The following is a 45,453-nucleotide window of genomic DNA, read 5'->3' on the forward strand; positions in this document are numbered from 1 at the left end:
CCGATGCCGTGATCCACATGGACCACGATGTCGCCCTCGTTGAGGCCCGTGACTTCGGAGATATAGTCCGCGCCGCGCTTCTTGCGTCGTGCACGGCGCACCAGACGGTCGCCCAGAATATCCTGCTCGCCGACCACGACGAAGCGATCGGTCTCGAAACCCGCCTCGACGCCCAGAACGGCCGTCGCGACCATATTCCGGCCGATCTCCAGCGCCTGCTTCAGCGTTTCGACCGCCTTGATATTGCCAAGGCCGTGCTCCTCGACGACCTGCGTCAGCCGTTCGCGCGAGCCCTCTGACCATGCGGCCAAGATCACCTGCTTACCGCCTGCGCGCAGCCGCGAGATATGGTCCACCGCAGCGGAGAAGACGTTCACGTCCCCCGCCTGCCGCTCGGCTGCGAAGTCGCGCCCGCGATGCACGTCGAGATTGACGACATCCGTCTGAAAGCCGGCATCCGTGATCGCGTAGGAGGACAGGCGGACCGGATCGGCGCTGGCGAGACCACCGGCCAACTCGTCCTCCGTCAGGTAGAGTTCCTGTGGCCCCAGCGGATTGTAGGGCACGGATTCCGCGCTCTTTTCCGCAACGCCCTGACGACGCGCCTCATAGTAATCCTGCACGAGCTTGCGCCGCTCGGCGATCGCCTCCGTGACGAGGTGGTCCAGCACCAGCGGAAAGCCCGAGATGTAGTCGAACAGCGTCTCGACGCTCTCATAGAAGAGCGGCAGCCAGTGTTCCATGCCGGAGAACCGACGCCCTTCGCTGATCGACGTATAAAGCGCGTCGTTGCGCGAGGGGGCTCCGAAGCGCTTGACGTAGTTCGAGCGAAACCTCGAGATCGTCTCGTCCTTCAACGAGATTTCCGAGACCGGGGCGAGTTCGAACGTCTTGCGCTGGCCGGTCGTGCGCTGCGTCGCGGGGTCGAAGGAGCGAATGGATTCCAGCGTGTCGCCGAAGAAATCGAGCCGAACCGGCTCTTCGTCGCCCGGCGCAAACAGATCGAGAATGCCGCCGCGAACGGCGAACTCGCCGCGCTCGCGCACGGTCGCCACGCGCTCGAACCCGCCGCGCCTCAGCACCTGAACGATATGATCCATGGAGATGCGACCGCTGGCGCGGGCCGAGATCGTCTCGTCCTCCAGCACCTGGCGCGGCGGCATCTTCTGCAGCATCGCGTTGGCGCTGGTCAGGATCAGCGCCCGATGCGGCTCGCGTCGAAGGGCGGCGATCGAAGACATGGCCGAGAGACGACGGGCGGCGGCTTCCGAGGAAGGGCCGACGCGATCATAGGGAAGGCAGTCCCAAGCCGGCAGCGTGAGAACCGGCAGGTCGGGCGCGATGAAGCGCAGGGCGTCCTCGATCTCGCCCATGCGGTTGCCGTCCCGCATGACGAAGACGACCGGTCGATCCTTGCCGCGCGCGCGCGCGATCTCGGCGAGCAGGAAGGGCTCGTAACCGTCCAGCACATTGCCGATGCGCAGGCCGACGCCCTTTTCGAGGGCTTTCTTCAGGACGGCGGGGCTGCTCACGATGCGTCCATCTGGTTCAGGGCATAGAAGGACTTGATGCGCTGAAAAACCGGCGTGTCGTAATTGGCCGGTGTCTCCTGCGTTCCCGTGAGCCAAGAGAAGAGATCGCGGTCGGGCGCTTCCATCAGATGCTCGTAGATCGTCAGATCGTCGTCGCTGAGCGAGCCGATTTCCGCATCGGCAAAGCGGCCGAGCACCAAATCCATTTCGCGCGTCCCGCGATGCCAGGAGCGAAACAGCGCCTTCCGGCGGCGCGGTTCGAGATCGCTGGAGGAGCGTGTGGTTCCGGTCATAGCGATCGTCCGATTTTCTCTGAGCTGAAACACGTGTATCCAGCCGCCTCGCCTGTTTCGCGCGACGTCCGGTCCTTGCGGGCTCTATATAGTTGCCGTGCGAAGGCCTGTCAGCCTATGCGCGCAGGAGAACAGACGATAAACACGGCCCCATGCGCCCATCTGCCCTCGATCCGCTTTTCGCCTCCGTATCGACGCTCTCGGGCGTCGGGCCGAAAGTGTCCGTCCTGATCGGTGGACTGGTCGCACCGCCCGGCGCCGGCGGCGTCGCTAAGGTACGCGACCTCCTGTTCCACATGCCGAGCGGGGCGATCGACCGTCGTCGGCGCGAGAAGATCGCTTCGGCGCCGGAGGGCGCGATCGTCACGCTCGAAGTGCGAATTGATCACTACCAATTTCCCTCGCGGGAGGCCCGCAACCAGCCGACGCGGGTCATCGCGCAGGACAGTTCCGGCGAAATCGCCCTCACCTACTTCCGCGCGCAGTCTCAATGGCTGGAGAAGCTGTTTCCGCTCGGCGAGACGCTCCTCGTGTCCGGCAAGGTGGATCGCTTCAACGGCCGCGCGTCGATGGTGCATCCCGACTTCGTGGGAAGTGCCGAAGACGCCGCGAGCCTGCCGCTCGTGGAGCCCGTTTATCCCATGACCGGGGGGCTCTCGCCCAAGGTCCTGCGCCGCGGGATCGCGAGCGCGCTCGAACGGCTCCCCGAGCTTCCCGAATGGATCGAGCCGGGCGTTCTATCCCGCGCGTCGTTTCCGCCCTTCCGCGCGGCCTTGGAAAGCGTCCATAAGCCACAGGATCCCGGTGACCTAGACTCCACCAAGCCGGCCTATCGCCGGTTGGCCTATGACGAGTTTCTCGCTAGCCAGTTGGCCCTCGCCCTCTCGCGCCGGAGGATGAAACAGGAGGCTGGCCGGCCGCTCGGGACCGACGGCACCCTGCGCGCGCGTGCGGAAGCCGCTCTCCCGTTTCGCCTGACGCCGGGGCAGAGCGAAGCCTTGTCGGAAATCTTCGCCGATATGGCCCGGTCCGAGCGGATGGTGCGTCTCCTGCAGGGCGATGTCGGCGCGGGAAAGACGGTCGTGGCGCTCCTCGCCATGGCCGCTGCCAAGGAGTCCGGCGCTCAATCGGCATTGCTCGCGCCGACGGAAATCCTCGCGCGGCAGCATTTCGCCGGGCTTAGCCGCTATTGCGACGCGGCCGGGCTGTCGATCGCGCTGCTGACCGGCCGCGACTCCGGCAAGACGCGGGATGGCAAGCTCGCCGCCATCGTCAATGGAGACGTCGACATTATCGTGGGCACCCATGCCCTGTTTCAGGAGGATGTGATCTATCGCGACCTCGGGCTGGTCGTGGTCGATGAACAGCATCGTTTCGGGGTCGAGCAGCGTTTGAGCCTGACCCGCAAGGGCAATGCGCCGGACCTTCTCGTCATGACGGCAACCCCCATTCCGCGCACGCTCGTTCTGGCGGCCTTCGGGGACATGGACGTGTCGAGGCTTCATGGAAAGCCGGCCGGCCGCAAACCCATCACGACCGTCGCCGTGTCCTTCGATCGGCTGGAGGAGGTCGTCGCACGCGTCGGGCGCGCCATCGACGAGGGCGAAAAGCTTTACTGGGTCTGCCCGCTGGTGGAGGAAACCGAGACGAGCGATCTGACGGCCGCCGAAGAACGCGCCGAGGTTCTGCGGCAATTCTTCGGGGATCGCGTCGGCCTCGTGCATGGACGCATGACCGGGCCGGAGAAAGACGCCGCGATGGCGGACTTCAAATCGGGCCGCACGCGGATCATCGTGGCGACGACCGTGATCGAAGTCGGCGTCGACGTGCCCGATGCGTCGATCATCGTCATCGAACATGCCGAGCGCTTCGGCCTGTCGCAGCTGCATCAGCTTCGCGGCCGGGTCGGTCGCGGCGACAAGCCCTCGTCCTGTGTGCTGCTCTATCGCGCGCCGCTGGGCGAAACAGCCAAGGCACGTCTAGCCGTGATGCGGGAAACCGAGGACGGCTTTCGAATCGCCGAAGAGGATTTGAAGCTGCGCGGCGAAGGCGATCTCCTGGGAACGCGGCAGTCGGGGATGCAGACATTCCGTATCGCGAATCTGGAGGCCCATGCCGACCTGATGGAGATCGCGCGCGACGACGCGCGGCTCCTGATCGCGACCGACCCGGACCTGAAGTCCGCGAGGGGCGAAGCCGTCCGCGCCCTCCTCTACCTCTTCGGCAAGGATGACGCGATCAAGCTTCTGCGCGCCGGCTGACCGTTATTCGACGGTCACGGATTTCGCGAGATTGCGCGGCTGATCGACATCCGTGCCCATCTGAACGGCCGTGTGATAAGCCAGAAGCTGCAGCGGAACGCTGTAGACGATCGGCGTCAGGATTTCGGGCATCTCCGGCAGAAGGATCGTCTGTGCCGAAACGCCCTTGCCGGCTTCCGCCCCGCGCTCGTCGGTGAACAGGACAATCCGCCCGCCACGCGCCGCGACTTCCTGCATATTGGAGACGGTCTTCTCGAACACCCGGTCGAACGGAGCCACGACCACCACCGGCATGGTCTCGTCGATCAGCGCGATCGGCCCATGTTTGAGCTCACCCGCCGCATAGCCTTCCGCGTGGATGTAGCTGATCTCCTTCAGCTTCAACGCGCCTTCCATGGCGAGCGGGAACGAGAAGCCGCGCCCGAGGAACAGAGCATGGCGGTAGGTCGCCATTTCGCGAGCCAGCGCTTCGATCTGGGGCTCGACATGAAGCGCGGCATTGACCATGCGCGGCGCCTCGGCGAGCGCCCGCGTCAGTTCCTGTTCCTGAGCGCTGGAGAGAACACCCCGCTGCACACCGGCACGCACCGACAGGGCCGCCAGGGCTGTCAGCTGGCAGGTGAAGGCCTTGGTTGAGGCAACGCCGATCTCTGGCCCCGCCAGCGTCGGCAGAGCCGCATCCGCTTCGCGGGCGATCGTGGAACCCGCCACATTGACGACGGCCGCGGTCTTGAGACCCTCCGCCTTGGCGTAGCGAAGCGAAGCGAGAGTGTCCGCCGTTTCGCCCGACTGCGAAATGAAGAGCGACAGATCGACGTCACTCAGCGGGCTTTCGCGATAGCGAAACTCGGAGGCCACATCGAGATCGCAGGCGATGCGGCCATAGCGCTCGAAATAGTATCGACCGACCATGCCGGCGTAGAAGCCGGTTCCGCAGGCGGAGATCGCCATGCGACGAACGCCCGTGAAATCAAGCTCCGCGCCCAGCGGAATGCGCGTCTCGCCTGTGGTCATGTCCACGAAGGCTCCGAGCGTATGCCCGATCACCTCGGGCTGCTCGTAGATTTCCTTCTGCATGAAGTGGCGATAATTGCCCTTATCGACATAATGCTGCTTGCCGACGGCCCGGTGGCGAGGCCGCTCCACGGGTCGGTTGTCGGCGTCAAAGATGTGCGCGGCGTCGCGTCCGATCACCGCCCAGTCGCCATCTTCGAGATAGGTCACTTCATCGGTGAAGGGCGACAGGGCGATCGCATCGGAACCCAGGAACATCTCGCCTTCGCCATGACCGATCGCCAGGGGCGGTCCCGAACGCGCGGCCATAACGGTGGTCGGATCGTCCTCGAAGATCACCGCCAGCGCATAGGCTCCCGTGATCGCCTTCAACAGTCTTTCCATCGCCTCGCGGCGGCTCGAGCCTTGCCGGCGATAGCGCGCCACAAGATGCGCGACGACTTCCGTATCGGTCTGGCTGGTGAAGGCTGCGCCTTCGGCTTGTAGCTCGCGCTTCAGCTCGGCGAAGTTTTCGATGATGCCGTTGTGAACCACCGCCACGCCATCACCAAAATGCGGGTGTGCGTTCGTCTCGTTCGGAACACCATGCGTGGCCCAGCGTGTGTGCCCGATCCCGATCGTGCCGCCCAGAGGTTGGTCGGCGAGAACCGCTTCCAAGTTGCGCAGCTTTCCCGCCGCGCGCCGGCGCTTCAACTGGCCTCCCTCCAGCGTGGCGATACCGGCGGAATCGTATCCCCGATATTCCAGCCGCTTCAGTGAATCCACGAGGCGGGTTGCGACGGGGGTCTGGCTGATGATGCCGATAATGCCACACATGCCGAAAGGTCCTTCAGGTAAGCGATGGCACCGGGAGACGCGCCATGGATTTCATAGCGGTTTCACCCGAACCCGTAGCTCAAATTTGATTGCGGGAGTTCGAAGACGGGGGGTATCTTCAGGTCTTGGCGGCTTTGCGAGCGGCGTTGCGTTCGTTGATCTCGCGGCCCCGACCGTCCTTCACCACCTGACGCGTCCGCGCGATGGCCAGCGCATCGGCCGGGACGTCCTCGGTCACCGTGCTGCCCGATCCGATATAAGCGCCATCGCCAATCGAAAGAGGCGCGACCAGCGCGGAGTTGGAGCCGATAAAGGCTCTTGCCCCAATCTCCGTCCGGTACTTGTTGTAGCCATCGTAATTGCAGGTGATCGTGCCTGCGCCGATATTGGTTTCGGCGCCGATGCTGGCGTCGCCGAGATAGGTCAGATGACTGACCTTGGCGCCCTCGCCGACCGTCGTGCTTTTGATCTCGACGAAATTGCCGACTTTCGCCCCCGCACGCAGATCGGCGCCCGGGCGCAACCGTGCGTAGGGGCCGACCGAGGCCTTCGAGCCGACACTCGCTCCCTCGAGATGACTGAAAGCATGGATCACCGCGCCGCTGCGAACCACCACGCCGGGTCCGAAAACGACATTCGGCTCGATCACCACATCCGGCTCCACCACCGTATCGGCGGCGAAAAATACGGTCTCCGGGGCGACGAGCGTGACGCCCGACAACATCATCTCCTCGCGCCGTCGCGTTTGCCACAAGGATTCGACGCGCGCCAGTTCCAGCCGCGTGTTGACGCCTAGAACGTCCTCTTCGTCCGCCATTACCATTCGGACCGGGAGCCCATCCTCCCGCGCGATGGCCACGACATCCGTCAGATAGAACTCGCCCTTGGCATTCTCATTGCCGATGCGCGTGAGGAGCTTCAAAGCCAAACGGCCATCGAGCGCCATCACGCCGCCGTTGCAGAGATCGATCCTCCGTTCGGCCTCGGATGCGTCCTTTTCCTCGCGAATGGCGACGAGATCGGCGCCTTCGAGAATGAGGCGGCCGTAACCCTGCGGCTTGGATGTTCGGAAGCCGACCACGCAGACGGCTGTGCCAGCCGCGATCTCCGCCCGCGCGGCCTTCAGCGTTTCGGCTCGCACGAGTGGCGTATCCCCAAACAGAATCAGGACGTCATCGAATCCTTGCTCCAAGACGCGGCGTGCGGCCAGAGCCGCATGAGCGGTTCCCAGGCGCTGCTCCTGCGAGACATGGCGAAGGGAAGGATCGGAGGACGACAAAAGGCTGATCACGCTTTCCGCGTCCCGTCCGGCCACCACGACGGTTTCCGTTGAGCCAGCTGCCATTGCGGCATCGACCGCATGCAGGACGAGCGGGCGACGCGCCACTTCGTGCAGCACCTTCGCCCGTGACGATTTCATCCGGGTTCCCTCACCGGCAGCTAGAACGATGGAGAGGCAGGTGCGGATCATCGGCAGCTTTCCGGGATAGTGAGAATGGAATTCGACTGGGCGGGAGCCATACGAAGCTCAGCCGATTTTTTGAAGGGCTGGGAATGTTTCCAAGAGCCAAAACGACATCGCCTGCATTCCACCCGTCAGAAACAGAATACCCGTGACGACCAGCATGACGCCCATCGACTTCTCGATCAGGCCGAAATGGGCACGAATACGACTGGCCGCGCGCAGGAAACTCGCGGAAAAGGCCGCCGCCAGAACGAAGGGAATTCCGAGGCCGGCGGAATAAAGGCTCAAGAGAACCATTCCTTCCGTCACGGATTGCCGCGCGCCGGCTAGACCCAGGATCAGACCGAGCACGGGGCCGATGCAGGGCGTCCAGCCAAACGCGAAAGCGAGACCCATCAGATAGGCACCGCCCAGTGATCGTCGGGGCGCGTCCGCTTGAAACCGTGCCTCGCGCGACAGAAAATCGAGTCTGAGTACACCGAGGAACTTCAGGCCCATAAGGATAATGCCGATGCCGGCGATCAATCCGAGCCAATCGAGATTGCGGCGGAGCAACTGGCCGAGCGTGCTGGCTCCCGCTCCCAGGAGAACGAAGACGGTGGAGAATCCGAGCACGAAGACGATCGCGGTCCAGACCAGTCTTCCGTAGCCCGCGCGATCCTCGACGTGACCGCGACGCAACTCGTCGGCTGATACACCTGCCATATAGCAGAGGTATGGCGGAACGAGGGGAAGAACGCAGGGCGATAGAAACGACAGGGCACCCGCCAGAATCGCGGTCGGATAGGACAGGTCGGCGATCAAAACGGAACCCTTGTCTGCAAAACATCATCCGGCACGCTTCAGCCGGTCTTACGCCGAACCCAAGCGGCATTCAAACCCTGGGGGCGATTGCATGAAAGCGGTTGACCACAGCCGATGAGCTTTCTATGGTCCGCGCATTCCAAACATGGCTCCATGTTGGTTCGAGCGCGTAGCTCAGTTGGTAGAGCACGTGACTTTTAATCATGTGGTCGTGGGTTCGAGTCCCACCGCGCTCACCATAAAATCAAGCACTTAGCTGTGATCCACCTGAACAATATGAGAACAGGTGAGACGGTGAGACGATAGCCCTCGTCTCACCTACGCCGCGACCTTTCATCACTCAGGCAAAGAGCGGCTTGGCTGTGTTGAAGACAGGCATATTCTCGCATCTATTGCCATGGTCGATCCTCAGTGCGAGTTCGTGCGAGGCGTGATGATTCGACGGCTGTCCATGCGCTCCAAGATTTCGCGCATGACACGGATGTCGGAGATCAGGCTGTTGACCGTCCCTTCCAGCTTGCCAATCGCTTCCTTGGTCGAGGAAATGCTTTCGTCCGCGCGCGCGACGCGAAAGGTCAGTTCGTCCACGCGGCGCAACTGCGCGTCGATCCCGGCGAACCGCTGGTCGTTGCGGCCCGCCAGCTCTGCCAGCTCGTTGGCGCGCTTGTCGTGATAGGCTTCATGCGCGACCTTGAACTCTTCCAGCCGCTCGATCTTGTAGCCCGTCGTGAAGAAGGTCGAGGCGGCGGCGAACGCCACCGCCCCGACCGCGATCACCGTCTGCACGTTCCAGTTCTGCGTAAACCAACTCACGACGCCGCTTCTCCTGGGCTGAATGTCATTGAGGGTGCCGGCGTCTTGAGCGGTCATGGCGTCACGCTTCCGGGCTGGGCGGCGTGTTCGCCGGCGCTCGGTAGACCGCGATCGCGCAGAGTGCGGCTGAGGCAGCGACGTTCACGACGCCGACCAGGACATAACCCCACCAGGGCATCGGCACGTCAGGCGGCACCACGACGGCCGCCGTGCCAGGCGCCGACACGGCCCCGAGCAGCGCACCGGCCGCGCCGGCGGCGATGGCCTTCGAGACATTTGAATAGCGTTCGAGAATGATCCTACCTCCTTCAGACGAGGGCTTTGACGAAAGCGCGCGCGACCCAACCCGTGTCGCCACCGGCGAGGCGAACCGCCAGCCAGTCGCTTGTCTGGGCTTCGATCGAAAGGCGCGTTCCCTTGGCCAGTGAAGCCTTCACGGCCGCATCGCCATTGGGTGCTTCGCGCAGCCGCAGACCCTGCCCGGTGACGACGCCCGCGCCGATCGCGGAATGCGCGGGCGCCGCCGGCGCGATGTCGAGAAGGCCCGCATATTCAGATCGGGCGTCGAAGCAGGGGCAAGCCTTGGCGGCATAGTCGCGATGTCCGGAGATCAGGCGGATGCCGGGATGCTCACGCAGGAGACGATAGAGAAGCGCCCGCATGGCCTCTCGCTGGGCCGCTGTGCGCGTGTCCTTCGGGCGAAGCTGCGCAACGACGCCGCCGACATAGACGACGCCGATCGTCGTGGAATTGCGACCGGCGACATGGGAGCCGACCTGTTCGACCGGCCTGCCCTCGTGAACCGATCCGTCGCGGTAGACGACGAAGTGATAGCCGATGTCCTTCCAGCCGCGCGCCAGATGCCAGGCGCGAATATCCGCGACCGTGAAATCCTCGCCTTCGACGGTCGCGGTGCAGTGGACGATGACTTCCGTGAGCTTGCGCAAGGCGGCCTCGCAGCATGAGGATCGATGCTGCGAGACTAAGGTACGCTAAGCCTCATCAAGTGCCGGTGGCGCCTATGGGGCGCGACGGATGTCCTATCCGATCATATGGAGGAGGGGATATTTAAAGCTAACGTGCATGACCCAAAACCCGACGAAGCGCTTCTCGCTCACCTGCAAAGCCTTGTAAGAATGGTGGATGCGGCATTGACAACCGTCTGGCGAAAAGCGGACAGAGGAACGCAAGACTGACACGTAAAGATTGAAACACACTAATGTGGCTGAAGCGCGCGAATCCGGTGGAGCTAGCTCTTTTCACGGGTTGGTTCATACTGCTCTTATGGGTATTTAGCCACACCTCCGCCCTCGTTCCCGACGAACAGATATTCCTTAATCTCAGCCACGGTTACAGCCTTCCAGAAATTCTTCTTGGTCCATCCAAGTACGGCTATGGACAGCTTTTCTGGCTTATAATTCACTTCTGCTCGGGTTTGACCGCGCGCGCCATTGCAATGGCCGCGATGCTGACAACGCCATTACTGATATGCGCCACTGTATCCGACCGTTCCGTCTTTGGTCGAACTCTCGTTTTCCTACTTTGGCTATCAATGCCTATTGCGTTCTGGACGGGGAAGCTAATTGGGCCTGAACTTATGTCAATGGGACTTGCGTCCGGTGCTGTATTCGCGCTCCACCGTGAGCGTCTTATGTATGCAGGCCTTCTGAGCGGCTTGGCTGTTGGCCTCAAACTTAGCGGCGCACCAATAATTTTCTTTATCGGCCTGCTGATTTTACTTGAAAAACCCAACCCTCTCCGTAGCGCCATCAATTTCTGCCTGTGTGCGATTGTCGGGGCTTTCATCGCCTATCCAGGATTATTATTTTCCGAACCAACTGGCGTATCGACAGCGGATGTATCGCTAGCGCGAGTTCTGACCAACCTCAACATGTCGCGCTGGGAGTGGGATGGAGTCTTCTCAGGTGGGGTTCTAAGTTTCACCTTAGCTACAGGACCCTTTATCGGCTTCATGGCTTTCGCTTTATTCAGCTACTGGCGTGGAGCTCTAGCCCTTGTAGTAGCATTTGTAGCGCTGATCCTACTTATGTCTACGTCGGAAACTCAATACGGATGGTACGTTATTCCATTGGTGCCCGCCATTCTATACGTCGCAGGGCGGTTCGTTGACAGTCGGAGTTATGCGCCTTCCATCCTCGCTGCCATAGTCGGCGTAAATTTTGCGAGCAGCGCGATAACGACTTCGGATATGTTGGTTCAAAAGCATTATCAAATTGAAGCGCTGGAAAACCCGCAATGGTCGAAGTGCATTCAAAACAATCTTTCTCGACTACCCAATGGCACATCACTTGTCAATATCAGCGAGTTCGGCTCCGATATTATGATACCTGGCAACTTGAAGACCCTTTTATCGGACAAAATGAACCAAGCTGACGCCGTTATAGTTATGCGGAGGCTTATGGTAAGCGACGCTATAAAGGAGACGGTGAAAAAGTTTCCTTTCGTTCTCTCTTGCGGCGAAGCATATATCTTTACGCGTGAAATCAATTAACGCTTCGCGAGATTTCGATTGCGGTCGTGGCGTCGATGAACATCAGTTCGAGAATGTCGTTGTTTGTGACACCGAAGTTGCCTGCGAGCATAAGGTTCGACGCAGCGCTCAAGGTGAGATTGCCCCGGAACCGAAGGGCCACGCGCCTGCCCGGCCATCCACCCGTGAAGCCGAAAATGTTCGTGGTGCCTGTCACCTCAACCAGTCGCCCCGGAGGAAGCTTGACCGTCGAACCTGAGGGGACGGAGGGAATGGGGCTGGCCCCGGCGAAGATCGGCACATCCCCGATTTGGAAATCCAAGCCATCTCCGATGGAAATGGACGTGGAGTTGTTCACATTGTTCAAGAAGGCCGTCGTGACGCCCTGCACGACGCATGTGTCCACCGATACGTGGCTGTCGTTGAAGACGCCAATCGCATACTTGGAGGCACCCAACGCCGCCCCGGTGAGAACCACAGATCCCCGCACAACATGGAACAGTTCTTCCGCGCACACGGCGTAGAGGCCGCCCGTAACGCTGAGGATATTGCCCGTGCTCGCCGCTTGCATGTCGATTGCGTAGGCATGTGCGACCGCTTGGCAGCCATTCAGGACGGTGGTGCCGCAGTTGCCTGTGATGGCCCAACCGACGCTCGTCAGCGGCGGGAACAGATTGTAGTTATCTGCTCCGCAATTGATGAAGGTCAGGCCGTTCGCATTCTCAACCCGGAAGCCCGTCGCGTAGGCGAACGAAAAGCAGTTGATGAACTTGCCGGCGTCGGCATTGTTCAGGAAATGGAACGCCGCCCCGACGCGCCGATCGCGCTGGCCTGCATCCTGCCCGGATGCCGGACCGATCCCGAGGCTGGCGAACGGCCATCCGTGACAGTTGAAGAACCGAACAGGATCGCCGGCGGTATCGACACGAATGCCTTTCTGACAGTCGAAGTTGACGTTTTCGCAGATAAGACGCGGCGCCCAATAAGCATCAACCGCCTGAGCAAAGCCGCAGATCAGAAGATTCCGAAGGGTCACGTCGATAGTGTTCAGTGACTGACCCTTGTTGATTGTAATAGCGGTTCCTACGAAGTCACGATCGGCTCTGTTGGTCGGGAGACTGACCCCATACGGGAAGATATGGACGTTCTCGATCGTAGCCCCATCGGTCGGTTTGACCTGAGCGTTCGGGTTGACCAGAAGCGTGGAAGCCAACGAGTTGAAGACCTCGGCCGTGTAGTTGTCCTTCAGCCCAAAGTTGCTGCCCGTCCCGCGCAAAGTGACACAGGCCGGGATCAGGAGGCTATCAACGCGCAGGCGGGAGCCCTTACGGCCCCTCAGGATCACAGAGCCACCCGGCGGACACGCGTTGAGCGCCGCCTGCAAGGCGGACGTATCGTTAGTGACGCCGTCGCCCATCGCGCCAAACCATCTGGGATCGACGGCATCAGTGTACTGACGCACCCAGGCGCCGCTTGCACCTGTCGTGTCCATGGAGGGGGCGACGTAGAGACCCTGCGATGGATCGCTGGCGATCTCGCCGGCGTAGCTCCGGCTATCGTCCCAAGTGAACAATCCACCACGCGAGAAGAGATGCAGGATTGCGCTGCCAGATCGAGGAAGAGCAGCCAAGGCCGCAATCGAAGTGGGCGTCGGTAGGCCTCGAAGCATTGGTATGCCGCCAGGCGTGCGCCCGTCGTGTAGACGCACGTCCGCGCGGATTGGATCGACCGTCACTTCGCGTGGTGGGCCGATATAGGCGTCGAACGCGGCGGCGTTGGGAAGATCAGCGGCTCCGATACCGGCGAGTTGGCGAGGAATACGCATGGTCAGGAGTTCCAATCGTAGCCGGCAGTGTCCGGGGAGCTGTCGAAGTTGAAGTCATAGATCGAGGCTTTAATGAGTTCCGCGTAAAGGCCCGCCTGACGTGCCGAGCCAGAGGCCGCAAGCGCCTGTTCGGCGGCCTGGTCTCTGATGGTTCCCATCTGAGCCAACAGGCGTAGACGCTCCGGAACATCGGCGCGCAAACGCTGATCGAGATCGACGATCTCGGAGCTGTGCCGATCGACATCGCGGCGCAGACCAGTGATGGCGACGCCATGCGAGATCAAAGTGACGGTGTGCGCATCGACACGCGCGATCACGCCGCTGCAATCTCGTCGCAGCTCTTGGAGAACCGTCGCCTGTTTCGAAAGCTCGCGCTCCAGCGCTTCGCCGCTGATCGCGCCGCCGCGCATCACGTCGGACGAGCGCTCATGCAGTCGCCGGCTGACGACCTGGAAACGATCGCCTACGTCGAGGGCGTTGGTGAAGCCGACATGAAAGAAGGCGAATGGCGCGGCCGTGTCCTTCGACACATAGGCCGCTTCGGGTGCCAGCTCCGCGCCGTCGCGCGCGGTCAGCACGACGATGTCGGCGGCGTCCCATATGCGAAAGCCGAACGGTCCATAAACCGTCCGGCCATCGCCCTGCAGAATGTCGGAGCTTCGCGTTTCTCGCGGCAGCGGATAGGGGTTCGCCAAGCCAAATCCCTCGAATGATGATGGATCAGCATCACCCGAGGCAGAGAAGCTTAACTGCGCGGTTCCGGCGGTTCGGCGATGCGCGGACCGCGCGACGGCAGTGCCTGACCAGGCGCCCACCAATATTCCTGACCGGTCCGCCCCTTCAGGCCGCTCGCCTTCGACTTGAAGCTCTTGTCGGCTTCCGGATCGGTGAGCCACTGGAGTTGGTCGAGGAAGAGCCGGCGATAGGCCCCGCGTGTCGCCCAGTTCGATGCGAGAACGGGCGTGTAGCGCCCGGCGAAGTCCACCGCTTTGCGCCCCGGATTGACCTTCTGGCCCGTCGCCGCCTGGACGGGCAGACCCACGGCAACCCCGGCCGCGTCAGATAGGAAGCTCCAGCCGGGACCGAGCGCGGTATCGGCGACGCCACCCCCAAAGCGGTTCGAAGACGAGTTGATGAAGTCGCCGAACAGACCGAAGCCGCCGCCCGTCATCACCGCCTTGAACCAGAAGCTCGGCGTGGTCATGTCCTCCATGTCCTTGCCGTCGAGCATCGCGCGAATTTGCGTCGCCATGGCACCGCCCAGCGTCAGCGAAACGAGCATGGCGGCCGCATAGCCTGCTGCCGCTTGCTTGCCGCCTGTCTGCATGGCGGTGATCCGCTGCAAGGCTTCGAGCTGGAGCGTCGTGAACGACAGGCCGAAACTCTTGAACTGAAGCGCGAAGTTGGCGAACTCGCCAAGGAACGTGCCGCGCGTCACGCCGCCGGTGACGAAGGATCGGGCGTTCGGCGTCCCGCCCGGCGCCGATCGTTCCGACCAGGCGGCCGTCAGTTCGGCCAGTTTCTCGGCCACCTCGCGATGACGAAGCGCCTTTTGCTCGGCCGCCAGCTCAGCGTCCACCAGCGGGCCGTCTGGCCCGGCCTTGAGATAGCGGACCTCGCCGCCGCTATTGGCGATCGACATCGGCGTGATGAAGCCGGCAGGATCGACGCTGGCGCGCATGATCTCCCAATCCGCCGCGTCGATGCCGAAGCCTTCCATGGTCACGCGCAGGCGCTCGGGAAGCGCGGCGAAGTCCGAGGCCGCGTGATCGGCAAGGGTCGCCTGCCAGGCGCGCGCCTCGACCAGCTTTCGGCCTGTGGTCAGCGGCTTCAGACCGCTCAGCATCATCGAGCGGTCCACCAGATATTGCGACCAGGTGTGGCCGAGCATCGGGCCGACATAGCGGGCCTCGCCCTCAATGGAGTGAAGGTAGTCGTCCCACAACACGCCGGCGCGCTGGATTTCTTCCCGGTTCGATGCCTTCAGCATCTGAAGCATGGAGCCCATGTCCTTCAGGATCGGGAGACCCGCGAGGCGGCGCGCCGCCTGTGCGAGGAACGGATCGGTCAGAGCGGCCGTGACGCCGGCGCCGCCCAGGAGCGCCGCGTTCATCAGGTTCTTGACGGTGCCGGTCGCCGTCGCGATGCCGCTTGCCGCCGACGACGCGCCGCGAAGGTCGCTCCAGAGGGCACCGACGCGCCATTCGGCGAAGGCACCCGGTTCCAAGCCGCGCGCCCATTTTGCGCGATCGCCGGCAAGACCCGCCATCGACACGCGGCCTAGATCGCCCTTGGCGATCTCGACGCGAATGTTATGGGTCATCCACTGAACCATAGCGTTCGGGTTCGGCCCGAGCACTTCGAGCGCCGCGATGTCGCTCGACATGCCGTTGATGTGGCGGAAGATCGCCTGCACCGGGTCGCCGTTCCCGAAGGTCCGGTTATAGGTCATCCAGTCGTCGGCCGACTTGAACGTCAGGAAGCGATGGTCCTGCCGCTGCGTGGCGAGCGAGCCGGCGCCCATGGACTTCATCTGCGGCGCATGGTGCGCCCATCCGCTCGTCATGATGCTGTCGAAGACGTGGTCGAGCGCCTTATCGAGACCGGCGACGCCGACCGGCTCGGCCGTCAACGGGTGCAACATGCGGTCGGGATCGACCATGGGGCGAATGAACGCCTTCCATTTGGCGCGTCGCTCCGCGTCGCTGCTTCCCAGTTGCCGGATGGCGAGGCCGTTATGCGAGTGCGGCAAGCCGAATCCATCGAGCTTCGGGATCGCGCCGCCGGCGGCATTGAAGCGGTTTCGGAGATCCTCGAACACGCCGGCGATGTCGGACGCAAAACGCGCGGCCGTCGCATCGCCCGCCGCTTCGCCGTGCAACTCGCGGACGATGTCGCGCACGAGGCCGGCGCTCGCCGATCGGCGTCCGGTCACAAGGCTGCGGCTGGTCGCCGTCATCACGTCCGTTAGCTTGCCGTGTGCCATGGACAGGATCGCTTCCGTCCGGCCGCGCACACTCTCGCCGCCGGCATAGCCGTAGTGCGACAGCACCTGCACGGCCGCCTCATACACGTCCGCACGCCCTTGTTCGTCGCGATAGCCAAGGATGCGATTTTTCAGCCGCACCCGCGCCTGTTCCGTCAGCACGGCGCGCCGCTTCTTCTCGATCGCCTGCGCGCGTAGCTCGCGCGCCAGCTCATCCTTCGCCGCTTGAGCCGCCGCGTCGTCGCCGAGCTGGAGACGCTTTTGGGCGAATTTGCCTTCGAAGTCGCGCAGGAGGCTTTCGCCTTCCTCCCGCGTCATGTCGCCCGCCTCGATCGCGCCGCGCAAACAATCCTGAAACGCCATCTCAAACCTCGCAGAAACTCACGGCATCGGACAGGAAGCCGTCGCGCTCGGCTTGCGCCAGCAGCTCGCGGCCGGTGGTGTATCGGGTCGCGCCGTCCGCATCGGTCCCGTTCGGGATCGCATCCCAGAGCGAGACCTGGCCTTCCGCCTCGGCAGCTTGGAACAGGCTCGGCTCTTCCGGCATGACGCCCGCCGCCGCCTCAGCCTCGCGCGTCGCCGGCTCGGCGACATGAGTGGGCGCCAGTTGCGGCGTCGGCGCTTCCAGAAGCGCCGGCAGACCATCGCGCTCGATGGCGCCCTGAACGTCGGCGATAAAAGCCCTCGCCTCGCGGGTCGCATTGGAACCGCCCGCAAATCGCCGTGCAGCCTCCGTGAGCGCGTCCGAGACGGGGCCGCGTGTTCGGGCCATCCGTTCGATGATCGCGCCCACGGTGTCCGCTGTGACCGCACGAACGGCATTACCTTCGAGGTCGAGCGCGTTGCCCGCCTCCTGGATCACATCGGCACGATCGCCGAGCATCGCGAAAAGCCGCTTGTCCTGCCGCAATACCTTCACGGCTGCGTCGAGCACCTTCACGCGCTCACCCAGAAGCGACTTCGCCAGGTCGAACGAGCCGAACATATCGGTCTGCGTTTCGTGCCGGACGCCGCTCGCCATGATTTCCTCAATCAGGGAGCGCGCGACGCGGTCGGTTTCCGGATCGAACTTGGCGAGATCGGCGATCGCCGCCGCGTGCATCGTGGGATCAGGCACCAGCTCGCCGATCAGCGCGGCATGGTTCTGGTCGATCACACCGTTGACGGCCATGCCCCAGGCGTCGTCGGACAGCCGGGCGAGCGCCGTCGCCTTGCGCATCATCGCGCCCGACATCGGCAAGCCATCGTCCAGAAGGTCGGGTCGATCGCGCATGACGCGCGCGGCGTCGATCGCCTCGCCCGATCCTTCCTGCATGTTTTTTTTGGCCGCCAGCGCCCGCACGTCTTCCGCCGTCCAGCCGTCCGCCTCGCGGAACAGATAGCCGTCGAGCCGGACATTCGCGTCACCCTCGCCTTGCAGCCGCTTGGCGAGCCCAAGGCGCTGGTGCCCGTCCGCGACGAAGCGTTGCCCGTCCGTGCGCTCATGCACCATGACCTTGCCCGACGCGGTGGCGTCCCAGCGCTTCACCCCGCGCAGGCGATCGGTCACGCCGGCCTCGTCGCCGCCGCCCTTGTATTGGTAGGCGACGGCGTCCGTATCGAGGGATCGCGGATCGAACCGCTCGAAGGCCACCGGCCTGCCCTGCACTTCCACCCGTTCGGCCGACGGCGCAGCTTCCGACAGGACGATGTTTTCCGAAGGATCGCGCGGGGCCTTGATGACCGGCCCCGCCGGCATGGGCTCGCCGCGCTCGATCGCGTGTGTCGCGGCATTGCGCATCGCGCCCGCCTCGTCGTCGGTGAGGCCGGGCAGCGAGCCGAACGCCGCATCGTCGAGTGTCTTTTGGTCCGCCGCGACGCGAGCCGTGCGCAGCTCGGCCGGGTCAAGCTCGATGCCGAGGCGGCGCGCCACGTCCTCGAAGTCGCCGGCCTTGGCCTCGCCCGTCGCCAGCCGCTCGATCGCCTCGATGCCGGGGCGATCCGTCACCTTCAGCGCCGCCGCCACCTCACGGCCGCCCTGGACGAGACCACCGAACGCGCCGCCGAAGAGACCGGCCAAGCCGACCTGCTTCAGCGCCGGCACGATCCCGCTTTCAAGACCGTTCTCGGCGCGCCATTGCTGCGCCCGGCTTTGAACGGCAGCTTCCACGCCGCCATTGATGACGGCTTCGGTCAGCACGGTTTGACCGATGCGTCCGACGACGCCCTTTGCCACGCCGGCACCACCGCCGAGGAAGAGGGTCGCGACCTGGAGCGGATCGCGCAGGGAGCCTCGCGCGGCGCCGGCGAAGGTCGCCGCCAACCTCGACACGCCAGACAGGTCTTCGGCCGCCCTCGCCGCGTTCTTCTGGCGCTGTTCTGCCCCTGTCACGATCAGGCGCGTTTCGGCGTCGAAGTCCGGATTGAAAAGCTGCGCCTGGTCTGGATGCTGTTGGCTCAGCTCGGCGAGCTTGGCGCGGAAGTCTGCCATCTCGCGATCGGCCGCATCGCGGAGCGTCGCACGGCCACCCATCACGTCGGGTCCAGCACCGAAGTCCGCGACCACGGACCCTTTGCTCAGCTCCATGGGATTGCGGAGCTGGACGCCGGTCACCTCATGGATGCGCGCGATCCGCCGGCGATAAGCTTCGATCTGCGCGTCCTCCCGCGCGAACGTGTTGTCGGCGAAGCGTTGGGCCTCGTCGTTCGCCGAATAGAGTTCGCCCATCCGATCGCGCGTCTCGTCGTTCCAGAGATCGCCGATCAGGTTGGCTTCCTGCCGCATCAGCATGACGCCGGGCAGATATTCGAGCGGGCCGAGATTGACGCCGGCTGAATGGGGCTCGGCCCATGTCATGCCTCGCCCCGGCGCATCGTCCGGCGGCTGAAACTGGATGATGCTCAACGGAACGCCCCCGGAACACGCGCTTCAAGAATGGGCTTCATGGCGCCGATCGCCAGCACGAAGGGGCGACCGTCCGCCCCCTGTATCCATTGCGGATCGTCAGACGTGGGATCGCCCATCGCGAAGCGATAGCCGCCATAGACGGCAACGGGCGTTGCAGCCTTGATGTCGGCGGCACTGTAGGCTTTGCCGTTCTCGCGGCGAGGCGGCGCGGAGAAATAAGGCTTCCCGACGCGCGAGCGGCTTTCTCCGGTCGCAAGCAAGTCGCTGTCCCGAATGGCGTCGATCACGTCAACAAAGCGATCGGCGCGGATGGTGGGCGGCACGATCACGTCCTTTCGATTGCCGGTCGTGCGTCCCCCTAAATAGCCGTTGCTGATTTTTAACTTCGTAATTCCCCCATACTGCACGTCGCCATCGAACACGGCCCCTGTCGCTTCCTGAAGGGCTCGCTCGTAGATACCAACCACCGCTTCGCTTTTGGGATCGATCCCGGCTTTGGCAATCCGCGCTTTGGTAATGGCCTCAGCCGTCGCGATCGCGCGCGTGGCATCGGCAGGCGATCCCGCATAGGCTTGGCCGAAGGTCTGGGTCACTACAAATTTCTTCATGGGCTCTTTCAGAAAGTCCGGATGGTTCTTTCCGTCCGCGCCCTTACCGTAGCCGTCGATCACGTCGGCCGCCGCCTTGGGCGATCCGCCGCCGGCGAGGATGACACCCGCCTGCGCGATCGCCGGCGCATCGTCCTTCAGCTCGACCAGGATTGAACCGACGCTTGGGCCAGCCCCGCGCACGAGCCCGGCGGCGAGCGCCGCCGCGCCGGCGGGGTTCTGTTCCACCATGGCGCGGATCGCCGCCGCCTCGCCCGGCTTCAGGTATTTGGGCGTCACCCCGAAATGCTCGGCCGCCAGCTCGGCGCGCTCGACGCGCAGCTTCACCCGGCCGATCAGGTCATCGGGAGATTGCGCATCCATGAGCGATCCGTCTTCGGGCGGCAGGAGCCCCTTGCGCTCGGCGAGCCCGACCGGGTTTTCTCGCGCGGCCGTCTTCATGCGCTCCAGCTCGGCGCGCGCGAAATCCGCCGTGCCGTTCGACACGGCCGAGGCGTCACGCTCCAGGCCGAGGACATATGTTTCGGCCTCGTTCAGCGGCTTGTCGCGTAGGATGCGCGCGGCGCTGACCTTCTCCATGGTTTCATTGACGATGGCCGCACCCTTCGGGGCCGTCTTCCGGTCAAGCATGAAGCGGCCCATCTCGGCACTATCGACCTCGATGCCGGCGGCGACGCGCTCGGCGATCGAATCCCCTCGCGCCTTCAGCGTCCGATCGGCTTCCGAGCCGATGCGTTGCTTCTCGGCGCGGGTGCGATCCAGCGCCGCGTCCAGTTCGGCCCATCCCGCGCCGTCGATGCCGGCGAGCCCGCCGCTGGCGAAGTCCTTGCGCATGGTCTCCTTCAGCGCCGCGACCTCTTCGGGCGTCTTCAGAAGCTCGGCTTGTCGGCCGTAGAAGGACACGGCCGTCTGCCGGCGGCTGGCAAGCTTGGCCTTGGCCGCGTCGTCGGGATCGAGGATGCCTCGCGCTACGGCACTGTCGAAATGTGCGTCTCGGGCTTGCTGGCTCGACGCAATCGCTTCAGCAGCGTCGTCGCGCGTGGGATCGAAGCCGGCGACTGTCCGCGCTGTGATCGTTTCGAGTTCAGCATTCCGATTGAGGAATTCCGCTCGGTCGGCCTGCTTCCGCCGCTGGTCCAGGTTCTCCCGCGCCAGATGCCGGTAAGGCTGCGTCACATGCTGAAAGGCTTTGTCATAATCGGCCGCAACCTCAGGGAAGACATGGTCCTGCATGTGAACGGTGCGCAGGGCTTGGAAGGCGTTGTCCAGCGCGGCCGGATCATCTTTGAATTTGGAATAGACGGCGTCCACGTCGGTGCGGATCGTGGTGTCGAGCTGTTCGAGATAGGTCCGCATCCCGGCCGCGTCATAGGCGCGGCCCCGGATCGTCATGGACCCGGTCGGGCGAAAGCCGCCAGCGCCGCCGCTCCGGATCGAAGCGGGCTCGACCACGCGCGTCACGGTCGGCGGCCCGACGCTCTCGGGCGCGACAGACGTTGCGGCCGGTGCGTCGGCCGCCTTCGGCTGGCTTGCGGTCTGGGTCGGTGCGATCGTCTCGATGGCAGCGGCCGCTCCCGTAGGAGCCGGCGTCGGCGCGAGCGCCGTCGCGGTTGGCGCTGCCGGCTCATAGCCTTCACCGAACGACGCGGCCCAGAGCGTGTTGGCGAGCCTGTTATCCCAACCATGCCCGGCGCGCGGCGTCCGTGCCGTGTAGCCTCGGGGCCGTTCGAAGTGCATCAAGGCTTCGGCCGCCGACGTGTAATCGGTCGCCGCCTGGAGCCGGTTCCAGGCAAGGCGTTCGCCGGGGCTCGTCTTCAGCTCATGGACGAAGAAATCCATCTGCGTATCGACATCGCGCCAGTTCGCCCCGCGCGACTGCGCAAAACTCTGCAAGGCGGTGCGGCGCTCGTTGCGCCATTGCCAGATACCCGACGAGGTTCCGCTATCGCCATCCGGCCCGGCCGCGTTCAGAGAGCTTTCCTGTCGGCCATGCCCGACCGAAGCCGCCGCTGCGACGTGACTTAAACCGCGCTGGCGAAGCCCTTGATAGATATAGCGCCCGCGCTCGTCCAAGTCCTTCCCGCCTGTCGCGGGGGCCGGCAGGGACTGACCGGATGCGGCATAGGCCATCGGAGCGCCGCCGGTCGTGGTGGTGGTCACGCCGCCAGAGATTTCCGAAGGACGCGGCCCGTTCGCCAAGGCGTCGCGCAGGCCCGCCTCGCGACCTTCCTTCTCGGCATAGGCGTCGGCAATCTGGTCTGCGGTGGCAGCCGCGCGCGCGAACGCTTCCGCGACGCGGCGTTCGGGACCGCCGTCCGGACGATCGACAGCCAGAAGCCCGTCCTGAAGAACGGGCGAGACGCGGAAGGGCTTGTAGCCAACCGGCGAAGGGTTCTTGTTCATCGCCATCACCCCCGCATTCCAAAGCGAGCCGCGCCCTGAAGCAGAGCCATCGCGCCTGTCTTCTTGGCCGCGCGCCGGGTGGATGCGGCCTGCGTCTTCAGGTTGGACGCCCGCTCTTCGAGCCGCGCGACCCGAGAGCGTTCGGTTCCGATGGACGTTTCAAGCCCGACATCGGCTTCGCGGAAAGCTTCCTGCCGCGCCTGGCTCGGCGTCCCGAACGACAGATCGACGCCCGAGGCGGCATAGCTCGTCGCCTGATCGCCGATCGCGTCCATCATGGCGCGCTTGATGGAGGTCCGTCTTTCAATGCCTTGCAGCGTTTCGTTCGATTGCTGCATGATCGCGTCCTTGGCCGCCAGCTCCTGGTTCGTTGCCTCGATCTCGGCCGCATCATTCGCCGCGCTGACGGACATGAGCGTCGCGGTGCCGGCGAGAATGCTGGAGATGGTCGAGCCGAGCGATAGGCCAGCACCGGCAGCAGCCCCGGCACCGGCGGCAGCACCAGCGCCAGCCGCCGCGCCGGCGCCCGCCGCAGCGGTGCCGCCGATCCCCAGGGCGGAACCGACACTCGAAAACAGCGTCGTGAATGCAGCCGCGATCGGCGCCATCACAGTTTCTCCTCGAAGGTGAGATTGCGGACCCAGAGCGAGCCCGGCCGGGTTTGCGAGATGACGACCGTCGTGTCCTCGATCGCGCCGGGAATGCCCGCCACGGTGACGAGCTGCGTCTTGGGCGGCATCGGCTGGTCGGTCGGGTCGGACGTGCGCAGCAACGGCACGTCGCGAACCGGCGTCCCGTTCGCGCCGATCGCGATCGAGGTGGTGCCGAGAACATTCGCCTTGACCGTATGGACGCGGCCGGGGCGTCGAAGAACCTGGTCGCCCGGCAGAACCCGAACACGCGGCATGGACTGGAAGAGCGGCGCGATCCAGAGACCGACCGACAGAGCGGTGGACGGGAAAGGCGTTTTGATCGAACCGCCGGACACGGTGAACGGCCCATCCACGAAGCCGCCTGAAGTCATGATCCAGACCGCGCGCCCTTCAAAGGGCAAGCCGGACACGACCCCACCCGCATCGCTCACGCTATTCAGGGCACCCGCCAGCCAGGAGCCCGGCGCGAGCCATTCATATTGCAGCCCGTCCGGCCGCTCGACCACGAGCCAAAGCCGGTTGCTGGCATCCACGCCGATCGAGCGCACCGGCCCGCCCGCGTCATATTCGAAGAAGGCCGTGATCTCCTGATCGCGGATGATGGTCGCGCAGACCAGGCGTCCGTCAGAGCGCAGGAGCCAGAGACGCGGCGCGTCCGTGTCGTCGGTGCCGCGCTGAAGGTCGGACATGACGATGCCGTCCACCAGATGGCTCGCCAGAAGCGATTCCTGCCGCGACGTGAAGGCGGTGGACAGATCGTCATAGGCCGTCGAGAACAGGACGCCGCCTCGCTGGGCGACGAAATAGGTCCGGTTCTCGATCTCGGCGGGCCATGTCCCGCGCTGGAGCCCGTTGCGCCCGGTCTCCACGAAGTTCGACGGCTCGTTGCGCGCGATCGTTCGGTTGGTCGCGAAATATTCCGCCTCGTCGGTGAACACGAGCAGATATTGCCGGGCTGTGACGTGCAGGATTTCTTCGGCCGAGTTGGTCCGCAGGGCCTCCAGCTTCGCGCCGTCGCTGCGCTGGGCCTTGATGTTGACGTTGAAATATTCCGCTGTCTGCGACAGCAGGAGCGCGGAGGGGCGCGCCTTCAGCCCGGCATAGGCCAAGCGGTCCTGCACGATTGCCACGACGCCCGGCCAGCCGCGAGAGCCGGACATGAGAGCTTCGCCATCCGTGCGCCCGATCTGCGTATGGGTCGGCAGGATCGAGACGGTGCCCGTGTTCACGATCTGGGACGTGACAGCATACTCGGCCCCCGACTGAGCGCCGCCGAACGTCAGCGTGAACGTCTTGAGCCCGGAATTGACAAAGGTCTGATCGGCGACGAAACCGACGCCAGGCCCAAGCGAAGGCAGATCGCGAAGCTGAGTTTGCAGCTTGGCAGCCAGATCGTTCCATTGCGCCTGTGTGGCATCCTGAACCGCCGTGCCGAGCGTCTGGGCTTCGATCGTCTCGCCGTCCACGGTGATCGACACCACCGCGTCGGTCTTGTCGCCCGCCTGCGGCCAACGCAGGTAGAGCGTCCATTGATCTGCGGTCTTGGGATAGGTGCCGCCGAGATCCACCTCGGGGATGCGCTGGAACGGCCATTCGTCCAGCGACCAGACCCCATCGCTTTGACGCAGCACCCGAAGCGAGCGCAAATCCTTATGAAAAATGCCGATCGTGTCGCCTTCGAGATAAAGGTTCGCCTCGGCCGCGATCGTGGCCGACACGCCGGGAAGACCGACCTGGGCGACAAGGGCGAAGCCGAGAAAAATATCCAGCCGCCCCGGTAGGAGCGCCACGAAGAACGACTTCTCGCGGCTTTGCTTCAGTCGCCAGAAGCGCGGCGCGACCGTCGCGCCGACTGGCTGGATGCGCCTTGTGCCCGGCAGATTGCGAAAGCCCGCCTGCGCGACGGGCTCGATGTTCCGGAACCGGAGCCCGGCCGCGTAATATTGCTTGATGTCGATGCGGCCGGCGAGTTCCGGGGAGAACTCGCCGGCATTCATGGACTGCTGGCCTGAGCCGGGACGCGCCACCATTCAGAGCCACCGCGCGTCGTTCAGCGGATCGGATCGCAGAAGCGGCGAGGACACGGGCGCGGCGGCGCGATCCTGCGCGACCAGGCGGCCGAACGCGCCGCCGGTGCCGCCCTGTGCCGGGGTGCCGAAGGCCGTCGCCCACAGCTCGGCCGCCAGCCCCTCGTCCTGTTGCATCGGCACGGCCAGGCGCGAGGCGAGCGCCGTGGTGAAGGCCGAGCGGAAATTGGGCTCCCAGGCGACGGGATCGACTTCGACCTTGCAGCGCGCCCACACGGCGGGCTCATGCGCAAAGAGCGTCTCGCCTTCGATCGTGTAGTTGCGCAAAACGGCTTCGCTCGGGGCGACGGCGCGCAGCACCAGGAGCGGCGCGCCGAGCCGATCGCCGGGCAGCTCGAACCCGTAGGTCCAGCCATTGTCCGGCTTGGCCGCCAAGCGCGACAGGCGCGAGGTCCGGCGCGCGAAGGTCCAGTCGTGGAGACCGAAGCAAATGTCCACCACGTCGGGCCAGACGGCGTCGATCGCGCCGTTGGCGAAGCTTTCGTCATCGAGCGAGAAGGACGGCGCCTGCCCGAGCTGGATCAGCGCGCGATTGACGATCGTCGCCTTGTCGATCGGCTGGGCCATGGCGCCGCCCTCGCCTTACGACGCGACCGTGACGACGCCGCCGGCAACGTCCGTCACGATGAGGTCGAGCTTGGCGGGCGTTCCGTCCACGGCGACCGAACAGAAGAAGCGGTCGCCCTTCTTCAGGTTGCACTTCTGGCGCGCGTCGTTGAAGTAGCCGGCGGCCGTCACCGTCGCGGCTGCATCGGCCGTCGAGTAGACATAGAAATTGGCCTGGGTGCGCGAGCCGCGATCGCTGGTGCCGAAGCGCGACAGCGCCTTGATGTTGAGAGCCATGGGGTTTCTCCGGAAAGGGGAAGGATCGGCGCGGCAAGCGCGCCGATGCGGCGTCAGGCGGCGATACGCTGGCTGCGAACCTGCGACTTGACGCGCAGGCGCTTCACGCCCTCGGGCAGGATGCCGATCGACGCGGCGGACAGGCCGACCTTCGCCAGCATGGGCGAGCCCTCATAGTCCGCGTGGACGGTGATCGAGGGCGTTTCCTGATCCCATTCGGCTTCGTTGCCCATGGCGTCGGTCGCCCACATGAACAGGTCGATATAGCCGTCCGTGTTGAAGCCGTTGCCCGCAGAGCCAGTGCCGAACGCGCCCGTCCCGAACACGAAATGCTCGTCGGGAATTTCCAGGAACTGGATGCCCATCCAGGTCTTCTTGCGAAGCCCGTTGTCGTCGCCGAAAGGCAGCTTCGGCCCGACATAGTCGGCGTTGGCGAATTCCTTGTACATGGTGAGCTGGTCGAACTGGGCGGTCGGCAGCGGGTTCCAGATAGCTTCCTCGGCACCCGATCCGCGAATCTGGGCGCGCGCTTCCATGAGGTCGATCACGTCGATCAGCTTGGAGCCGTCGCCGATCGTCTTCACGCCGGCGGAGCCGTCATTGGCGAACTTGTCGAGTGCTTCGAACTTGAGGTTATCGCGCCGGCGGCGGATCGCCGAGGACAGCATCTTGCCGACCGCCGCCTGTTCGTTCGGCCCCTGCCGGCGGGCGTCCTGAACGCGCAGCCAGGCCGAAGCCTCGAAGTCACGCATCCGGACTTCCGCCATGGAAAGGTCGGGGTTCGTGTTCTGGATTTTCTGGATCGCGCCGGAAAGCTCGTAGCTTTCCACCCGGCCGATGATCGGGAACTTGACGACACCCGCGCCGCCGTCGCCGCGCGTCATGGTGGCATCGAGAAATCCGCCGTTGGACTGGTAGCGTGCCCGGACCATGTCGCGGATTTTCTCACGATACCAAAGCGGTGCTTGCGTCGTCATGGATGACCCTCGCTGATGGACGATACACCGAGGGCCGAAGGCGGGAGGGAGCGCCCCTCCCGCATCGCGACCGTCCGGTTAGCAGGGTCAGGATGCGGGACGGCGGCAAGGCTTAAGTGCCGATCAGCCGGGATAGGCGGCTTCGTAATCCTTCTGGAGCTGGTCATAGCTCGACTTGGAGAATTTCGGGTTCCCCGGCGTGTTTTCCGGCAGCGCGACGCGGCGGCTCAGCTCGTCCTTCGTGCTCGATCCAGCCGCCGAACTGCCCGCCCCAGCCGGGCGCGGTTCACCCGAGCCGGTGAGCTGCGAGCGGAACCATTCGATCGCCTTGTGACCGTCCGCCGTGTCGCCCATCATCAACGACATGTGCTTGGCCGAATCCGCCGGAAGGCCGCGCTTCACCATGAGGTCGAGCCAGCCGAGATTGTCGTTCATGCGCTGGTCGATGCGCCGGTCCTGTTCCGCCTTCGGCAGCGATTTGGCGTCGTCGGGCAGAAGCGCGGAGCGTTCGGCCGCCACATCGATCGGCGGTTCGAGAAGGCCCATTTCGGCCGCGCCCGACATATAGGCGCCCAGAATGCCATGGAGCTGAGCGGTCGTGACGCCCAGGTCTTTGGCCTTGGACGCGACCGCATCGAACAAACCGTCCTGCTCGATCGTCGCATAATAGGGCTTCAGCTCGTCGGGCACGTCCCCGATCTGGCGATAAGCCGCCACGTCCGCCGGCACCTCGCCGCGCGCCGCGATCGCCGCCGTCAGCTTGTCGATCGTCTGATGATCCGTCTCGCCGAAATACTGATCGGACAGACCCTCGGGCCGGTAGGTCTGGGGTGCTGCGGGAGTGCCACCCTCGCCGCCAACGCCAACGCCAGCGCCAACGCCAGCGCCAGCGCCAGCCGGCGGCGCGGCTGGTGCGCCGCCATCGGGAGCGCCAGCGGCAGGCGCACCGCCGCCGCCGCCCTCGCCGTCCGGCGCGCGAAGGATCAGGTTCAGAAGATTTCTCATGTCGCGGACCTTTGCTCGCGTTGCTTCAGAAGCGCCTCGCCATGGGCGAGCGCATTCAGGATCACTTCGCCGACGCCCTCGATGCCCTGACGGGTCGCGGCCAGAAGCGCGGTTTCCTCCATCGTCCGGCCCGTGGCGCGGAAGGGCTGGCGGAAGGTGATGTCCATGAGCCATTCAACCAGCTCGCGGCCGCGCGCCTCGCGCGCCAGCGCGGCGAGGAACAGCGCCGTCTCGTCGCCGGGCTGGCCCTGGACAGGCTTGCCCTCGCGCGGGGCGAACATCGCTTCGAGCTCGTCCCAACCGCCGCCCCCGCCAAGCGAGGACAAGGGCTGCGCGTCACGCCGTCCCATCGCAACATTCGTCATTCGGCCATGGCCCCCTCGATCACGCCCGGCGCGGCGTCCTGAACGACCTGCGTCAGCACGTTCTGGGTTTGCTGCGCCTGCATGTCGGATTGAATTTGCTGGCGCTCGTCCTCGTCGGGGATCAGCGCCTTGTCGATGTGCAGGCCCTCGCCGATCCGATCCAGAACCTTGTCGATATGGACGTAGAGCGGCACCTTGTCGGGGCCGGCGATCGCGCCGACCATCTCGGTATAGGTCGCGATCGACGCCAGGCGTTCGCCATTCAACGCAGCCGCCATGGGCGACTGCACGGCGGTCGCGATCAGGAACTGATCGATGTTGATGGGCGCCCCGAGAAAGCCGAGGTCGAAGAGGATTTCAGCGACGCGCGGCGCGATCACCGGCATGATCTCATTCGTCAGACGGCCGAACGCGCCGATATGCGTCTCGGCCTTTTGCTGGAGCCGGGCCGCGATCTCGGACGCGGCGCGGGGCGTGCCCTGGTACTCGGGAAGGCGCACGTCGAAGAGCGTCTGCTTGATCTGCTGTTGCAACTCGCCGATCACCATGCGCGATACGTCCATGCGCCCCGAGGCCGGATCGATGCGCGAGACATCGGGGCCGAGAATGCCGCCCGTGGACTGCATCGGCCAGAACTCGCCGGGGCCGACCCGCACCGTGTCGGGGTTGAACGTACCGCCGGCGCGATAGGCCCAGATGCCGAGCATCTGGATCGCGGCCGCCTTCAGCGCCAGTTCCTGCGCCTTGTTCAGCGTCTTGATCGACGGCAAGGCCAGAAGCACCGGGCCGCGTCCATAGGCTTCGCCGGGAACGCGATAATAGCGTGGCACCGCGATCGGCTGCGTCTTCGACCAGGACGAGGCGACGAAGCGGGAATGATTGTTCATCGAAACGCGGAAGTCCCAACCGAACTTGTTGCCGCCGGTCAGTGCGACGAAATCCTGATAGACCTCGACTTCCTCGTATGCCTTGGCGGGTGCCTTGAAGTCGTCGGGATAGTCTCCTTGCGGAAATGCCTCGACCAGTGCCTGTCGCTCCATCTTCTGGCGCCAGGACACGAAATTGACCTTGCCGTATCCGTCCGTGCCGACCGCAATCTCATCGAACGGGATCGCGACGAACACCACCGGCTGTTGCGCCGTGCCCTTCACCGGCAGGATCGCGCCGGTTCCAACGCCCAGATCAATGCAAAGCTCGTGAACGGCCATGTCCCAATCGCCCGTCAGGAAGAACGGGTACATGGACGTTGCGATCTTCTCCAACTCGCGATCCAGCTTGGCCGCGCCTGATCCGAGCTTCAGCTTCGCGAGCGGGCCGGACTGGAGCGTGAAGGGCTGCTGACCGGCCGGGAACAGATCGCGTTGGAGCGAGCCCGCGAAGTACATCACCGAGGTCGTCGCCGTCATATCGAACAGGCGATCGACCGGATTCTTGGCGGTGCCGTCGCCGCCCGGCCGACGATGCGGGATCGCGAACTCATAGGCGTCCTGGTAGATCTTGTTCCACGGCGCGCGCTTGGACCAAATCTTGTCTCGGCGCATCTTGTGGCCGGCGAACTCTTCCACGCGGATCAGCCTCCGAGCTTGTCGGCAAGGCCGCCGGCGCTGGCGTCGGTGACGAACAGGCGACGGCCGCGCGAGGGGCGACGGCTCGCCTCGGCATCGACCTCGGACTTGTTGAGCTGCGCGAGCTGCTGATCGTTGGCGACCTGCTGAATCTGGCGGGCGCGCTCGCTGTCCGCCCGCGCCTGTTCGGCCGCCTTCTTGCCGCCACCGCCGAACATCGAGCCCATGCTTACCCCCTCCAAATCCAGAGCCGCCCGCCTTCCGCGTCGGTTTCGAGAAACCCGGCCAGACGCGCCATGCGCCGCCCGGCCCGGTTCGAGGTCCGAATGCGCGCGACGATGACGACGCCATGTTCCGCCAAGGGGCGCAGCATTAACTGCGCGACGCGCACGAGGCGCAGCATCGCGGCCCGCGCGGTCGGATCGAACAGGAGGCACAGCTCGCGCACATGCGGCCCCTCGGGGAAGAGCGTCGCCGCCGCCGCCAGTTGGTCGCCGACATAGACGCCGACTGTCTCCGACTGTCGCGCCTGGTAGGTCACGATCCGGCGGACGCGCCGGTTCGAGCCGGCGAGACGCATCAGCTCGACTAAGCTGATCGGCGTCTCGACGCGAAGCTCAGACCTTGAAGACATCGAAGTCCGCCACCGCGCGGTGCGACGACATGGCGATGACCTTCGCGGGACGGCCCATCTTCGAGGCGTCCACGATCGCGCCCAGGCGCCCACGATGTCCCAAGCAGAGATACTGCCAGGCGTCGTGAATGTGGGAATATTCGTTCTTCGCCACCGCGAGATTGTCGGTCGCGCCTTTGCTGGCGAGCTTGGTCAGCTTGTAGTGCGCGGCAAAGCCGCCGATCGTCGTCTCGCAGCACGAGGACACGAGAAGACGCGGCGTGTTGCCGTCGATCGGCGCGCCGAGATACCAGCGCACGGATTCCTGCCGAAGCGCCGGCTCATTCGACGGCGCCGGCAGGATCGAGATGTTCAGCGCGCGGGCGACGATCTCCATATGCGCCAGCTCCCCGGCCACCCGATCGGCCCCGTAGAAAGCGGATGGATCGGCCCAGGCTTCCGCGATCGGGAAGCCGGGGAAGTCCGAAAGAAGCACCTCGATGATTTTTTCCGCGAATCGCGAGGGGCCGGTGCCGGGATCGGAGCAGATCTCGCGCAACATGCGAAGCTGGCCGTTCGGCATGAACTGGCCGATTCCGCAGGCGGGTGAGCCGCCGGCGTCCAAGCCGAGCCCGATCGGGAGCCCGCGCATAGGCTTCAGCACCTGATCCGAGCGGTGCCGCGTATCGTCATACTCGGGATAGACCGGCTTTCCGTCGCGGGCATAGCCGAACTTCCCATGCACCATGCGCCGGACCATGTCTTCCGTCTGCGTCGCCGCCTCCAGCTCGTAAGAGGATCGCGGCTTGCCGACGCGGTTTTCGGCCACCGGTGACAGGCCGGACGGTTGCTGATGCAGGTTGAAGCCTGGCTTCTTTTCGCTGGCCTTCACGCAGAACCGATAGGTCCAGTTGCTGACATCGGGCGGGTTCATGTCGCCCCAGATCATGCGCGGCAGGATCGTCTCATCCTCGCCCACCGACAGGCCCATCGCGGCATATTGCACGCGGGCGTCCTTCGAGACGCGGACGAGTTCGGACTCGGCGATCTGTTGCACCGGCGGATAACGGCCCGTCCGCTGGAAGAACAGGCCGGGCACCTTCTCGTCCAGCATGTCGCATTCGTTCATCCAGCCCATCGAGATTTCATAGCCCTTGATGAACTGTTCGACATTGGCATCCCCGACCGCGCCCGTCTCAAGCTGGAAATCGATGTTGACCTTCTGGGAGCCGCGTAGCGCCTGCCAGCGCAGGTGATGCTTGATCGGGCGGTCCTGCCCGCCGGAATAGCTCACCGTCCACGGGTGATCCTCGGGGAACGCTTCCTTCCACGAGGCGAGCGCCGTGCGCTCGAAGTCGCGATAGGTGTTGCGGATGCAGGCGATCTTCACGCGCACCCACCCGTCTGTGCAAACGGGCATGTAGGTCGCGGCCAGAAGCGGCCCCTTCATCACCGAGGCGACCGTCTTCCCGGACCCCGCCGGACCCATGATGATGTCGATCGGACCCTTGGACTGGAGGAAGCCCGCGCCCACCGGCCCAGGCGGTCGATAGTGCTGGAGGTTGATACCCATGTCCCGATCCCGCTTGCGGTCGGGCACCCCCGACCCGCCGGACCCTAGCGGGTTTCGCGGACCCTCAAGTGCGCAGGCCGGAACGGCTGGTGTGTGTGAGAGCGCACACCCCTGGTAGGGAGGGCGCGCGCGGGTTTTGAAGCGCGGCCAGGCGCGCGCGGTTTGGCGGGCGCGGCCAGGGGCGGTATCGCGCGTAGCGCGCGCGTTATTTATCGCGATAATAAATACCGAGCGCGGTTTGCCTCGTCGTCGGTCCCATGATTTTCAATCATGTGCGATATGCCGATTTCACCAGCAATCACAGAGGCTTAGCTCATAGGGTGAGACGCCACCACCCCGCGCCTCACCTGCCCTGTTCGGCTAAGCTATTGATCTTCCTCGACTTCCGCGATCTCGCCCGTCAGCGAGAACACACCGTCCGCGACCGCCTGCGATGGCATCTCGCCGACGACGAGGACGCCCAGCGATCGCTCTTCGACGTGGACTTCCACCGGTCGCTTGCTTTCCATGTACGGCATCATCTCGACGTTGGCCTTCAGGATAAACGCCATCGCCTCGGCCTTCTCGCAGTTCAGTTCCTTCGCCAGCTCGTCCGGGCTGGCATTCGCCAGGGCCGCGAGGTTCAAGGCCGGGTGCCGGAAGCCCATGGCGAGGATCAGGTCTCGCATGGCCGTCGTGCGCTTGTTGGCGGCTCCCTTGGGCCTCCCGCGCCCTTTGGCCTTCTCGATCGTATCCGCAACGTGCTTCACCGGCCCGGCGAACAGCGGGCCAGCGTCGCCGAAGAAATCGTCCTGATCGGCCTCGATCGCCGCCGCCGGATCGCCCGGATTGTCCCGCGTGTGTGCCACTCACAGCCCCAATTTTCGCTTGCGGATCAGTCGGTTCGACTATTCGACCCCTATTTTATTCCGATCTCGCGGCCTCAAGTCCGGTAACGGATCGAACGCCATTCGGTAACGCTTGGTAACGCCGATTTTGCTTGTCTTTTCATAGGGATATATCCCTGACGTTACCTGTTACCATGTTACCAACCTCGCGGGTGCAGGCGCGCGCGCGTACGCGAAGGCTATTTTCGCGGTAACGCGGTAACGCTCCTGACAAGTCATTGATTTCCCTGATTTCCAGCGTTACCGGGCGTTACTGGAGGCGTTACCGTGGTAACGCTGCCCTTCCCTCACCCGCCCATGCGCCAGTGATCCGCCACCGTGGCACAGCAGCGCCCCCATTAAGTGCCCGAAGTGAACGGACCGGGTCGGCGAATGCCGAGAGGGACGGATCGCGAGGGCTCCGCTTTATCAGCTATGGGCAGGGGCTGTGGATCGAGAAGAGCGAGCGTTGCCGAGTATGCTTGGGTGAAAGCGGCTCTCGGGCGGGAGCAGTCGGTCTGCTTCATACCTTAGGAAGGAACTGGAGCCGAGACCGGGCTATGCCCCGGTCTACCGAGCCGTTTGGTTTTTGGGTAGATTTGGTTGGACACCTCGCAGAAGGCAGGTTCACCGGTGCGGAGGTTGAGGGTATGAGGTTGCAGAGCGTCCCAACGCCTCGAACCACTCTAGGTGCCGCGTGCGAAACCCTACTGGCGAATCCAGCGCTCTTCGCTTTAGAGTTGCGTCAGTTGAACTGGTGGGGACGCCGAGTGCTTACAAAGGACCATGCGCAGGAGGGTTTGAGCCGCGCTTACATTCATGCGATTTCTGCAGCTGCTCGCGCCCATCTGACTATGGGTTCTGAGTTTGATTACGGTTTCGATGGTTCTTTTGACACGATAGTCAAGCGACAAACTCAACGTGGAGCTCAAACTCCTCGAAATCGTCACGTGAAAGCTGGCTATCCCATCGAATTTCAATTGAAGTGCAGTTGGAATTGGCGTGAGACCCCAACTTCGATTGTATGGGGTATCACCTCCAAAACATATAACGACCTGGTAAGTCGGCCCGCCAGCGCTTGTAGAGCAATATTAATACTCATGTGCCTCCCCAGAGATGAACGGCACTGGGTAAATTCAAGCGAAAGTCACATGCAACTTCAGCGTTGTTGCTATTACACGACGCTCGAAGGTGATCCTATCGAGTCGGAAGACACTCGAAGATCAATTCAAATACCGAGAGAAAACATTTTCAACGCTACGAATCTAGCTCGTGAACTGGCCGCTGAGAAAGTACGTCGCGAGGAGATGTTCGGATGATGATACTTGATCCAAGCTTCGGAAGGCTACAAAAGCGTTCCCTCATTCGGTTTCTCGAGAAGAACGGATGGTCTGCGCGAACCAGTAAGGACGGAGCACTCAAGAAATTCACATACAAAGATGAAAAACTATCTGGTGACGTGAATGTGATAATCGATATTCGGCCGACTGTTGCTGTTACGGCGAAGCAATATTTTGATATAGTCACCACCATAAGTCAGGTTTATGACTCCACCATCGATGCGATTGTGGAAAAAATCAAATCTATTTCTTTTGACATTATCTACAGCAAGATTCCCGATGAATATGTTTCAGATAAATCCATAAAGTTAGGGACAGCGAATCAATTTATAATTTGCATGAGAAGCATCCTCGCCGCCACAGCTACAACTGAAGCTGGGGAAGGGCGAAGCTTTCCTAGAAACAAAAAGGAGGCTACGCAGTACGCTGATGACTGCCGGTTTGGCCACACTTTCGAAGGCAGCTTCGGCTTCACAGTAGAGTCGCCCATCGGTTTCAATGACACACCGGAACTATTTGATCTCCCCTCAGCCGCACCCTTCGGGCGTCGTGTTGTCAGCCGTCTCGCAGAAGGCCTGCAATGCTATGAGGTTGCTGTGTTGGAGAGGAGTATTGATCCTCTTGTGAGTGAGGGCAGTGGCTTAAGTTCCAACATGTGTGACGAACTTGCCGCAATACTTGAGGACACAAATCTCTCTAAGGTTGAATTTTCTTTTGAATTCTCTCCAGAGTGGACCACGCCTGCGATCAGCAAGGACCGGTCGTTTAGCCTTGAGATTGGACATTTGGAACTCTTGAGAGACGCCTCGAATAGACTGCGCGCAACCGAAAAACCAAAGCAATGCTCTATTGTTGGAAGAATAACGCAGCTAAAAACAGAGAGCAACCCATCTGATTTGCTCGATCTCAAGAACGAGAGAGACGTTTTAGTCAGTTGGGACAGCCCAGAATATGGTCATATCCGCGTTCTGATGAAGTTGAATCCAGTTGACTATCTGGAAGCGGCCAACGCCCATATGGCTGGAAAATTCATTGTCGCAGACGGAGTCTTGAGCAAGTCGGGCCGGTCTTGGGTCTTATCCGATATAACGGCCGTTCGTACTGTAAACCCGTGAATTAGGTTCCATCCCCACCCACCAGCTCGTCAAACGCCTTCACGTCCACCAGAAGGCACTTCATCGGCACCCCAGCGATCCGCAGCGTGTGAAACTTCTGGTCGAGATCGCGGACCACCACGTCCTTCGGTCCCTGCTTCAGCGCGCTCGACCAAACGCCGCCATTCCACTTCGTGTCGGCGAAAATTTTGTTCAGCGCCGGCAGCTTCTTGTAGGGGATCGCAAGGGAGCCCCAATCGTGCGGCTTCAGGGCCTCACGCAGGCCGAGCCCTGCCGCTGCCAGGCGGTGCTTCGCGTCGTTGTAGTGCAGCTCCCCACGTCGATAGTCGTAGAGCACCGATCCGATCGTGATGCGCTCACCCGATCGCCAAGCCTCGATCGGCGAGGCCATGACGTGCTCAAGGCATTCCTGCCAATTGTCCGTCTGCTCCGATCGCTCGGCCGCCGTCAGGTGCGAGATCATCGCGCCGGCGCGGCGCATGTCGTCGCCGCCGATCGCCGTCTCGACGTCGATCCCCATCTCGGCCATGATGTCCGTGCCGATCAGCAGCTCGGCCGCCGCGAGCAGCGTCCCATAGGTCGCTTGGGCGCGGGCGTCGAGGCCGGCCTCATGCAGCGCCAGCTTCCAGCGCGGCAGGATTGCCTCGTGAAACTCGGTCCATCCATCCATGATCTGCCGCAGGATCATGCGGCCGTCCTCGTCGCGCACGACGATGTCCGTCGCCTTCCGGCTCTTGTCGAGCCGGGCAAGGTTCAGGATCGGCATTCGGCTGCGATCCTGCGTCTCCAAGGGCGGCGGGTTGATCGCGCTCATCAGGAAGGAATTGCGGGCCTGGAACATGACGCCCTCATGGTCCGCGCCGCCCCGGTTCATGAAGCCGCCGGACGCCGCCAGGCGCGCCAGTTCGATGATGGTCGTGGCGCGGCTCGATCCGGCCTTGTTCTCCAACTCGTCCACCATGACCGGCAGACAGTCGTTCCGGACGCGCTGATAGATGCCCGCCTGCGTCGTGTCGGTCGTGTCCAGGAGCGAGCGGCCGAGCACCCGCTTGATGAGCCCTTGCAGGGTGGATTTGCCGACGCCGGCGCCGCCCGTCGTGAAGATCACCGGCCGCCAGTCGAGCGCGCCGCCCATGAGGCCCGTCGCCATCCAGCCGAGCACGAAGAGCGCATCGAGTTCGTTCTCGAAACTCCAAGTCTTTAGGCTCTTGAGAATCGTCGAGGCGGGCGAGTTCTCAGGCGCGATCGGCTCGTTCCATGGCCGCAGCACGTCCGGCTTCATCTCGTAGAAGTGCCCGTCATATTCCATTGGCCGTGTCGCTTCGAGCTTGCCGTTCGTCACGGTCCAGAGGAAGCCGCCCGAGTTCCAGACGAACCGTTCGCTCTTGTCGCGCCAGCCACCCCGGCCGCGAACGCTGTCCTGTGGGTCGAAGAGGCCGCGCCGGCGACCCTCGTTGATCAGAGCATTGCGCGCTCGGTCGCGCTCCAGACGCTTCACCACGGGGTCGGTCGGATTGCCATCCGCATCCTTGCCCGCTGAGCCGAAGCCCGGCCAAGCCCAAAGGGCATAGGAGATATAGGGGGCGAAAAGGTTTTCGATCTCGCCATTGGTCCACCGCTCGATGGCGGTGAGCTGTCCGGCCGCCGATCGGCAATAGGTCACGGCGCCATTGTACCCGAGCACCTGGACGGGACAGCCGGGCGGCATCGCGTCCCAGGGCGCGCCCTCCCATTTGCCGGGCCGGCATCCGAACCGTTCGAGGTTCGGGTCTTTCAACAGTTCTGGGTCGAGCTTGGCTTCTTCCAAAGCAAGGTTCGCGTCCACGAAGGCCGCACGAACATTGCTAACGCCACGCTTGGAAACCTGCTTTGCCATGATGCCCGGTACTCAGGATAAAAAAAGGGCGGCGCCACGCGAGACAGGAGACGCCGCCAATGCGCCCGGCCGGGGAGGAGACGGCCGGGAAAGGGTCGGGAGATCAGGCCGAAGCGGCGGCCTCATCCATCGCGCGGAGGTAGAGGTCGAGAAGCGTTTCGTGCTCGTCGCGCTCGTCTTTGTCCTGCGTCCGGAGCTTGACGATCTCCTTCAGGATTTTGACGTCGAACCCCTCGCCTTTGGCTTCGGCGTAGACTTCCTTGATCCCGTCCGCGATTTCCTGCTTTTCGCGCGTCAGGTTCTCGACGCGCTCCACGAAGGAGCGGATGCGACCACCGCCGACCAGCTCGGAACCGTCGCTCATGCGCGCACCCCGGCGAAGTCGGACGAGGCGAAGCGATCGTCGGCCGTCTCAAGCGTCAGTTCGTCGGCCGACACGGCAAAGACCGGCCGCTCTTCGACCGCCGCGTTCCGGGCGGCGTCCGACGCAATGAAGCGATCGAGCGTCACCAGCGTATCGCGAAACACCGTCCACGCCGCCTGGTCGGCGAGATCGAGATCGGCCCAGGCGACATCGAGGACGAGGTTCACGCCGCCGCCGCTGGCGACGTGACCATAGAGCGCTTCCGCCGGCGCATCCGACCAGGTGCGCACGAAAGGCACCGCATGGCGCACCAGGGCGATCATCTTGTCGGCGGTTTCGGTGCCCGGCATCCAGTCCAGATCGATCGCGAAGCTGCCGGCCTCCCGGCCATTCGCAACACCACGCACTGAGCAGGCCGCCTGAAACGCGGCAACCATGGGCCACGTCATCGCATCGCGCGCGGCTAGATAGTCCGGGCTCATCTCTAGAAAGGGATCTCGTCCGGAAGCATCGGAGGCATCCGATCCTTCGGGCTCGCCCGCGAGATCACTTCCCGCCTGATCTTCGCCATCGTCAGATGCATCGAGAACACCGATGTTCGAACCACCGTCCTGTGACGACGAAGCATCCGGCGATCCGCCCGCATCGGAGGCACCGGGATCCTCCAACTGCGCAGCATCCGAAACCTGCGCAGCCGCGCCGGCAGGATCCGACGAAACGCCACCGGCCTCCGGAAGCGGAACCACTGTTTCGCCTTCGCCCGCCTGATCTTGCGCATCGGCCTGCCCTTCTATCGCCCCCGGAACAGCACCCGGATCAGCGCCGTCAGACTCGTCGGCTTGTTCCAGTCCATCACGCGATCCGGATACCGATGCGATCTCAGACGAGCCGGCGGCAGGTTCATCGGCCAAAGGGGGCCGATCGCCGCCTTCGCCGCTGGCGTCGGACGCTTGCGATCCGGCATCCCCGGATGCTGCATCACCGCCCTCGCCGGTTTCACCGTCGCCCGCTTGATCTTCCGCCGCATCACCCTGCCCGTCCTGCCTTTGCGCAGCCCTCGCCGCGTCGATCTTTTCTTGAATCGTCTCGATGCCCCACCGGCCATCGACATCGATGCCGAGACCTTCGGCCTCCTTCACAAGGTCGGCCTTCGTCGCTTTCGCCATGCTCACTCCGTCATGCCGTCGTTGAAGTCTTTGCCGATCGCGGAGCGCATGACCTCCACGGGCTTTCCGTGACTGGCAATTTCCGCCAGCACCTGGTCGAGCTGCCGCTGTGCGGTGCGGCTCTTCCAATCGTTGTCGGCCGCGACGAACACGGCCGAGACGCAGGGCAACCAGACGGGCGCCTTGCCCATGTGCAGGAGCGAGCCGGCGGCCCAGACGCGCGCTTCGGGAATGCCGAGCGCCAGCGTCGTGCCGTCTTCGGTGCCTTCGCAAAGGACGAGCGGACCCGGCTCGCTCGCCATGTCGTGGGGCAGACCGGTCGGCCCGCAGCTCACCGCGATCACGCTGCCGGCGGCCTCGCCGAACATGAGCTTGGCCTCTTTCACCGGAGCCTTTTGCGGCCCGACGGGATCGAGGAAGGTGCAATGCACGGCCGTCACCACGCCGGTCGGCGAGCGAAAACCCGAGACGACAGCGGGAAACTTCGGACCAGGCGCGACCTTGCAGAGCCTGCCGCCGCGCCGTTCCCATGTCGCCCCGCGCCACCATTCGAGCGCGGGATGCACCCGGAACGTCACGCGATCGAGGTTGTCGATCTGGTCGAGCGGCGTGCCGCGCCCCTCTTCGAAGTAGCGACGGCCGAGCGCGGCCGCCGGCGTGTCGTCCAGGATCGATCCCGCGCCATCCCAAAGCCGCAGCACGGCCTTGCGCTTCTCCAGCGCCTTGGCCTCGGCCGCCCTCGCCGCCTCGGCGCGCCGCGCTTCCTGTTCGGCACGGAAGTCCACGCGCTGGCGCGCCGTCATGGCGCGCAGACCCAGAAACTCACGCGCCCAATCCATGGCTTGGCGGAAGTCGAGACGCTGCGTGTATTCGATCAGGCGGATCACATCGCCCTTGTCGCCCGAGCGATAGTCCACCCAGGCGCCGGCATCGCCATCGAGCGGCACCTTGAACGTCGGGTCTTTGGGATGATCGATCGCGTCGCCCGTCACCGGATTATGCGCGACCCAGAAGCGGCCTTGCTGCCGGCCATCCGGCAGGAGACGCGCGCAAAGCTCGCCGATCCGATTTTTCAACCCTTGCTTGATATCGTCGCGATCGGATCGCATCAGGCGCACCCACGATAGAACGCTAGAGCCGCGCGCTTAAAACGGGAGATAAGAGCGAGATGAATTCGAATTGGATGACGTTTCCGCTCGGCGTTGCCGTGGGCGCCGGCACGTTCCTTCTGATCGCCGTCGCAGGCGAAATCCCGCTGTTTACAGACGGTCCGTTTTGCGAGGCAAAGGAAAGCGTCCTCACCTGCACCCGAGAATGGGCCAACGCATTCGCGATTTTTACCGGAGCGATCGTCATCGCAGTTACGATCGCAGGCCAAAAAGCTGAGGCGCAGAGACATTTCGAGACCGTCAGAATGGCTCGTGCGCCCGAGACGCTGCGCGTTTCCCGAGCACTCTACGTGACGGATAGACTCAAAGCCGCGATCGCTTCGCTCCAGAACACCATCGAACTCGTTGGACCGGGCAAGGAGACAGATAGGATTGACGGTAAAGCTCTCGTAGCGCCTTACGGTGAAGCGTTCGACAGCATACTCGCCGCCATTCGAGCGGATGAAATAAAGAACATCCGTGAGCTTTTCGACAAGGACGGGACGGCAGCCTACAGGAATGCTCTTTCCGCTGCCGAGAAAGCTCAGGAGCAGCTTTTCATCTTCTCGCAGCACACAATATCCAAGTTCAATAAGAACATCATGCCTTTCAGAATTACATCCGAGCAGGCAATGCTTAATCGTATGCAGTTCGTTGCGGTTGCCGCAAATCTGTCCACAAGAGCATATGATCTCGTCGAAGAAGTCGACCGACTGGCCAAAGACTTGAACGCCTAAACTAGGTGCACTCATGCTTCCCCCCGCAACAGCCGCTCCAGCTCGTCCATGTCGCGGTCGAGTTGCGGATCGTCGTGGCGGGCGTCTTCCACCGCTCCCATGGCGAGGCTCACCGCCGCCGGCGTCAGGCCGAGCGCCCGGGCGAGTTCGGATTGCGGAAGGTCGAGCCCCTGGTTGACGAGCGCGATCGCGCGCTGTCGCAGCCGCGCTGCCCGCAGCCAGGCGGCGTCGGACGTGGCGCGCCGGGCTGGATCGTGACGCAGCACGTCGCCCGTCGCGACGCCCTCGCGCGCGCACATCAGTGCTAGGGCAGCATGAAAGGTCGAGACGACAAGCCTATTTAAGTTGTCGGTCGGAGACTGGATGCGCGTCAGGCGAGTGAGCGCAGTGCGCAGTTTTCCGAGCGTCACAGGCTTGGGGTTGCGAACGCCAGCAAGCGCCTTCCTGTACGAACTTTCTGAAATGCCGCTCGCCGATGTGAGGGCTTCAATAGATAGACCCGCAGCGACACGCTTCGCCTCGATCGCGAACAAGGGCGATTGCGCATTCATCGGCAAGACCCCAGAACGAAAGCATTGCAAAGCGATAGGGGAGCCAGATGGGGTCTATGTTCAGAAGATGGGTGCAGTGGCGCAATGCCAGGAGCAGGCGCGATACAGCGCACGTGTTCGCAGCTGCTAATACATTCCTTCTCCCCTACGCGTTCATTCGAAGCATTCCAACAGAAGCAGAGATAAAGCGCCGAACCCAGAGCATGGATTTCACTGGCGGATACAGTGAGTTTGAGCGCCTTCTCTTTGCAGATATTTGCTACAGCTTTAGGGACGATATCTCCGAATTGCTGCAGAGAGATAGACGGAAGGCCGATGAATGACCTAGCGTCCGACGTTATGGCGCAGTTCATGCCTTGCTCTTCTTTGCTTGGAGAAATTCGCGGACGGCATCGACCGTCAGAGGCTGCTCACCTGGCATCGTTTCGAGGAAGATGCGCCCGCCCGACCAGCGCGCGTCGATGATGTTGACGCCCGCCACGCGGCAGCGCCGCCATTCGGAATTGACGGTCTCGATCACATCGGCCATGAGCGCGGCCGGATCAGAGAAACGCCCCGCTAGGCCATCGACCACCACGACGGCGAGAAGAGCCGGCGCGTCGCTCATGCCGCCCACCCCTGGCAAAGCGCGATCAGCAGGAAGCCACCGAGCCCGCCCCAGAAGAGGGCGAACATGGAGCCCGCCAGCCAGCGGCCGCAGAACAGGAGCGCCGTGCCAGCGCTCGCGACCATCAGCCAAGCCATGAACACGGCGAGCCAGAAGCCCCAGACAGGCACGATCATGACGGCCTATCTCCCCGGTTTCGGATGCGGGCGGTCGAGCGTTCGATCGCTCTCCAGCTCCTGAAGAAAAGATTCCTGCCGAGGGCGGCGGCGCGCCGCGATTGTGCGCGTAGCCAGTTCCCGGCGGATCGAAAGAGTGTCGGCATCCAGCGCCTCAGCATGGGCGTTGGCCCGTTCGGCGGCCTGGTCGAGCGCCAGCGCCACCGGCGCGGCCGCCTGGTCGAGGGCATCGCAAGCCTGTTGCAGGAGACGCGCCCACTTGCCGGACACGTCGGACATTTCATGAGCGCGCTTGTGCAGGCGCAGGAGATAGCTCGCCGGAACGCCGGTCAGCTTCGCCACACGGTGGCGCACCGCATCGTCCGTGTCGCCCGGTCCGCGATAGAGCGCCTTGTGCAGGCGCGCCGCGTTCCGCTTGGCTTCGGCGACGGCGGGTTCGAGTGAGGGATCGAGCGCGATGATCACGGCGTCGGCCATCGACAGGAGGAGGCCGAGGACGGACGCAATTCGGTCGGACATGCAAAGGTCTCCGCGTCAGATTGGGACACGGAAGACGGGTCGGAGCCGGGAACCTTGGTCGGATTGGCCGGCGTTCGGCAGTATTCTTTCGGTTTGGACTTAGAGCGGCCTCGCGGGGGGCCGCTCTCCAATCGTCGAGAGGTCTCGGATAAGATGAATGCCCGAACTCTAGCTTCGGTCTCAGGCCAGCAGCGCCGCCCTTCTCGCAAACGCGATACGAGGCGTCCGTTTTGTGCCGCAAGGAGGCCAAAGCGGAAATCGCTTAGCTTCGCATCGGCTAGGAACTCATCGATTTCAGAAAGAAGGGTTCGCATAAAACGTGATAATGCACGCAAATGCGTTCGTGTCAACGAACGCATATTCGTGCATTTAAGCTTGACCTCCTCTGCTATCCAGTTCGCCATGAGCGAGACGACTTGGCGCGACCGACTCCTTAGTTTGATCGATGCAGACGAGCGATCGGATCGCGCGTTGAGCACGGCTGCTGGACTCGGCCCAAACTACATCCAGCAGATGCGCGACCGTGGAACGAGCCCAAACATCACGCAGACTGAGAAGCTTTGCGCGGTGCTGGGCGTCAGCTTGATCTACGTGTTGACCGGGATGCAGATGGATCGAGAGGGCGAGGAATTTCTTGCCCTTGCGGCGACGCGTTCTCCGGAAGAGCGACGGCATCTCCTCGAATTGCTCCGTCTGATGCCTCCGCCATCGAAGCTAGAGCAGTCATAGCCTTGAGGCGCATTGCGGGCTCCGCCTGTACCCAGGCCTTGGCCAATTCCTCCAATTCGTCCACCTGACAAGCCCTTCCAAAACGCTCTCGCCCATCACGCTCTGGTAGCAAGAGGGCAACGATATGGTGTGCCAGCTACACGACATTCATCTCTAGATTAACAACGCATCACACGCAATTGCGTTCATTTTGTTGACGTGAACGCAATTGCGTGCGCTTCATATCGCCATCGTTGTTGGCGATAGGAGCCAGTTGTGACACGCATCGCACTTAACAAAGTCCCGGGACTTCCAAGCGACGCCACACTTAACAATGTCCCGGGACATTCCGCCCCGCTCACATTGGCTATCGAGGACATTGCATCGGCGATGGGACTTACCCCTCAATCGCTGATGCGAAAGCACAAGCGCCTGTCGAAGGATCACGGCTTCCCGCCGCCGCTACCGGGCGGGGTCTGGCGCTGGAGCCGGGCCGCGTTCGAGGCGTGGGTTCGAGCGAACGGGGTGGCAGCGCAAGAGAGCGAGGATCTAGCCGCGCCGTCGCCGGCCAACGATCGCCCGGCTCGGCTGGTCTCAGAACAGAACGCGAGCCTGCGCGCTCGGTATGGCGCAGGCCGATGAGGGCCGCGCGCATGTTCGCCGCGGCGAATGGCAACGCGCCGCGGCCCCAAATGTCCATGTGCCCCAAGCTGGATGACATCGCCAGCCTGATCGCGTTCTTCGAAGAACGATGGTTCTGGGCGAGCGTGGAAGTCGAGATCGAACTAGCGGGCCGCCAGCTCGCGCGTGAATGGAGCCAGCAGGCATGAAGAAACCGGGCGCCCCGAAGATACCAAACGTGGCATGGCGCGAGGGGCGCCCGCGCTTCGTGCCGAGCGCGTCCCTTCGCAAGCTCGGCTTCAAGGGCGAAAGCCTGATCCATCCGGACGGCACATGGTTCACCGCCGGCGAGGCGCTGGACTGGTCGAACCGGATGGCCGACAAGATCGCCGCCAAGCGGACCGAGCTTCTGAAGGCCGCAAACCGGAAGCGGCCCAAGGGCACCGCGCCCCTTCGCCATGCGCCCGCCGTCTACACGCTGGCGAACCTGTTCGAGGACTGGCAGAAGTCCCCGCGCTGGATTGGCGGCGAGGCGAGCGGCAAGCGGCAGGTGCGTCCCTATGCCGAGAACACAAGGAACGATTACCGCTGGAAGATGGCGGCAATCGAGAACTTCGACCACGAGCTCTATCATTCGGCCGTGGACGCGCTCGATGGCACGATCGTCTATGGCCTTTATGAAGAGCTATGGGAGACCAAGGGTCTGGCGACGGCGCGCGGCTGCATCGCCACTCTCTCGGCCGCCATCTCCTGGGGCCTGAAGCGCGGCAAGGTTCGCCTCGCCGGCAACCCGGCCAAGAGCATTGGGATGCAGACGCCGGACCTCGTCGTTCGCTTCGGCGAGCGGGAAGAGATCGCGGCCTTGATCGCGGCGGCCGACGCGATGGGACGGCCCGAGATCGGAGACATGGTCACGCTTGGCGTTTGGACCGGCCAGCGCCAGAACGACCGCCTCGTGATGGTGGACGACGCCGGTGGCCTCGTGCGCGGCCGTCGCATGTTGCGCCAGTCCAAGACGGGCGCGATCGTCGCCGTCCTGCAAAGCCCCGAGCTGGAGCGGCGACTATCGGCCGCTAAGGCGCGCCGGCAGGCGGCCGAGATCAACAGCCCCTTCGTCGTCATCGATGAGCAGACGCGCGCGCCTTGGACGACACACCACTATCGACACACCTTTGCCGACGTGCGCGCGCTGGCGGCGGCCGGGCTCTTGGTCGGGGAGAAGGTCGAGGACGCGATCGCGAGGAAGACGCCGCCGGCGAGCGAGCCGACGATCGGGCATCTTTGGAAGCTGAAGCCCTGCCCGTCCGTCGCCACCTTCCGGGACAAGAACCTGCGCTCGACGGCCGTGGTCTGGATGGCGCTTGGCGGCGCGACCATCCCCGAGATCATCAGCGTCACCGGTCACACGGCCGCCAGCGCGAACACGATCCTAAAGCACTACCTCGCGCGCCATCCCGAGATGGCCGACGCGGCGATCGGCAAGATGGTGGCATGGTTCGACAGCGGCGAAGGAACCGGCGCGATCCGCTGAGTGATGATCCGTCACGATCTGTCGTGAGACGTTATGAGGGTGAGACGGTTTGCGAAACGCCGCTCACACCCCTATGCAACAGGCCAGTATATGGCTATGTAATCTCTCACGTTTCGCCAGTTCTCGAAGCGCGCTCCCCACCGAACTTTTAATCATGTGGTCGTGGGTTCGAGTCCCACCGCGCTCACCACTCGCTCCTTTAACAGATTGATACATGAACTCGTATTCCCTGTTGTTGCCCCCGAATGA

The 45,453-nt window shown here is 63.6% G+C and carries 41 protein-coding genes and 1 tRNA gene (1 of these 42 only partly in view); 9 read left to right on the plus strand and 33 right to left on the minus strand.

Translation table 11 applies throughout. The features are described from left to right. On the minus strand, positions 1-1,532 hold the beginning of the coding sequence (gene mfd, locus NS365_RS01040) for a transcription-repair coupling factor (RefSeq protein WP_058598410.1). Its footprint begins 1,981 nt before the window's first position; only the first 1,532 of its 3,513 coding nucleotides appear in the window; it begins with the start codon at positions 1,530-1,532; its stop codon lies beyond the left edge, outside the window. Continuing rightward, positions 1,529-1,825: a succinate dehydrogenase assembly factor 2 gene (locus NS365_RS01045; protein ID WP_058598411.1), complete on the minus strand. Its 297-nt coding sequence runs from the start codon at positions 1,823-1,825 to the stop codon at positions 1,529-1,531. Before NS365_RS01045 ends, mfd begins: the two co-directional genes overlap by 4 nt. Positions 1,826-1,977: 152 nt before the next feature. On the opposite strand from NS365_RS01045, the gene recG reads away from it, so the two are divergent. Next, positions 1,978-4,086 carry an ATP-dependent DNA helicase RecG gene (gene recG, locus NS365_RS01050; RefSeq protein ID WP_058598412.1) on the plus strand — a complete coding sequence of 703 codons (2,109 nt, stop codon included), beginning with the start codon at positions 1,978-1,980 and terminating at the stop codon, positions 4,084-4,086. 3 nt (positions 4,087-4,089) lie between these two features. Here the strand turns inward: recG and glmS are convergent, their stop codons facing one another. The 3 genes from glmS to NS365_RS01065 all read right to left on the minus strand — a co-directional run bounded on the left by glmS (position 4,090) and on the right by NS365_RS01065 (position 8,185). Then, entirely contained in the window at positions 4,090-5,916 is a 1,827-nt protein-coding gene (gene glmS, locus NS365_RS01055) for a glutamine--fructose-6-phosphate transaminase (isomerizing) (protein ID WP_058598413.1), read from the minus strand. Positions 5,917-6,034: 118 nt separating this feature from the next. Further along, positions 6,035-7,387 carry a bifunctional UDP-N-acetylglucosamine diphosphorylase/glucosamine-1-phosphate N-acetyltransferase GlmU gene (glmU, locus tag NS365_RS01060; protein ID WP_058598414.1) on the minus strand — a complete coding sequence of 451 codons (1,353 nt, stop codon included), beginning with the start codon at positions 7,385-7,387 and terminating at the stop codon, positions 6,035-6,037. Between the two features lie 57 nt (positions 7,388-7,444). Beyond that, positions 7,445-8,185, minus strand: a complete 741-nt coding sequence (locus NS365_RS01065) for a cytochrome c biogenesis CcdA family protein (protein ID WP_058598415.1) — start codon at positions 8,183-8,185, stop codon at positions 7,445-7,447. A 163-nt stretch (positions 8,186-8,348) separates the two neighbouring features. Here NS365_RS01065 and NS365_RS01070 point away from each other — a divergent pair. Next, a tRNA-Lys gene (locus tag NS365_RS01070) sits at positions 8,349-8,424 on the plus strand. Positions 8,425-8,593: 169 nt separating this feature from the next. Here the strand turns inward: NS365_RS01070 and NS365_RS01075 are convergent. The 3 genes from NS365_RS01075 to NS365_RS23400 all read right to left on the minus strand — a co-directional run bounded on the left by NS365_RS01075 (position 8,594) and on the right by NS365_RS23400 (position 9,945). Then, positions 8,594-9,055 (minus strand): hypothetical protein, encoded by a 462-nt coding sequence (locus tag NS365_RS01075; protein ID WP_058598416.1) that lies wholly within the window; start codon positions 9,053-9,055, stop codon positions 8,594-8,596. A 4-nt stretch (positions 9,056-9,059) separates the two neighbouring features. Further along, a complete protein-coding gene (locus tag NS365_RS24320) occupies positions 9,060-9,224 on the minus strand; it encodes a hypothetical protein (RefSeq protein WP_193753354.1) in 165 nt (54 codons plus the stop codon). An 82-nt stretch (positions 9,225-9,306) separates the two neighbouring features. Continuing rightward, the gene (locus NS365_RS23400; protein ID WP_082684334.1) at positions 9,307-9,945 is read right to left on the minus strand and encodes an N-acetylmuramoyl-L-alanine amidase; all 639 of its coding nucleotides are present in this window, start codon (positions 9,943-9,945) and stop codon (positions 9,307-9,309) included. A 272-nt stretch (positions 9,946-10,217) separates the two neighbouring features. On the opposite strand from NS365_RS23400, the gene NS365_RS01085 reads away from it, so the two are divergent. Further along, a complete protein-coding gene (locus tag NS365_RS01085; protein WP_058598417.1) occupies positions 10,218-11,510 on the plus strand; it encodes a hypothetical protein in 1,293 nt (430 codons plus the stop codon). On the opposite strand, the gene NS365_RS01090 is transcribed toward NS365_RS01085, so the two are convergent. The 17 genes from NS365_RS01090 to NS365_RS01170 all read right to left on the minus strand — a co-directional run bounded on the left by NS365_RS01090 (position 11,503) and on the right by NS365_RS01170 (position 32,727). After that, entirely contained in the window at positions 11,503-13,314 is a 1,812-nt protein-coding gene (locus NS365_RS01090) for a hypothetical protein (protein ID WP_153003593.1), read from the minus strand. The two genes, NS365_RS01085 and NS365_RS01090, sit on opposite strands and share 8 nt — an antisense overlap. A 2-nt stretch (positions 13,315-13,316) precedes the next feature. Further along, positions 13,317-14,129: a hypothetical protein gene (locus NS365_RS01095; RefSeq protein ID WP_153003594.1), complete on the minus strand. Its 813-nt coding sequence runs from the start codon at positions 14,127-14,129 to the stop codon at positions 13,317-13,319. Continuing rightward, positions 14,060-16,663: a hypothetical protein gene (locus NS365_RS01100; RefSeq protein WP_058598420.1), complete on the minus strand. Its 2,604-nt coding sequence runs from the start codon at positions 16,661-16,663 to the stop codon at positions 14,060-14,062. Before NS365_RS01100 ends, NS365_RS01095 begins: the two co-directional genes overlap by 70 nt. A gap of 1 nt (position 16,664) precedes the next feature. After that, positions 16,665-19,184: a hypothetical protein gene (locus tag NS365_RS01105; protein ID WP_058598421.1), complete on the minus strand. Its 2,520-nt coding sequence runs from the start codon at positions 19,182-19,184 to the stop codon at positions 16,665-16,667. Then, a complete protein-coding gene (locus NS365_RS01110; RefSeq protein ID WP_153003595.1) occupies positions 19,181-22,198 on the minus strand; it encodes a phage tail tip lysozyme in 3,018 nt (1,005 codons plus the stop codon). The genes NS365_RS01105 and NS365_RS01110 overlap by 4 nt, the downstream gene beginning before the upstream one ends. Before the next feature lie 5 nt (positions 22,199-22,203). Beyond that, on the minus strand, positions 22,204-22,806 hold the full coding sequence (locus NS365_RS24325; protein WP_058598423.1) for a hypothetical protein: 603 nt from the start codon (positions 22,804-22,806) through the stop codon (positions 22,204-22,206). After that, positions 22,806-24,881, minus strand: a complete 2,076-nt coding sequence (locus tag NS365_RS01120; RefSeq protein ID WP_058598424.1) for a hypothetical protein — start codon at positions 24,879-24,881, stop codon at positions 22,806-22,808. Before NS365_RS01120 ends, NS365_RS24325 begins: the two co-directional genes overlap by 1 nt. Next, complete coding sequence (locus NS365_RS01125) at positions 24,882-25,505, minus strand: hypothetical protein (RefSeq protein ID WP_058598425.1); 624 nt, start codon at positions 25,503-25,505, stop codon at positions 24,882-24,884. Between the two features lie 15 nt (positions 25,506-25,520). Next, positions 25,521-25,781, minus strand: coding sequence for a hypothetical protein (locus tag NS365_RS01130; RefSeq protein ID WP_058598426.1), 261 nt, complete (start codon positions 25,779-25,781; stop codon positions 25,521-25,523). A gap of 53 nt (positions 25,782-25,834) precedes the next feature. Then, a complete protein-coding gene (locus tag NS365_RS01135) occupies positions 25,835-26,758 on the minus strand; it encodes a phage capsid protein (RefSeq protein WP_058598427.1) in 924 nt (307 codons plus the stop codon). A gap of 123 nt (positions 26,759-26,881) precedes the next feature. Next, complete coding sequence (locus NS365_RS24330) at positions 26,882-27,763, minus strand: hypothetical protein (protein WP_058598428.1); 882 nt, start codon at positions 27,761-27,763, stop codon at positions 26,882-26,884. Then, entirely contained in the window at positions 27,760-28,113 is a 354-nt protein-coding gene (locus tag NS365_RS01145; RefSeq protein WP_153003597.1) for a hypothetical protein, read from the minus strand. Before NS365_RS01145 ends, NS365_RS24330 begins: the two co-directional genes overlap by 4 nt. Positions 28,114-28,124: 11 nt before the next feature. After that, entirely contained in the window at positions 28,125-29,693 is a 1,569-nt protein-coding gene (locus NS365_RS01150; protein WP_058598430.1) for a portal protein, read from the minus strand. A 5-nt stretch (positions 29,694-29,698) separates the two neighbouring features. After that, entirely contained in the window at positions 29,699-29,920 is a 222-nt protein-coding gene (locus tag NS365_RS24335) for a hypothetical protein (RefSeq protein WP_058598431.1), read from the minus strand. 2 nt (positions 29,921-29,922) lie between these two features. After that, positions 29,923-30,327 (minus strand): hypothetical protein, encoded by a 405-nt coding sequence (locus NS365_RS24340; protein ID WP_193753355.1) that lies wholly within the window; start codon positions 30,325-30,327, stop codon positions 29,923-29,925. Then, positions 30,311-31,879 carry a hypothetical protein gene (locus NS365_RS01165; RefSeq protein WP_058598433.1) on the minus strand — a complete coding sequence of 523 codons (1,569 nt, stop codon included), beginning with the start codon at positions 31,877-31,879 and terminating at the stop codon, positions 30,311-30,313. The genes NS365_RS24340 and NS365_RS01165 overlap by 17 nt, the downstream gene beginning before the upstream one ends. A 365-nt stretch (positions 31,880-32,244) precedes the next feature. Continuing rightward, entirely contained in the window at positions 32,245-32,727 is a 483-nt protein-coding gene (locus tag NS365_RS01170; RefSeq protein ID WP_058598434.1) for a hypothetical protein, read from the minus strand. Between the two features lie 668 nt (positions 32,728-33,395). On the opposite strand from NS365_RS01170, the gene NS365_RS23410 reads away from it, so the two are divergent. Continuing rightward, the gene (locus tag NS365_RS23410; RefSeq protein WP_082684344.1) at positions 33,396-34,064 is read left to right on the plus strand and encodes a DUF4365 domain-containing protein; all 669 of its coding nucleotides are present in this window, start codon (positions 33,396-33,398) and stop codon (positions 34,062-34,064) included. Then, positions 34,061-35,200, plus strand: a complete 1,140-nt coding sequence (locus tag NS365_RS01175; RefSeq protein WP_058598435.1) for a hypothetical protein — start codon at positions 34,061-34,063, stop codon at positions 35,198-35,200. The genes NS365_RS23410 and NS365_RS01175 overlap by 4 nt, the downstream gene beginning before the upstream one ends. 1 nt (position 35,201) lies before the next feature. Here NS365_RS01175 and NS365_RS01180 read toward each other — a convergent pair whose 3' ends face one another. The 4 genes from NS365_RS01180 to NS365_RS01195 all read right to left on the minus strand — a co-directional run bounded on the left by NS365_RS01180 (position 35,202) and on the right by NS365_RS01195 (position 39,715). Continuing rightward, positions 35,202-37,076 carry a hypothetical protein gene (locus NS365_RS01180; RefSeq protein WP_153003598.1) on the minus strand — a complete coding sequence of 625 codons (1,875 nt, stop codon included), beginning with the start codon at positions 37,074-37,076 and terminating at the stop codon, positions 35,202-35,204. A 103-nt stretch (positions 37,077-37,179) separates the two neighbouring features. Beyond that, positions 37,180-37,440 (minus strand): DUF2312 domain-containing protein, encoded by a 261-nt coding sequence (locus tag NS365_RS01185; RefSeq protein WP_058598437.1) that lies wholly within the window; start codon positions 37,438-37,440, stop codon positions 37,180-37,182. Further along, entirely contained in the window at positions 37,437-38,606 is a 1,170-nt protein-coding gene (locus tag NS365_RS01190) for a hypothetical protein (RefSeq protein ID WP_058598438.1), read from the minus strand. The genes NS365_RS01185 and NS365_RS01190 overlap by 4 nt, the downstream gene beginning before the upstream one ends. Before the next feature lie 2 nt (positions 38,607-38,608). Next, entirely contained in the window at positions 38,609-39,715 is a 1,107-nt protein-coding gene (locus NS365_RS01195) for a DUF7146 domain-containing protein (RefSeq protein WP_058598439.1), read from the minus strand. Positions 39,716-39,789: 74 nt separating this feature from the next. Here NS365_RS01195 and NS365_RS01200 point away from each other — a divergent pair, with 74 nt between their 5' ends. Further along, complete coding sequence (locus NS365_RS01200) at positions 39,790-40,491, plus strand: hypothetical protein (RefSeq protein WP_153003599.1); 702 nt, start codon at positions 39,790-39,792, stop codon at positions 40,489-40,491. An 11-nt stretch (positions 40,492-40,502) separates the two neighbouring features. On the opposite strand, the gene NS365_RS23975 is transcribed toward NS365_RS01200, so the two are convergent. From NS365_RS23975 to NS365_RS01225, 4 genes are all read right to left on the minus strand, one after another. After that, positions 40,503-41,042 (minus strand): helix-turn-helix domain-containing protein, encoded by a 540-nt coding sequence (locus NS365_RS23975; RefSeq protein WP_153003600.1) that lies wholly within the window; start codon positions 41,040-41,042, stop codon positions 40,503-40,505. A gap of 349 nt (positions 41,043-41,391) precedes the next feature. Further along, a complete protein-coding gene (locus NS365_RS01215) occupies positions 41,392-41,649 on the minus strand; it encodes a hypothetical protein (RefSeq protein WP_058598443.1) in 258 nt (85 codons plus the stop codon). Then, positions 41,646-41,825, minus strand: coding sequence for a hypothetical protein (locus NS365_RS01220; RefSeq protein ID WP_058598444.1), 180 nt, complete (start codon positions 41,823-41,825; stop codon positions 41,646-41,648). Before NS365_RS01220 ends, NS365_RS01215 begins: the two co-directional genes overlap by 4 nt. 6 nt (positions 41,826-41,831) lie before the next feature. Beyond that, the gene (locus NS365_RS01225) at positions 41,832-42,344 is read right to left on the minus strand and encodes a hypothetical protein (RefSeq protein ID WP_058598445.1); all 513 of its coding nucleotides are present in this window, start codon (positions 42,342-42,344) and stop codon (positions 41,832-41,834) included. 402 nt (positions 42,345-42,746) lie between these two features. Here NS365_RS01225 and NS365_RS01230 point away from each other — a divergent pair, with 402 nt between their 5' ends. From NS365_RS01230 to NS365_RS01235, 3 genes are all read left to right on the plus strand, one after another. After that, complete coding sequence (locus NS365_RS01230; protein WP_153003601.1) at positions 42,747-43,073, plus strand: hypothetical protein; 327 nt, start codon at positions 42,747-42,749, stop codon at positions 43,071-43,073. A 632-nt stretch (positions 43,074-43,705) separates the two neighbouring features. Further along, positions 43,706-43,882, plus strand: coding sequence for a hypothetical protein (locus tag NS365_RS24345; protein ID WP_193753356.1), 177 nt, complete (start codon positions 43,706-43,708; stop codon positions 43,880-43,882). A gap of 29 nt (positions 43,883-43,911) precedes the next feature. After that, the gene (locus tag NS365_RS01235) at positions 43,912-45,204 is read left to right on the plus strand and encodes a hypothetical protein (RefSeq protein ID WP_058598447.1); all 1,293 of its coding nucleotides are present in this window, start codon (positions 43,912-43,914) and stop codon (positions 45,202-45,204) included. Positions 45,205-45,453: the final 249 nt, after the last annotated feature.

Source organism: Aureimonas ureilytica, assembly GCF_001475935.1.
GTDB classification, from domain to species: Bacteria; Pseudomonadota; Alphaproteobacteria; order Rhizobiales; family Rhizobiaceae; genus Aureimonas; species Aureimonas ureilytica_A.

Bases quoted from the DNA above. Each gene is read 5' to 3' on its own strand.
- NS365_RS01045 (WP_058598411.1), bottom strand. From the start codon at position 1,825: ATGACCGGAACCACACGCTCCTCCAGCGATCTCGAACCGCGCCGCCGG.
- recG (WP_058598412.1), top strand. From the start codon at position 1,978: ATGCGCCCATCTGCCCTCGATCCGCTTTTCGCCTCCGTATCGACGCTC.
- glmS (WP_058598413.1), bottom strand. From the start codon at position 5,916: ATGTGTGGCATTATCGGCATCATCAGCCAGACCCCCGTCGCAACCCGC.
- glmU (WP_058598414.1), bottom strand. From the start codon at position 7,387: ATGATCCGCACCTGCCTCTCCATCGTTCTAGCTGCCGGTGAGGGAACC.
- NS365_RS01075 (WP_058598416.1), bottom strand. From the start codon at position 9,055: ATGACCGCTCAAGACGCCGGCACCCTCAATGACATTCAGCCCAGGAGA.
- NS365_RS01085 (WP_058598417.1), top strand. From the start codon at position 10,218: ATGTGGCTGAAGCGCGCGAATCCGGTGGAGCTAGCTCTTTTCACGGGT.
- NS365_RS01090 (WP_153003593.1), bottom strand. From the start codon at position 13,314: ATGCGTATTCCTCGCCAACTCGCCGGTATCGGAGCCGCTGATCTTCCC.
- NS365_RS01100 (WP_058598420.1), bottom strand. From the start codon at position 16,663: ATGGCGTTTCAGGATTGTTTGCGCGGCGCGATCGAGGCGGGCGACATG.
- NS365_RS01110 (WP_153003595.1), bottom strand. From the start codon at position 22,198: ATGAACAAGAACCCTTCGCCGGTTGGCTACAAGCCCTTCCGCGTCTCG.
- NS365_RS24325 (WP_058598423.1), bottom strand. From the start codon at position 22,806: ATGGCGCCGATCGCGGCTGCATTCACGACGCTGTTTTCGAGTGTCGGT.
- NS365_RS01120 (WP_058598424.1), bottom strand. From the start codon at position 24,881: ATGGTGGCGCGTCCCGGCTCAGGCCAGCAGTCCATGAATGCCGGCGAG.
- NS365_RS01125 (WP_058598425.1), bottom strand. From the start codon at position 25,505: ATGGCCCAGCCGATCGACAAGGCGACGATCGTCAATCGCGCGCTGATC.
- NS365_RS01130 (WP_058598426.1), bottom strand. From the start codon at position 25,781: ATGGCTCTCAACATCAAGGCGCTGTCGCGCTTCGGCACCAGCGATCGC.
- NS365_RS01135 (WP_058598427.1), bottom strand. From the start codon at position 26,758: ATGACGACGCAAGCACCGCTTTGGTATCGTGAGAAAATCCGCGACATG.
- NS365_RS24330 (WP_058598428.1), bottom strand. From the start codon at position 27,763: ATGAGAAATCTTCTGAACCTGATCCTTCGCGCGCCGGACGGCGAGGGC.
- NS365_RS01145 (WP_153003597.1), bottom strand. From the start codon at position 28,113: ATGGGACGGCGTGACGCGCAGCCCTTGTCCTCGCTTGGCGGGGGCGGC.
- NS365_RS24335 (WP_058598431.1), bottom strand. From the start codon at position 29,920: ATGGGCTCGATGTTCGGCGGTGGCGGCAAGAAGGCGGCCGAACAGGCG.
- NS365_RS24340 (WP_193753355.1), bottom strand. From the start codon at position 30,327: ATGTCTTCAAGGTCTGAGCTTCGCGTCGAGACGCCGATCAGCTTAGTC.
- NS365_RS01165 (WP_058598433.1), bottom strand. From the start codon at position 31,879: ATGGGTATCAACCTCCAGCACTATCGACCGCCTGGGCCGGTGGGCGCG.
- NS365_RS23410 (WP_082684344.1), top strand. From the start codon at position 33,396: ATGAGGTTGCAGAGCGTCCCAACGCCTCGAACCACTCTAGGTGCCGCG.
- NS365_RS01175 (WP_058598435.1), top strand. From the start codon at position 34,061: ATGATGATACTTGATCCAAGCTTCGGAAGGCTACAAAAGCGTTCCCTC.
- NS365_RS01180 (WP_153003598.1), bottom strand. From the start codon at position 37,076: ATGGCAAAGCAGGTTTCCAAGCGTGGCGTTAGCAATGTTCGTGCGGCC.
- NS365_RS01185 (WP_058598437.1), bottom strand. From the start codon at position 37,440: ATGAGCGACGGTTCCGAGCTGGTCGGCGGTGGTCGCATCCGCTCCTTC.
- NS365_RS01190 (WP_058598438.1), bottom strand. From the start codon at position 38,606: ATGGCGAAAGCGACGAAGGCCGACCTTGTGAAGGAGGCCGAAGGTCTC.
- NS365_RS01195 (WP_058598439.1), bottom strand. From the start codon at position 39,715: ATGCGATCCGATCGCGACGATATCAAGCAAGGGTTGAAAAATCGGATC.
- NS365_RS01200 (WP_153003599.1), top strand. From the start codon at position 39,790: ATGACGTTTCCGCTCGGCGTTGCCGTGGGCGCCGGCACGTTCCTTCTG.
- NS365_RS23975 (WP_153003600.1), bottom strand. From the start codon at position 41,042: ATGAATGCGCAATCGCCCTTGTTCGCGATCGAGGCGAAGCGTGTCGCT.
- NS365_RS01215 (WP_058598443.1), bottom strand. From the start codon at position 41,649: ATGAGCGACGCGCCGGCTCTTCTCGCCGTCGTGGTGGTCGATGGCCTA.
- NS365_RS01220 (WP_058598444.1), bottom strand. From the start codon at position 41,825: ATGATCGTGCCTGTCTGGGGCTTCTGGCTCGCCGTGTTCATGGCTTGG.
- NS365_RS01225 (WP_058598445.1), bottom strand. From the start codon at position 42,344: ATGTCCGACCGAATTGCGTCCGTCCTCGGCCTCCTCCTGTCGATGGCC.
- NS365_RS01230 (WP_153003601.1), top strand. From the start codon at position 42,747: ATGAGCGAGACGACTTGGCGCGACCGACTCCTTAGTTTGATCGATGCA.
- NS365_RS24345 (WP_193753356.1), top strand. From the start codon at position 43,706: ATGTTCGCCGCGGCGAATGGCAACGCGCCGCGGCCCCAAATGTCCATG.